The sequence below is a fragment of the bacterium (Candidatus Blackallbacteria) CG13_big_fil_rev_8_21_14_2_50_49_14 genome, from assembly GCA_002783405.1.
GTDB lineage: Bacteria > Cyanobacteriota > Sericytochromatia > UBA7694 > UBA7694.
On record PFGG01000007.1, the window covers coordinates 1 to 57,380 of the forward strand.

Genomic DNA, 57,380 nt, shown 5'->3' on the forward strand with positions numbered 1-57,380 from the left:
TTTTGCTTTTTCAAGCAAGCCCTCAATGTCCATCTAACACGCCAAAACGCAACTTATCCTGTTTCCGTATAACTCCACAAATCGGAGAATTATCTACCTGGTGTTTTTGTGCCAGAAGAATTCATCGCTTTCTGGATAACTCCACATATTGGAGAATTATCAACTCAAACGCCCTGTTCCTGCCATCACATCTATTCAGAAATCAGAGAATAAAAAATTACATCCTTAGGATACAATTCATTCGAAAAAGAATCAAGCCCAGTTAAGAGCCCCCTTAAATCGTCATATAAATACAAATTTTTAACAAAAATCGATTTTTTGTTAAAATGTATTTTTATTGTCATATTTTCACCCCCCGCCAGCCTGGTAAAATCGCGCATATCCTACAACTCAAAGTGTTGAATTCTTCCTCTTGCAGAATTCAACACTTTCTGTATAACATGAGTATACAGAGATTATACAGAGGAGAGAAGACAGATGTTGGCAGAAAAACAAGAAACAATCAAAACGCTAATGCCTGCATACCGCAAACTTTTAAGCACAAAAAGCATACACCCCCGCAACCACTTTTTCTACCAGCGCTGGCTGCGCTTGTATCTGGAGTATTGCCAGCAAGAGCAATGCTCACCACTTACTCAGAACAGATTGCGCCTTTTCTCGACCAAATTGCCCCACTCTTGAAATCTGATTTTCTCAGAAACCAGGCCAAAGAAGCAGTGCTCTTGGGCATTACTATGTTTCGCCCCACCCAGCCCCCAGCGTCTGGCCATGCTCAATAAACGGGCCTCGGCCCACAGTTTCAGGCACAGTTTTGCCTCCCATTTGCTCCAGGCCAATGTGGATATCCGCACGATACAAGAATTGCTTGGCCACTCTGATTTGCGCACGACCCTGATCTATACCCACACCGTTCCCAGCAGCACCTTGAAAGCGGCGATCAGCCCCCTCGATCTTGAGTCTTAGCCTGCATCGCGTTGCTTCCATTGGTGTGAATGCCCATGCCTGCGATGACGAAGCGGCAGAGCGCCTCTGGGCCCTCAGTGAAGAGCTGCTCTCAGCGCGCTGAGCCTGCCCGAACCCTTGACGTGGGCCCCCGCTTCAGGGGATGATAAGAAAGTTATGAGCGCAGAACATCTTACACATTCCCATTCACACCCCGATGCCAGTCACAGGCTTGAGCAGGCTTTGGATCTGCTCAAAGAGGCACGTCTGAAACTGACCCGCCCACGCAAAGCCCTGATTGAGGTTTTGGTGCGGGAACATGGGCCTTTCACGATTGAAGAACTGGCCCAAAAGATCCACGATACCCCCTGCGACCCCGCCACGATTTACCGCAATATGGACGCCTTTGAAGATTTAAACCTGGTGCGCCAATGTGATTTTGGCGATGGCATGGCCCGCTACGAAATGATTGGGGCCGACGAAGAACATCACCACCATATTATCTGCCGCAAATGCCGCAAGCTGGAACTGATCGATCTCTGTTTTGTTAAAGAATTGGAGAAACTTGTGCGCGATCGCGGCTATATTCAGGTCAACCACAGCCTGGAGTTTTATGGCATTTGTGCCGACTGTCAGGCAAAATCAGGGAAGTAGCCAAGCCGCTTTCAGGGCCTGGTATTCTGCCTCGGGCATTTGCACCAGAATCGGGTTTTTGGATTGATCCAGCCAATGCAGCAGGATCTCAATATTTTGTTTAGAAAGTGCAGTGCAACCAGAAGTACCACTGCCATCCCCTTTCCAGAGATGCACAAAGATGCACGAGCCTGAAACCCGGTCGGGGGGCGTATTGTGTTCCACGAAAAGGCCCCAGCGATAGGCTCCTTCATCGCGAAGGGCATCCAGCTTCATATTTTCATTGTCGCCGTCATGCTTCCAGTCGCGCTTGACCTGGTTCTGCTCCACAATCTGGTTATAATAAACCGATTCACGGGCCCCAATGCAGCGGGTCTCATCCTGCAGCAGCAGATAGGGCATTTTCAGCCAGGGTTTGACCGTTTCAGGCCGGGCCAACCCAAAGACCGTGCCCAGGCGAAAAACCCCAGCTGGGGCGCGTTTATCCCCTTCTTTGCGAAAAGCCTCTGGGGCCGCCAGGGCCTTGGAATGCAGCCCCTGGCCCCAACCCATGCCTTTTTTGCCCACAACCACGGGCATTGCTGAGCCCACGGCCTGCCAGGCTGTTTCGCTATTCGGGCGTTCAAAGCGTTGCAGTTTTGCCGGTACAGCGTTCCAATCGGCGCTAATCACGCGCAGCATTTGCTGCGATTGGGGGGGAATCGGGTTTTCAGGCAAGGGGCTGAGCAGGCCCAGACTCAGTGCCAAACCAGCAAGCAGGCCTGTCATAGGCTTTCCACAGGCACTTCAAACTGCTCAAAAAACTGGCGGCGCATGGGCTCAAGATATTTATCCCGCAATTTGGGCAGAAAATCTTGCAGGGTATTGCGCAACTCTTCAATCAGCTCGGGTTTTTCAAGCTTCAAACCACAGTAATTGAGCAGGCTGCTGTACCAGCCCTCCCAGGTTAAATCAAGCAGAATACCGGCCTCATGGCTGCGTTTGGGCTGAAGCTCCTGCACAAAAACCTCCACCAGCCCCGCCAGCATACCCCGCGCCAATTCCAAGAGCTGGGGCACTTCACTGCCCCCCTCCTGCAAGATAAAATGGGCGAGTTCATACACAAACCAGGTCAGGCGATCCGCAGGCAGATAGGCAAACGACTGCATCGCCTCGTGAATCGTGGTCTGGGCCACGGCCTCAAGCTGCAAGCGCTCTGAGCGACCCCGTTGAAAGACCTGTTGCACAAAACGCTCAATCCGCTTCAGGGTAGGCGCATTCAGGGTTGGGCGTTGCTCCTTGCGCAGCACATCCTTGCGCCAGCGCTCCTGAACATGCTGCCCAAACTGCGAAGTGCGCAGGGTATTTTCAGCGGGAATCTTGCTGTGACTGAGCAGCAGATCCGAAATCTGCTGGGTGGCCAGGGTAAACGAGACCCCTTTGCCGGTTTCATTTAAATGCCCAAAGCCTTTGCTGGTATCGGGCAAGACGATTTGGTTGGCAAAAACCGAGCTGCCGTGAAACACGCCATAGACATCGCGCATCACACTGCGGGCCCAGCCTTTGTTGAGGATATAAAAGACAAATTCCCAGTCAAAAGGGCTTAAATTCTTAACCGTATACTGGTCAGAGCGGGTCAGCGAAGCGCGCAGAAAATTGCGGATCAGTTTATTGGCACTCCATTCCAACGAAATCCGGTCAAACAGAAAACTCTGCTGCTGGTTTTCAAGCCGTTTCAAAGCCTGTTCCTGAATCGCGAAAAAGGAATTCGAGCTGCAGAACATATAATAAATCACGGCGGTCAGAATTTTTTCAAGCGCGGGTTCTGGCTCCGTTACCATCAAACGCAGTTCTTCGGTTAAATGGGGCAGGGGAACATCGGTCAGCAGTTTTAAGTGCAGCAAAATACTGAAATAGCGCAAAAACACTTCCTGAGAGTGGTGGGGCAGCACATAGGCGCTGTAGCGCAGCATGTCTTTGATCGACAGGCCCTGCATCAGTTCGGCCAGATAAAAGGGGCTGCTCTCATCCTGCCAATGTTCAAGCAGGGCGTAAAGCGGGGGCAACCACTGAATCAAGGTATCTGCCTGGCTGTGAAAATCTGGAATCCGCTCGGTTTCAATCATCACCTCACGCACCGAGCGGGGCTGGGGCAATTGAATCGAATCGGGCAGCGAGGAAAGGGTTTGGGTCAGCCGTTTCGGCGAGACCAGCTTATCGACGGGCTCAAAGGTCAATTGCGAAATATCTGGCAATTCTGAAGTGCGCGCCAGCTTGATCGCCAGGGGGCGGCGTCTGCGGCGGGGTACGGCCTGCTGCGGCCGGTTGCGCAGTTCCAGCAAGACCTCGTCCACCACCAGCCGAATCGAACGGTAGGCTTCGCGGGAGGGGTGGCTGCGCAATTGCTGGGCCGAAATATCCTGAATCTGGTAGAGCAGCGAGCGCAACACCGAAACCCGGTGGTCTTCAGCGTTCAGCACTTCCCAAAGCTCATGCCTAAACTCGCCAAGATTGCCATCTTCTTTGGCATAACGCGCCAGCACCATCTTGGCGAGGGTTTGCAGCAATTCTTCTTCGGCAACCGTCTCGGGGGTGCGCGCCACAATCTCCAGCAGCGAAGGAATCGAAAAACCACTGAGTGCAGAAGCCAGCTGGGTTGGGGCACGTTCGTCCCAATTCGAGGCGATCGCAGAGACGGTCTCTGTGAGGCGATCAATTTCCTGCCGGGTTTCTTCTTCGTGCACTCAGTCGCTCACTTTCAATTCTGGGGTTTGCTGGGCATCACCGTGCGCAGATGCAATTCTTCAAGCTGCTCGCGAGAGGCCGTGCCGGGGGCTTCCGTCATCAGGCAGCTGGCGGCCTGGGTTTTCGGGAAGGCAATCACTTCACGGATTGTTTCCTGACCCGTCATCAGCATCACGAGGCGATCCAGGCCATAGCCCATGCCACCGTGGGGAGGCGCGCCATATTCAAAGGCCCCCAGCATAAAGCCGAATTTGCTCTGGGCTTCTTCTTCGGGAATACGCATGGCCTGAAAGATTTTTTCCTGCAAATCGCGGTTGTGCACACGAACACTGCCGCTCGACATTTCCACGCCATTGATCACCAAATCATAGGCCTGGGCGCGCACAGCGCCGGGGTCGCTGAAGAGCAGATCCATATGTTCAGGTTTGGGCGAAGTAAAGGGGTGGTGTTGGGCTTGCCAATTGCCACTCTGTTCATCCCATTCAAACATCGGGAAGGCGTTGACCCAGAGAATATCCCAACGGCTGTGGTCAATCAGATTGAAGCGTTGGCCCAGATCAAGGCGCAGGCGGCCCAAAACATCGTGAACCACCTTGGCCTTATCTGCCATCATGATCACGATATCTCCGGTCTGGGCTCCTGAAGTGCTTTGAATCGCGCTCAGCTCGGCTTCGCTAAAGAATTTAGACACAGGCGAAGTCAGGCCTTCGGGTTTGTAAATAAACCAAACCAGGCCTTTGCCACCATAGCGGATGCTGCGGCTGCGCAGTTGATCCAATTCATTGCGGGTCATTTGATCGGCAGCGCCTTCCAGGCGAATGCCCTTGATCAGCCCGCCGCCCTGGGCCACCGAGGCAAAGGCTTGGAAATCTACACTTTTCATGATCTCGGTAAAATCTACAAATTCCAGGCCAAAGCGGGTATCCGGTTTGTCAGAGCCATAGCGGTTCATGGCATCGTCATAGCTCAAAACGGGCAAGGGCAAGGGAATCTCCACATTCAAAACTTCTTTGAAGAGATGGGCAATCAGGCCCTCGTTCATGCTGCGCACGTCCTGCTCGTCCACAAAGGACATTTCCAAATCCAATTGGGTAAATTCAGGCTGACGGTCGGCGCGCAGGTCTTCATCGCGGAAGCAGCGGGCAATCTGAAAATAACGCTCCATGCCCGAAACCATCAGAATCTGTTTGTAGATTTGCGGGGATTGGGGCAAGGCATAGAAATGGCCAGGATGCACGCGGCTGGGCACGAGGTAATCGCGGGCGCCCTCGGGGGTGGTTTTGATCAGCATCGGGGTTTCAATTTCATAAAAGCCCTTGTCTGAAAGATAATTGCGAATCACTTGGGTCACGCGGTGACGCACTTTCAGGCGCTCCTGGACCTTGGGGCGACGCAAATCCAGATAGCGGTATTTCAGGCGCAGAGGCTCATCGATATTCAAATCGTCATCAATTTCAAAGGGCGGGGTTTTGGCAGTATTCAGAATTTCAAGCGCCTCAACCTTAATTTCCAGGCGGCCGGTGGGGCGATCTTCGTTAATTTTATCTGCGTCTCTTTCTTGAATACGGCCTTGGGCGGCCACTACAAATTCATTGCGCAGGCGATCCGCAGCGCCATGGGCTTCTGGATTGACCTGGGGGTCCATGACCAGCTGAATCAGGCCTGAGCCATCGCGCAGGTCTACAAAGACCACGCCACCGTGGTCGCGGCGGCTTTGTACCCAGCCACAAACCGTGACGGTTTCTCCCAGGGGGGCCTGGAGCAAAGCTGTTGCCATATGGGTGCGTTTCAATTTCATGCTTCTATTCCTGTTATCTCGTTTGTCGTGATTTGCTTTTGTCTTGCGGCATTGGCCTTTTCCCGCAGGGCTTCCTGATCGATAAAATCCTGAAGAATTTTAACCGCCGCCACCTGATCGATCATCGCCTTGCGCTTGCGTTTTTTCATGCCGGTGGCAAGCATTTGCTCCTGCGCGAATTCGCTGCTGTGGCTCTCGTCGATAAAGTGAAGTTCAAGATCTGGAAATTCCTGATGGATACGATTTGCAGCCCCCTTGCTGTAACGGGCCTGTTCAGTCATTTCACCATTGCCGCCCAAAGGCAGGCCCACCACGATTTGTTTGGCCTGAAATTCCTGCAGAATTTTTGCAAGTTCTGCCAGATCGTCTTTCCAGGATTTACGTTGAATCGTCGTGACCGGGCGCGCGAACCAACCCATGGGATCGCTGACTGCGATGCCGATGGTGCGGGTTCCTACATCCAGGCCGAGTACTCGGGGTTTGGGTTGCATTGGTTACTCCAGCGGGGGCTCGTTCAGGCATGAATTTATGCAAACTCCCTGAACACACTATTTTAACCCGGATTGCGTTGAGTCGGAAATGCGTTTGCAAACGAAGCAGCTCAGACAGGGCTCACACAAGCCTTTACAAAACAGCTTTGCAATGTGAGCAAGTTATCAGTCAGCCTGTGAGCAGACTAACTTGCCTATTCGTCAAGATCGGTTTGAATAGAGGTATCACACGCAAGAGGTAAATGGGATGCAAGTAGACAAAGCCGCCTGTTTTCAATTGGTACAGAGTCTCTGGGGGGGAATTCACGAGCGAATCCAGCGACTGAATACGGTTCACGACAAACGCAGGGTTTTAAAACAAGCCCACAGCCAGCTCATGCAAGAGCTTCCTCTCCCCAGTGGCAGCCCCAACCAGCAGAAGGCCCTTGAAATATTAAGAGCCCAGGCCTGCATAGAATTGTTTTGCAAGCGTCGGATAGAAAAGCTCAAGGCCTCTGCTTTGCCCGATGCACAGAAACAGAATCTGATTGCAGATTTGGCTCTGAATTTAAGCCAGTCTCAAGCTCGCCTCTCAGCCCAGTGGCCCGTTTTAACCCCCGAAGAAGAAGAAATTCTGCCCCTGCTTTTGATGCGCCAAAGCCTTGAAGAAGAGTTTTCAATGCTCTGGATGCAGCTCAAAAAAGAGGCAGACCGTCAGGAAATTGCCTAGAGGCTACCAAAATCCAGAACTTTGGGTGCTGAGCCATTTGCGGGCCAAAAGATATGCACGGGCGCAGGCCGACCGGCGACGCCCTCATTTTTATTCAGAAAATATTTATCCCGCCGACCGGTTTCTGCGGTTTGTTTGAATCCCACGGTCGAGGTATTGCCCTTGTGCACCTCATAGATATTGACCGGCAGCTGATAAAATTTTGCATTTTGCACCGCTTTTTTATATGAAAAACGCTCAACACTGGGATCCAATCCCTTCCCACCGGGCCCCAACATGCTTTTGTGTAGCAGTTTTTCAAGCGCCTGAATTCTTTCTTTTTCGTTGGGGTTGTTTAAGGCCGTCAGGGTTTGATTGAGCACATCCACGGCCTGGGGATCGGCAGGAATTTTTTCAATCGCAGCCTGGGCCGTACTGATCAGGGTCAGGCTCGCCAAGGTCAACAGTCCACTGAGAAAAGGTTTGGTTTTCATCATTTCGCTCCGCTTGTGATTAAAAGATGGAAAAATCATAACAAGGGTTTAGAAAGCTGCCAAGCTTTGAAATAACAGAAACCAGTACAAATTGTTAAACTTTGTAAAAGATCCGCGCCAGAACATAGCCCAGACTGACAGCTCCCATACTGCCCACCAAATTGAGGGCGAGATTGAACAGGGCCCGCAAGGGGGAGTGTTGCAGCCAGAGTTCAAGGGTTTCAATACTGAAGGCCGAAAAGGTGGTTAAACTGCCTAAAAAGCCCACCATCACCAGCAGTCGCAATTCAGGGGGTTCTTTCAGGCCGTGGCTGAAGGCTTCCAAAAGATAGCCAGCCACAAAGCAGCCGAGTAAATTCACACAGAGGGTTCCCCAGGGAAACCCCGGCAAATAGTGTTTAAGCGTACCCACCATCAAATAGCGGGAAATAGCGCCGGCAGCACCCCCAAAGGCGATCGCCAGCAGATGATTCAATGAAACAGACACAGTGATTCCTCCCTCTAAAATTGGAGTAGGAATCATCAGCCCCTGCGGGTAGTGGGGCGGTTTGGGGAGTCCCTGGCCGAGTCCATGACCAAAAATAGTTTAACATGTCTCCTGCCCGCTGCAAGAAGTTAAGTTTAATCTAAAAATTGTTAAAGAACCGTAAGAAATTTTGCATGCGTTCCGATGAAAAAAACATGGGGAATTTTTCAATTTATAACGCACCATCAGGAAACAGCATCGGACAGGTCTCTCGCCTGCTCGGGCGAACTCAAGCTGCGCCCCAAACCCAAGCTCCCGCCAGCAAACTCCCTCCCCTTCCCGCCCACTGGAAACCCGATACCTTCCAACAAAATGCTCCCCAAGGCCAAATTCCCGCTTCAGGCAGTTTTTTACTTTCCCCTGATCTGCTCAAGACTTGGAATTCTGTTCCCCAGCAAGCTCCCCAAGCCACTCAACCGGCCCGCCCCCTGCCGGTACTGCCCAGTTTTCCCGCCCCGGTTCAGGCCCCCAGCTTGCCCGATTCAGCCGAAGATAGCGATGGCGAAATGGAAGATCCTGAATTGCTCGATCTTCCCGATGCGACTGATACTCCTGCCAGTGCCCCCAAACTCCAGTGGCCAGAAACCATTCCCCTGCCACGCCCCAAACCCCGGCCAGAACGCAGCGAGACCTACCCCAAAGAGGTGCATGATACCGGTCTGAAAGACAAATACGGTCGGGGCATCAGCCTCACGGGCGAAGCCGAAGCCGGTCTGCGTAAAATTCAAGACATCGCCCGCAGCAAAGGCATCAAAGTCGAAGTCTTTTCTTCTTACCGCAGTGTCGAACACCAACGTCAGCTCTGGAACAAAGCCCTGAAAAAATATGGTTCTGCTGCCAAAGCACGCAAATGGGTGGCTCCCCCAGGTCACAGCCGACACAATGCGGGCAAAGCCATCGATCTCAATCTGCTGCGCAATGGGCGCAAAATTTCGCAGCGGGAATTTGATGCGATTATTGCCCAGGCCGGTATGTACCGCCCCATGTCCTGGGAAGGCTGGCATATTGAACCGCTCTCAACCCGTTCCAGCCGAGGCCATTAGGCCGTGACAGCCCCCCTCTGGCAGGCCGAATACGAAATTTCACACGCCCAGGCCCAGGCCCTGATCAGCCGTCAATTTCCAGAACTCTGCCCGCTCGAGCTTCATTATTTGGGCCAGGGCTGGGACAACCAGGTCTTCAGCGTCAATCAAGACTGGCTCTTTCGCTTTCCGCGCCGAAAAATCGCCCTGGATTTATTGGCCACCGAACTCAAACTGCTCAAGCCCCTGGCAGAGGTCCTGCCGCTTCAAATTCCTGTGCCCCAGTTTCTAGGCCAACCTGCCGACGATTACCCCTGGCCCTTTGCAGGTTATCACCTGATCTCTGGCCAGAGCGCCTGCCAATGCGCACTTTCACCCGCTGAACGCAGGGCCATGGCCCCACGCCTTGCGGATTTGCTCAAAAGCTTGCACACCCGCCCAACAGCTTGGCGGGAACACTATCAAATCCCCCCCGACCGCCTGCAAAAAGTCAACCTGGCCGAACGCCTGCCACAAACCCGTGAGCGCCTGCGCGAAGCCCGAGACAAGCGTTTGCTAGAAGAGATCGAACCCTTTGAACACTTTCTGGCAGGCCTGCCCGCAGAAACTCCCAGTGATCGACCAAAGGCTCTGGTGCATGGCGATTTGTATCTGCGCCATTTAATCGTCAACGAAAATCACGATTTGGTCGGAATCATTGACTGGGGCGATGCCCATTGGGGCGATCCTGCTACCGATTTATCGCTGGTTTTCGCCTTTCTGCCCCCCTCTGCCCGCCCAGCGTTTTGGCAAAGCTACGGTGAGGTTTCTGAACTCACTCAAAATTTGGCCCGCTTTCGCGCAATCTTTCACAGCCTGGCCCTGCTGCTCTATGCCGAAGACACCGCCGATACTTTGCTCTTCAATGAGGCCAGGCGTTCACTTGGCTGGATTTTAAGTGAGCAAATTGACTGAAGTGCAACCCAACTTTGACTGTTCTTTGACACAGTCGCCCCTCCGCTTCACCTAAACTGAATTCAGAGTTTTGCAAAAGGTGGCCAAAATGTTCAGTTTTCTTCCCTCGCCCCTGCTGGGGGTGCTTTCCGCCTCGATGATAGTTTTAAATACCCTTTTTTGGTGTGCCACCCTGGTTCCCCTGATTCTGCTCAAGTTTATTCCGATCCAGCCCCTTCGCCATTTCAGCACCCTGGGGCTGATGTGGCTGGCCAACCATTGGGTCGCAGGCAATAGCCTGATCATGAAACTGACCCAAGACACCGATTGGGATGTGTCTGGGATTGAGCAACTGGATCTGCGCAAATCCTATCTGGTGATCAGCAACCACCGCTCCTGGACAGATATCTTCGTGCTTCAGCACGTCTTTCAGGGCAAAATTCCCTTTCTCAAATTCTTTCTCAAACAGCAGCTGATCTGGGTTCCGCTTTTGGGCGTGGCCTGGTGGGCGCTGGATTTCCCCTTTATGAAGCGCTATTCACGCGAGTATTTAGAAAAACATCCTGAAATGCGCGGCAAAGACATGGAAACCACCCGCAAACACTGTGAAAAATACAAGCAATACCCTGTTTCAGTGATCAATTTTTTAGAGGGCACCCGCCTGACCGAGGCCAAGCTCAAGCGCCAGAACTCACCTTACCAGCAGCTTTTAAAGCCCAAAGCGGGCGGTGTGGCCCTGGTCTTATCTGCCATGGGAGATACCCTCAGTGAAGTCTTGGATGTCACGATTCTCTATCCAGGCCACCAAAAGCACAAACCCTTCTGGGCGCTCTTGAGTGGGCATTTGCCTGAAATCACGGTCAAGGTGCGCACCCTGCCCTTGCCTGAAAATGTAATCGGTCGGGATTATCTCAATGACCCCGACTACCAGCAACAAATTCAGACCTGGGTGAACCAACTCTGGCAAGACAAGGATCAGTTAATTCAAGCCACCCAAGCCGCCTGGCAGAGCCAGCACCCAGACACACGCCAGCCTGCCCCCCAACTTGAAAAAGTCTGAGCGACTTGGGCTCAGCCCTGTTTTTGCAGCAGCATCAGCCCATTCCAGAAGCTGGGATGGCCGTTATTGCAGGTTTTTTGTTCAAACAGCAACTGGTATTTGCCGCCTTGGTCTTTGAGAAACTGGTGGGTGGCGGCATAGGGTGCGGTTTCATTGATATCGTCAACGAGCACCCAGGCACCAGGGGCCAGATACGGATCAGCCATCAGCAGGCCCTCGTATTGCGCCTGGTAAGCATGATCGGCATCATAGAAATACAGACCGATCGGCTGGTTGATATGAAAATTTTTAAAATAGTCTCGAAACTCCATTGAATAAAAGGCGTGCAGCGGGCTGCGCAGGCGCTCAAACCAAGCCCTGAAATGGGGTTCAGGATTGCTGGGCGGCAAATACAGATTTTGATTGGAAATGATCAAATTCGAAAAATTATCCACGCCAATGCAGATTTTATCGGGGTTGCCCAAGAGTCCGGCCAGAAAAGTATAACCATACCAGGTGCCAATATTCAGAAAGCACTGTTCAGGCGGCATTTGCCTGACCATTTCATGAATCAAAGCGGCAATCGCAAAACTACTCAGTTTCGGAATTTGTTTGAGGGGAGCCAAGAGCTGTTTGGTTTCAGTGTCTTCTTCAGGCAAAAGGGTCTGCTCCCACTCCCAGGCTTCGGCATCTCCCTGGCTGGGATAGGTCATGGGGCTATAGCCCTCAAAACGAATCCCATTTAAATAGCTTAAAATATCCAAAACTCTGCGCACTCCTCTGCTCTGTTCGCTAGTCGCTGCTGGCTTGTGGGGTTACAATACCCTTTATGTATTCTAACCTGAAACAATTCAGCCATGCTTGAGGCCCGCGAACTGGTCAAAACCTACCGCATGGCCCAGCAAGAGGTACAGGCCCTACGCGGCGTCAGTTTTACCGTTGAAGCCGGTGAAATGGTCGCGATTATGGGGCCCTCTGGTTCAGGAAAGTCTACGCTGATGACGCTTTTGGGCTGTTTAGACACCCCCACTTCAGGCAGCCTCAGTCTGGATGACGTCGATGTCAGCCAGGCCTCAGAGGTTGAACTCTCGCATATCCGCAACCAGAAAATTGGCTTTGTCTTTCAATCCTTTAATCTGCTCACGGATATGACTGCGCTTGAAAACGTCGCTCTGCCCCTGTTTTATGCCCGCCTGCCCAAACACGAACGCATGGCAAGGGCCCAGGCCGCGCTGGAACATGTCGGCCTGGGAGAACGTATCCACCACACCCCTTTGGAGCTTTCTGGCGGTCAACAGCAGCGGGTCAGCGTGGCACGGGCCTTGGTCGGCAAACCAGCCCTGCTTCTTGCCGACGAACCCACAGGTGCGCTGGATACCCGCACCAGCTATGAAATCATGCACCTGCTGCAAAATTTGAACCAGGAGGGAAGCACCCTGGTGATTATCACCCACGAAATGGACATCGCCCGCTGCTGCCGCCGGATTGTGATTCTGCGCGATGGAAAAATTGAATCCGATACCCCCAATACCCCCTGGCGACCTGAATTGCCTGAGGAGGAAGCCCATGCCTAAACGTCTTTTGGCAGCCAGTGTGCTGAGCCTGGTGCTGGCCGTTCTGCCGGTTTCTGCGGCTGAATTGCCCCTGAATTTGCAAACCTGTATTGAAATGGCACTCAAAGCCAATCTGGGCTTGCAGGTCAGTCGGCTCGATCCTGCTATCAGCCAGATGGAGTTGGCCCAACAACGCGCCCAATTTGGTTTAAAAGCCGGGGCCCAGGCCGGTTTAAACCAAAACGTCTCCCCCACCAATACCTCGTTTATTTCAGGGGCTTCGGTTCTGAATCAAACGCGACAGAATTACAGCCTTTTTCTTGAGCAATCCCTGGCCACAGGGGGCAATCTGCGCCTGGAACTGGATCAAAACGTGCAGGAGACCAATTCCACCCGCGCCGATCTCAACCCGGCCTATACCCCCCAATTGGCGCTGAACCTGAGCCACCCGCTTTTGCGCAATAGCCTGAATGGCCTGCGCCAGATCTCGGTCAAAGAAAACAGCCTCAAATCTGCCGCCTGGAATTACAAAGCCCAGGCCATCGATACGGTGGCAGCCGTTCAGGATGCCTATTGGAATCTGGTTTTCTACCGCGAACGCATGCGCGTTCAGGAGCGCTCACTCAAAATCCTTGAAGATCTTTTGCAAATGAACCAGGAGAAAATGAAAGCGGGCTTCATGTCAAGGATTGACCTGCTTCAGACCGAAGCCAATATTGCTTCGCGCCGGGCCAATCTGCTCGATGCCCGCCGCAATCTTGAAAACACCCAGGATCAACTCAAACAGCTGCTCAACCCAGGTGCCAAAGAGAGTCTGGTTCAATGGGATAGCGAGCTGCTTCCAGCCGATCAGCCCCAGTTCAAACCCTATGCAGTCGGCCTTGAAGCAAGCTATAAGACGGCCCTGAGTTCCCGCCCCGACTACCTGATTCAGGAACTCAGCCTGAACAACAGCCAACTCCAGGAAGAAATCGCAGGCCAGAACCGGCTGCCGCAATTGAATCTTCAAGGCAGTTCAGGCCTGCAAAGTCTGGATGGTAGTTTTTCAAATTCGCTCTCAAAGATGTTTGGCCTGCAAACCTATTTCTGGTCCTTGGGCCTGAATTTTGAAATGCCCGTGATCGGCAATAGCTTTGAAACCCAATACCAACAGGCGGTCTTGGTGCGCCAGCAGCAGGAAACCCGACTGCGCGATCTGCGCCAGCAAATTCTGCGTGAAATTCGCCAGGCCACCCGCAATGTGGAGATGACAGCCCAGCAGGTAGCCGCCACCGGCCTGGCCAAACAATTGGCAGAAGAACAACTCAAAGCCCAAACCGAAAAGCTGAACCTGGGCCTGACCACCAATTTTCAGGTTTTGCAGTTTCAAAGTGATTTTGAGCAGGCCTCTTTGGCAGAGGTCAATGCCGTGATCGAACATATTCGCGCGATCAACCGCCTGCAAAAGGCGGAAGGAACCTTGCTGGAGGCGGTAGGCATTTCATGGGCGCAAAGTTAAGCCTTTTGGCCTTGAGCTGCCTGCTCTGGGCTTGTCAGAACGTTGCCAGTGAAAACCAACAGGCCAGCGTGCACCCGATCCGACAGGATTTTGTGCATTGGGTTCAATCGGAGGGGGAACTGCAACCCGTGGTTCAGGAAACCCTCAATGTTCCTGAGCGCATGTGGGGCACCCTTGAAATGCTTTTGCCTGAAGGGCAGCAGGTCAAAAAAGGCCAGGTCATTGCCAAGGTCAATTCACGCCATTTCATTGAGCGCATGAACCGCTATATGGAGCGTTCCACTGAAGAACGGGCCAATTTAATGAAACAGCGGGCCGAATTGCCACTCGAACGGCTCAAGATTCAATCCTCAGTCCAGGAAAAACAAAGACAGACCCAAATTCAAAAACTGGAAGAAGAGCTGGTCAAAGAGGGCCCTCGCAGCGATGAACGGGTCAAGGCCAGGATTGAAGCTGAACTGGCGGCTCTGCGGATCGCCCATTTTCCGATCGCTGAAAAAGAAAACCTCTACAACAAGGGCTATTTGCCCGAACAGGATCTGAAAACTGCCCAGCAGGATCTGCTGGCACTTGAAACCACGCGCGAGACCTCTGAACTGACGCTGCAGCAACAGACCCAAGCCTACCGCGCGCCTGATATCCAGGGCGCGGGCCTGAAAACCCGCAGCGCCTCGCTCGAAACCCGAATTGCGGAACTGGAAGGCAAATCCCGCCAATCGCTGCTGCGCACGCAAACCCGCAACCAAAGCAGTCGGGTCAAAGGCTTTGACCGCCGCTTTTCAAGTATGCAGGAACGCATGAATGGGGCTGAAATCAAAGCGCCCTTTGATGGCACGATTCTCTATCCCCGACTCTGGGGCAACCAGATTCCCACCGTGGGCATGGAAGTCTGGAACGGGTTGCCGATCGTGCAGGTCGTGCGCACTGACCAATTGCGGGTTTTGACACGGGTCGATGAATTCAGAATTCCCTTTGTCAAACTGGGTCAGCGTGTGCGCTGTACCAGCCCCGGTCTGCCCGGTCAGGTCTTTATGGGCAAAGTCGCCAAAATTCAAAAACTCGCAAAATACAAAGATGAATCCAAGCCCACAGGTTTAAAATACTTTGAAATCGAAGTCACCCTCGACCAGCTGCCCAAAGAACTCAAGGCCCATATGCGCGTGCAGACTGAAATAGAAGTGCAAAGTCTGAAAAATGTCTGGACTCTGCCGCTTGAAGCCCTCGAAGAAAAGGATCAGAAAGCGCATTTGAAACAACTCACGGCTGGCAAAGTCGAAAACCGCGAAGTTAAAATTCTGGCCCGGAATGAAGATCAGGCCGTGCTGGCGGGTGAATTCAGCGGCCAAGAAGAAATCCTCTTGGGGAAAACGCCATGAAACGGGGAGCAGCGTTGATCCTCTGCCTGCTCTGTGCCTGTCAGGCCCAAACGACACGAGAATGGCAGACCCTAACCGTGCAAAGCGGCGCATTGGATCTCAGTCTTCACGAAAGCGGAGAGGTGGTTTCACAATCGGAAACCTCGCTGCGGATTCCCTTTGATGGCAAAATGACTCAATTATTGCCCGAGGGCACCGTTGTGAAAAAAAACCAAGTCATTGCGCGCATGGACACCTCCAGCCAACAGACCGAACTGGACAATGCCCGCTTTTCTTGGGATGAAGCCCGTTTTGATCAGGATCTGGCCGCACTCAATCGCCAAATACGCATTGAACAGACCCAAAACACCCAGGAACAGGCAAGATTCAAGGCGCGCTTAGAAGAGCTGAAGCTTCTGAAACTCAAGACCGAACGCGACCCCGTGGCGCTGACTCGGGTCCGTGAAGGCTTAAAAGCCCTGGCGCAAAGACAAGAGATTTTGAGTTTGGAAGCACGCGAGCGCAAGCGTCTGTTTGAATTGGGCTATCTTTCCCGTGAAGAGCGGGATCAGGCCCAACTTCAACTCGAAGAATCTCAAAAAGAGCAAAAACGCCTTGAGGCCGAACTTTTGGTTTTGCAGCAGGGCCCCCGCCCCCAGGAAATTCAGAAACAGAAAGTCCAGCTTGAAAAAGCGCGCGCGGCCATCAAACTGGCAGACCGCGAAGGCAAGGTGCAGGTGCGGGTCGCTGAGGTCATGAAACGCTCTGCCGAAAGTCGGATTAAAACCTATCACAACCGCATGAATTATTACCAGGATCTGATTCGCAGAGGACAGCTCACCGCTCCCCTGCCGGGCACTTTGGTCTATGGCAAAATGCGGGTCGGTCAGGACATGATTCCCGTCAAAGCAGGAGATTCTGTCAAAGAGGGCATTGAAGCCGTGCGTTTGGTCGATCTGCAACAGCCCTTGATTCGCCTGACCCTGAATGAAATTGACGCGCCCCAGGTGCAACTCGGGCAGAAGGTCAAGGTCAGCCTGGATGCTTGGCCTGAATTGGTTTTAAAGGGCGAGGTTACCCGCTTACTTCCCATTGCACGCCAAACCCTCAGCAATGATGCCCTGGAGATTCAGGGCATTACCTGTGAAATTCGCCTTGAAAAACCCGATCCCCATCTGCGCCCCGGCATGACCGCCCAGGTCGATATCCAGATTCAGGCCATGAAGGGGGTTTTAACGGTTCCCACCCAAGCCCTTCAGCAAAGCAAGAGCGAAAGTTTTGTCTGGGTTTTAGAGGCTGGCAAAGCCCAAAAGCGCAAAATTAAAACAGGCAAAAGCGATGCCTTGAACACGTTGGTACGCGAAGGACTCAAAGCCGGGGATACCGTGATCTTAAATCCACCCCCAAGCGGCAGGGGAGATTCAGATGCCTAAAGCCTTACTCTTGCTGCTGATCTTCGCTTTCAGTGCCTGTCAGAAGCCCGTCGAAAGCCCCAGTGAGTCTGTGGGTATTCACCCCCAAAAGGGGGTCTACCTGCGCCAGGTCGAAATGGTAGGCGAAGTCGAAGCACGTTCCCAGGTCTATTTGGCCCCCGCTTTCAGCGCCAAACTCGAAAAAATCGCAGAGGATGGCGCCCAGGTAAAAAAAGGGCAGGAGGTGGCCCGCCTCGATGTCAAAGACGAAGAAGAGGATCTCGAAGATCAAAGCATGGAAATGGATGCCGCTCGCAATGCCCTGATGGAGCATGAGCGCAGCACGGCGGGTGAAAAGGTCAAACTGGATGCCGAAATTCAAAGGGCCCAGGCCGATCTGGCCCAAGCAGAGCTGGCTTTGCGTGAACTCTTGGCTGGCACCCGCAAAGAAGAGCTTGAAAAAAAGGCCCTGCAACTGCATTTAACCCAAAAAGCACTGGAGCTCTCCCGCTCCAACCTGGGGCTGAAAGAAAAACTGGCGCAAAAAGGCATGAGCACCCAGCTGGAAGTTTTGCAGGCCCGTTTGGATCTGAGCAACCGCGAACGCGATTTTCGCATTGCCGAAGCAGAATCCCAACAGGCCCGCGAAGGTGCCACCCGCCTGAGCCGTGAAGAAGCGCGTGTCCAGGTTCAGCTTTCAAAATCTGCCCTGGCCTGGGCGCACAAGAACAAAACCCTCAGCCTGAAAAACCTCGAACTTGAGCGCAAAAAGAAACAGGCCAAATTAGACAGCGCCAGCTTAAAGGTCAAACGCCTCAAAGACCGCATCAAGCAATCGACCCTGCGGGCCCCGATTGCCGGAACCGTTGTGATCAACCGTACCTGGACCCAAGAGGGTTTGAAGCGGGTCGGTGTCGGCGATGAGGTTTCAGAAGGCAACCCCTTTATGTCGGTCGCAAATCTGGCCGATGTCAGAATACGCAGTGAACTGGATGAAACCCTGATCCGTGAAGTCAAACCCGGTATGGAGTGCACGATTGAACTGCCCAGCATGAAGGGCAAATTCTTCAAGGCCAAAATACTCAAAATCGGCGTTTTGGCGCATGAGCGCAGCCAACGCCAAAACACCCAGGGCCTGAACAAGGTCTTTGATCTTGAAATTCTACCCACCGCCCAAGAGGGCCTGTTTAAACCGGGCACCAGTGTGGATATTCGCCTGCCGCTCCAGCGCAAAGAAAACGTGTTGATGGTGCCGCGTGAAACCGTCTACCGCGATGCCAAGGGGCACTATGTGCGCTTAAGCAGCGGAGAAAAGCGCAGCGTCAAGGTTGGCGAGGCCAATCCCAAACAGGTGGTGATCCTTTCAGGTTTAAGCCTTGAAGATACGCTGCAACTGCCAGAAAGCTCAGAAGCAGACACCCCCGCAGAACCCACCCAGGGAGGAAAATCGCCATGAATTTTTGGCTGGAGAGCTTGTGGTATGCCTTAAAAAGCCTTTACCAACACCGTTTGCGCACCTTTCTAACCATGTTGGGGGTAATCTTTGGCGTCGGCGCAGTAATCGCCATGCTCTCGATTGGCAAAGGCGCTGAGCAGGAAATGATCGAACAGATTGCCGCTTTCGGCATCAACAATATCCGGGTCTATGCCCGTGAACTGAATGAATCGCAAAAAAAACAGGCCGAAAGAACCCCTTCGCTGGGGCTTTCCTATGAAGACGCGCTCTATCTGGCGCGTACTCTGCCCCATATTGAAGCCGTCGCACCACAAAATCTGCTCGACAAACCCATCACCTACCGGGATTTAAACCCTGAAACCCAAGTGGTGGGAACCACCCCTGAATATCTCGGCATTAACGGGCTGCATCTTTCTGAAGGCCGGTTTATTAGCTCAGACGACCTGCTCTATTACCGCAAGGTCTGTATTCTCAGTTCAGAACTCTCACGGCAGCTTTTTCTGACCGAAAACCCGATTGGGCGCTGGATCAGCATTGGCGGACAGCGCTTTGAGGTTGTGGGGGTGCTCAATGCCCGCCAGGCCACCAAGCAGAGGGTTCAGATCCGCTCACGCCCGCTTGAAAAAGATGTCTATATTCCAATTACCACCTCGTTAAAAAAATTTACGTTGACGCCTGCGGAAAATACCCCGCACAATCAAATTGAATACAATGTGGTCGATGAAATGTCTTTGCAGGTTTCGGGCCCAGAATATCTGAGCAGTACCCGCCAGGCTTTGAAGCAAATTTTTAAACGCCGCCATTTTGGCATCCCCGATCTTGAAATTGTGGTGCCCACCGAATTGCTTGAACAGAGCCAAGCCACGCAACGCCTGTTCAATCTGGTTATGGCCTGTATTGCCGGACTTTCGCTTTTGGTAGGCGGGATTGGCATTATGAATATTATGCTCGCCAGCGTCACCGAGCGCACCCGCCAAATCGGCATTCGCCGGGCCGTGGGCGCGACACCGGGGGATATTCTGATTTTCTTTCTTTTAGAATCTCTTTTGATTTCCTTGATTGGCGGTTTAATGGGCATCGGTGTGGGCGTGGGAATCAGCCAGATCGTCACCGTGGCAGCCGGATGGAAAACCATCGTTTCGGTGGAGTCGATCCTGCTCTCCTTTGGTGTCTCTTCACTGGTTGGGATCTTTTTTGGGCTCTACCCCGCCTGGCGGGCCTCAAAAATGGATCCCATTCAAGCACTTCGCCATGATTAAAGGAGGCCCCGCTTTGAATTTTGCTCCCCTGCCAGAATTCGATCCCCAGGAGATTTATCAGGCAGTTTTTGAAAACTCCCGCGATGCAATTGGGCTTTCGCAGGCAGGGAAACATGTCTTTGTAAACCCGGCCTATTGCAAGATGTTTGGCTACCAAAGCAACCAGGAACTGGTGGGCCGCTCGATCCTCGATTTGATCGCTCCCTGCCAACGCTCACAAATCCAGAAATATGTCAAAATGCGCGAAACAGGCGAAGATCCTCCCAATTTTTATGAGACCAAAGGGCTACGCAAGGATGGCAGCACCTTTGATATGGAGGTAACGGTTTCAAGCTATCTCAAAAATGGGGGTGTTTATACCCTGGTGATTCTGCGCGATATTTCCGAACACAACCGCGCGCTGGAATTGCTCACAGAAAGCGAATCGCGCTTTCGTATTCTGGCTGAGTCAGCCCCTATCGGCATCTTTTTTCTCGACAATGATGAAAACTGCCTGTTTGTAAACAGCAGATGGCAAGAAATCACTGGCTTAAAGCTGCATGAATACCTGGCCACAGGTTGGCTCAACCTGATCCATCCCGAGGACAGAGAATTCGTCATTCAAGAGTGGACCGCTCAGCTCCCGAGAACGGGTCAATTTCAGCTTGAGTTTCGCTTTCTGCGCAGAACGGGGGAAACACGATGGATCTCGATGCGCGTCAGCAGCATTGCCAATATTTACGAAGATGTTTTGGGCTTTGTTGGCACGCTCGAAGATATTTCTGAACGCCGACAATCTGAAAACCAACTTAAATCTGCGCTTGAAGAACGTGAAGTGCTGCTGCGCGAAATTCACCACCGGGTCAAAAACAATTTTCAGGCGATTATGAGTCTTTTAAACCTGCAAATGCGTAAACTCAAAAACCCTGAATTGAAAAAAATTCTCCAGATTTCCCGCGATCGGATCCGCAGCATGGCGCTGGTGCACGAGCAACTCTATGAGTCTCAGAATATGGCCCGGATTGATCTGCAAAAATACCTGCGTCAGTTGACCCGCGAACTCACCGTTCTCTACCAGGAAACCCCCAATCTCCGCATCCAACTCTCACTCGAAGCCCTGCACGTACCCTTGGAACAGGCCATGTATTGCGGCCAGCTCTTTACTGAAATCTTGGCAAATGCGCTTAAAAATGCCTTTCCTGAGCCCCCTGAATCTCCTGAAATTCAGATTGTGCTGCGCTCAGCAGGATCCAGGATTGAATTGGAAATGCAGGACAATGGCATCGGCTTTCGACCTGATTTCAGAATAGAACACAGTACCACCCTGGGATTGCGCCTGATCCTCTCTCTGGTTTCACAATTACAGGGCGATTATCAGGTAAGCTCAGAAAATGGATTGCATTGGAAAGTCACTTTTCCCCTTGCTTCTCCGGCTTCTGAGGCTCAACCCACCCGCTAGGGTGTGTTATCCTGACAGGGGTTCCCTGTGAAATCCAGAGTGTTAGCCCGTGAACTGAAAGGAAGTTTTTTGTGCCTTCGCAAGCCCGTATTTTAAATTTTTCGGCAGGACCTGCCGTTTTACCTGAACCCGTACTGGAGCAAATCCAAGCAGAAGCCCTGTCTTTACCCGGCATCGGCATGTCTGTTCTGGAAATTAGCCACCGCTCAGCTCCTTTTGAAGCCATTCTCGAACAAACCCTCAGCGATTTGAAAACCCTCTTACAAGTGCCCGATGGCTACCGCCTGATCTTTTTACAGGGGGGGGCCTCGCTTCAGTTTTCCATGATTCCGCTCAACTTTCTTTTGCCCGGTGCACGGGCAGGCTATATTGACAGTGGTTCCTGGGCCCGCAAAGCGATGGGAGAAGCCCGTCGCGAAGGCGAAGTGATTACCCTGTGGAGCGGCAAAGCAGGCGGCTACCGCCGCATGCCCCGTCAGGAAGAACTCGAAACCCCTTCTGATTTGGCCTATCTTCACCTCACCTCCAATGAAACCATCGAAGGCATCGAACTCTTTGAGGATTTTAATACCGCTGAAACGCCCTTGATTTGTGATGCGTCTTCAGATATTCTCAGCCGTCCGATCGATGTTTCTCGCTATGCCATGATCTATGCCGGGGCTCAAAAAAATATGGGCCCCGCCGGTGTTACCTTTGCCCTGATGCGCGAAGACCTGCTGGCCCGCAGCCGTCGGGGCCTGCATACCATGCTGGATTATTCAACCTATGTGGAAAACAATTCACTTTACAATACCCCCCCCGTTTTTGCGATTTATGTGGTGGGTCTGGTGGCCCGCTGGCTCTTGGCACAGGGAGGGCTGGAAGCCGTCTCAGAACTGAATCAGAAAAAAGCCAGCTTCATTTACAAAGCGATCGACAGCAGTGAAGGTTTTTATCGCGGCCATGCCGAAGAGAGCAGCCGTTCGCGTATGAATATTACCTTCCGGCTGCCCAGTGAAGAACTTGAAACCGCCTTTGTCAATCAGGCGGCAGCCCTGGGCATGGATGGCTTAAAAGGGCACCGTTCTGTGGGCGGAATTCGTGCCTCTGTTTACAATGCCTTTCCCCTTTCAGGCGCAGAGACCCTCAGCGCCTTTATGCGCGAATTTGCACGTAAGCAGGGTTAAACCATGAGCATTGAGCGCGTTTCAGCACTGCATCATTTTGATGCCCGACTGACCGTTCCGGGCGATAAATCGATATCCCACCGCGCTTTGATTTTTGGAGCCCTGTCTGAAGGCGAAACCCGGATTGAGGGCCTGCTCAACAGTGCAGACGTAACCTCAACCTGGCAATGCCTGAGCCAAATGGGCGTTCAGATTCAAAGACAGGGCACAGAAGTCTGTGTGCAGGGCGTGGGCCTTGCCGGGCTCCAAGCCCCGTCTTCGCCCTTGGATTGCGGCAATTCTGGCACCACCCTGCGACTGCTGATGGGCATGCTTGCAGGCCAGAAATTTTCCTCAGTATTGAGTGGCGATGCCTCTTTGTCGCAAAGACCCATGAAACGTGTGGCCCAACCGCTTTCAGAAATGGGAGCGGTGATTGAGCTGCGCGCTCAGAATTATCCCCCTGTCAAAATTTCACCGGCCCAATTGCAGGGCATTGACTACGCCCTGCCGATTGCCAGCGCCCAGTTAAAAACCTCACTCTTGCTGGCGGGTCTGTGGGCTGAAGGGCCCGTGCGCCTGCAGGGTGAAATTGGCAGCCGGGATCATACCGAACGCCTGCTCCCGCATTTTGGCGTCAATCTCAAAACCAAAGAGGGCACGATCCTGCTTGAGCCCAAACAGAGCCTCAAAGCGGCCCATCTACGCGTGCCGGGAGATCCTTCTACCGCCGCTTTTTGGCTGGCCGCTGCCGCCATGATACCTGGCGGCAGGGTTGAAATTTCAGGCGTATCCCTGAATCCCACCCGCTTGGGGTTTGTGCAGGTTTTGCAGCGAATGGGCGCGGTGATCGCTGAAGAAATCACAGCAGAAACGCCTGAACCGCTGGGCATCTTGCGCCTGCAACAGGTGCCCTTACAGGCCACACGGGTCTATGCCCATGAAATTCCAGATTTGGTAGATGAAGTGCCCCTGATTGCCATTTTAGCCACCCAGGCCCAGGGCCGAACAGAGGTGCGCGGTGCAGGTGAATTGCGTGTCAAAGAGTCAGACCGTTTGAGCGCCTTGGCTCAAAATTTAACCGCCATGGGCGTCAAGCTTGAACTCTTTGAAGACGGCTTTGCGATTGAGGGCCCCCAAGCCCTGTTTGGCGCAAAAATCGACCCCCACCACGATCACCGCATTGCCATGGCCTTTGCGATTGCCGGTCTGGTCGCTGAAGGGGAAACCGAAATTCAGAATCCAGAATGCGTCGGCATCTCTTACCCTGAATTTTTCGATATCTTGCGTCAACTTCAAGAAGGAGAAATGAAACCATGCGCTTTTTAACAGCAGGAGAATCTCATGGGCCCGCTTTAATGGGCATTTTAGAGGGCCTGCCTGCAGGGCTTGAAATTTCACCCGACTATCTGCAGGCCCATATGAAGCGCAGACAGCAGGGTTATGGGCGTGGTCGGCGTCAGCAGATCGAAACCGATCATGTACAGATTCAATCAGGGGTTCGGCACGGCAAAACCCTCGGCAGCCCAATTGGGCTTTACCTTCCCAATCAAGACTGGCGCAACTGGGAAGACACCATGTCAGTCACGCCGATTGAAGGCCCGATTAAACGTGAGGTTTTTGTTCCCCGACCCGGCCATGCCGATTTGGTGGGCGGCATCAAATACGATCACCCGGATCTGCGCAATGTGCTTGAACGGGCCTCTGCACGCGAAACCGCCATGCGTGTCGCCTTGGGAACCCTGGCGCGCAGATTTTTAGAAGCCCTGAATATCCAGATTGCCAGTCGCGTGGTTTCAATTGGTTCAGTCCAGGATTCCCACCCCCTGGATCTGGCTGTGTCTGAACTGAATGCCCGTGTCGATGCCTCGCCTGTCCGTTGTCTGGGGGCTGAGGCAGAACAGGCCATGATCGCTGAAATTGATGCAGCAAAAGCAGCCGGAGATACCCTGGGTGGGGTCGTCGAAATCTATGCCGAGGGCTTGCCGATCGGCTTGGGTTCTTACAGCCAATGGGATCGCAAACTTGAAGCCGCGATTGGCGCAGCGTTCCTCAGCATGAATGCCTTTAAAGGGGTCGAATTGGGCTTGGGCTTTGAATCGGCACGGGTGCCCGGTTCTCAGGCCCACGATGAAATCCTGCCTGGCGCACAACCCCGCCAGGTCCACTATGCAAGCAACCGCGGGGGCGGAATCGTCGCCGGCATGAGTACAGGTCAACCCGTGATCATCCGGGCAGCGATGAAACCAATTGCCACCCTGATGCAACCCCTGCGATCGGTTCACAGCGAAACGGGCGAAGCCATGGCGGCGCATATTGAACGCTCTGATACCTGTGCGGTTCCGGCTGCTGCCGTAATTGGCGAAGCACTGCTGGCTCTGGTATTGGCTGAATTCGTGCTTGAAAAGTTTGGCGGAGATTCAATGGCCGAAATTTATCCCCGGATCGCCTTTTGGCGTGAACAGCACCCCTAGCTGCTGAGCGAATAGAGGTCCAAAACCTCTTGCAGGCCCTTTAAACCTGGGTCTTGGTTTTCTTTGACCGCACGCACCAAAAAATCAAGGGCCAGTTCATTCTGATTCAAGAGAAACAGAATACAGGCCAGGGCCCAGAGCGATTCAAAACTGTAAGCATTTACAGAGAGGGCTTTATAAAAAGCTTCTGCAGATAAGATCAGGTTGTGCGGATTTTGAAATGCCTCATGGGCCGATTGCTCAAGCCAATAAAAACCCGTTTTCAGATACTCCTGGTAACTGCGGTTGATTTGCGGCAAAGGCAGACCCAAACTGTTCTGCAAAACCGTTTCTTCAGCGTTTTGCAAAAACGTGATCCCCCAAGCGTATTCTGGTGGTTCAGGCATGGCTTCAGGGAGTTCTGATTTTTGAAAAAAACGAACCAGCTCTCTCAGCTCCAAACTTCTCACCCCATGCCCTGTTTTCAGGCGATGCAACGCCTGTGCTACAAATTTACGCAAAACAAAATAGGCTTCACAGGCCGCCACAAAAGCTTTGAGATAGGCCGCCAGCGCAATTTTTTCTGAAAAACTGAGTGCCTCTGAGGCTTGCATTTCTGCCTCAAAGCCCTGCAAATGTTTCTGGGATAACAAAAAAGCACTCTCATTATTGAGCTTTAAACTGTCCCAGAACAGGGCACTGATTTGTTGAAATTTTTTATACAGGGCCAGAGAATCCAGCCTATCGGGGTGCGGAAAAGCTGATAAAAAACTTTCCAATTCGGGTTTCAGAAGCAATAGGCGGCTTTGGATCTGGTTGAGTTGGGCTTGGGCCGCTTCCAGTTCTGTCGCTACATTCCAACTGGTTTCAGTTTTTCCAAGCTGCTGCAATTCAGCTTCCAGCGAATGCCAAAGGGGCAAAAGGGCTTTTAAATTGCTTTCCCGACGCAATGACTGTTGAATCAAAGCAAGCTCACCCAAGCCCTCTGGCAGGGCCATATGGGACTGAGAGCGCATCGCTTGCCATGCCAGATTCCAATCGGTTTGCGCTGCAACCAAGTCTGGCAAATGGGCCTCAAAAGTGTGAAGTGTGAAATCGCTATTCATGTTTTCTTTTCAAATATAGCGTATTTTGCGATCGCTGGGTTTGATTCAAGTACAATGGGTAGAGTTTGAAATAGAAAGATCGTGGTATGTTTCCCGAACTTCAAAGCCTCTCCCAAGCGCGCAAAAAAGCCAAATCGAAACAATTTGAACTGCGCCTGGCCTTCTCCCCAGAACGGGTATGGGAGCAGATTTTTGATCTGAATGCCCTGCATTTAAGCATGGGCGTTCCCGCTGAAACCAGAAAATTTTTTCAGCACAAGCTAGGCCTTTCACAGGTTTCTTCTGCCCTCTGGGGCCCTCTCCAAGCGTTTTGGGAGTTTCCCCTGAGCTGGGATTATCTCAGATTTTACAGATTGGAACGCCTTGCTCCCCGGCAAAGCTTGAGCTATCTGGCCTGGCAGTTTGATTTGAAGCCAGAGGCAGAAGGAACGCTCTTGCAGGTCAAACTTTCGTATCTGCTTCAGCCGCCAACCCCCGCCTTTGAAAAAAAATTCGAACTCTATCTTTCTGCTTTAAACAAACAGATTCTGCAGACACTGAATCTGCAGGAAGCTTCTGAAACAAAGTATCCTGCTTTGCCAGCGGTTCCCAGTCTCACCCAAAAGGCTGCACGCCTCACCCAGCACCTGGCCAATCATCAGGGGGCAGTACATCCCCTCATGCTCGAAACAGCTACAGGCATCGCACGGGAGCAAATTCTATGCGCCTTGATCGAGTACAGCTACTTGGGGCTTTGCTCTCCTTTCTGGCGAGTGCTGGAACCCGATGGCACCCTGCTAACAGAACTCAAAGCACCCGCCAAACTGCCGACTGAATACCCAAGTCAGAAATATGGCCAAAATTATAAAATTCAACCCGATATTCATCTTTCGCTTTGGTTCAGAAAACCAGAGACGGAAGGTACTCCCCCCTCCCCTTTTCCACGCTCGCAAAAGCAACGTCTGGCTCAGTTTTGGCTTGGGCCTGGAGAGACCCATACTTTAACGCCCCAAAGCTTGGGAGCACTTCGCATCGCCTCTCCCAGTTTATCTGGGCATTTGCATCTGCGCATCGCACCCCGAGGAGCAGAGGAAGTCACCATCCAGGTCAAAGATCGACTCGAAGACAGTGAATGGCCCATTCTGGCCTTGGATGGCCGTTTAAAACTGCAATGCCAGGTTCCAGAAGGCGCAGTCTTTTATGCCTATTTGCCCTATGCGCCTCAAGAAGGCCTGAGTGCGGCTCAAGCCATGAGCAGCGAAAATTTAAAGTATTTATTACCTGAATTGGAAACGCTTTCAGGAGACACCTGGCGAATCACCCAGGAGGTCTTTTTAGCCCTTGGCTTCACCTCAAAAGATGGCCTTTCAGGCCCTGATCAAGCCACCCTGCTTCAGGAAATCTGTTTAAAATACTGTGGTCGCAGGCTCAAAACCACCCCAGAAAACGCCCTGATGATTTTTCCCTGGGCTGAATCAGGCTTACAGGCTGCCCTGCAGATTCTGAAGCAGGTAAAGGCTTGGAATCAGCTCTTGAAGCCCGAAAAAAAACTTCAAGTCGCTTTGGCTCTGCATCGCGGTGGAGCTGATTTTTCATCCCAAGGCAGTGCTTTACAGGCCTCTGGCCCTGGGCTCAGAACCACTTTGCAATTGCTTGAGCAGGCAAAACCCAATCACTTGGTGTTTTCACGCACCCTGATGATGGATCCAGAGTTTCAAACTGCTTTGCAAAAATCTGAAGAAATCACCCTGTATGAGCTTCACCGCTTTATTCGGGCGCGCTCGCAGGAACCCGACCGAATCTATGCACTGCTGCTCAAACCTGGGGCGGATTGAGTTCTGCCTGCCGAAAAAACGCAGCCCAGACTTGGTCCAAGGCCTGTCCATTGGCAGGGGCCTTGATCTGATCCAGCCAATAGTCATTCACGCTCTGCTCTCTTTGCGCAGAACCCGCTTTCAAGGCAAGCTCCACCAAAGGCCTCAACCCCTCAGGCTCCTCGGCACGTACGCGTCCATCTTCCAACATGCGCTCCAAGGCCCCCTTTAAGATACGGGGATGCTTGGCTTCTAAATTCTCGAGACGGTTTTCAGCTTGAAAATGATCTGCCATTTTAGTCTCCCTGCTGGGCCCGAAAAGTTTGTAGCACAAGGGCCTGTAAGGGATGATAAGCGCCTTGCAGGGCCTGCCAGCGCTCGCTCAGGCCCGCTGGTGTAGTCGAAATCAAACTGCTTTCTAACTGCGCTTTGAGATCAGCCCAGGCAGGCAATCCCTCTTTCGAACTGACTGCTCTAGCTTCAGGCACGGGCAAAACCGGCAGCAAATCAAAATTGATGCTGACAGCCTGTATTTCTACAGGTGATAAGCTCACAGGTTTGTTCACAAGCTTCATCAAAAGGCTTTTGGCAGAGTCGAGATCCGCATGGGGCGTACAAACTTTTTCGGCGTGCAAAAGAACCTGCCAGGCGCGGGAATACTCCCTTAAAAGTGCAAAAATCCAAGCCAAGCAAAGATAGCCCTCAAGCCGTTTGAAATCCAACTCCATCAAGCGGTAAGCCAGTGCTACAATGCCCTGCAAATAGCGCAGATCCTTAAATTCGTTCTGACGGGCAGCCTGCGTCAAAACCCCCAGCGCCCGTAAGCACTGGGCAATTTTATCGTCTCGCGTGGGCAGAGCAGCGGGCGGGCGTGGGTTCACAGATAGCGATCCAAGGAATTCAAGATCTCGGCGCACTTTTGCGCACTGCTGCCATAGGTTGAAGCAAAGAAGCGCTCTTTGAGCATATTCTTTTTGCGGAAAAACCGTTCCCAAGGGGCCTCGTCTTCCAGCAGGGCATGAAACTCATCCAGTCTCGATTCAGGTTTTAAAGTCGGCAAATAGGAGCGCAGGGTAATATCTGAAGAGCCAAAGCCCACATACTCGTGTTCGGGGGCAAAGGGCACACTCAAGAGAATCAAACGCTTATCACAGTAAAGCGGAGGAAAGGGGGTATTGCCGTAATCTGCAAAAACCGTATCGGCCAGCAAGAGCAAGGGCAAAGTATCCATCGGACGTTTCAAGACCGAGGTAAAGGGCAATTGATCCAGCAATTGAATCCGCTCGTATTCTTCAAGCAAGGTATAATCATGGGGTTTGACCAAAACATTGTAGCGATCGGTCAGGGCAGCCATGCGTTCTGCATAGATATCAATCGAGGAAAGTCCTTCAAAATAGGGCAGCCAAAGAATCGTGGGTTTGTGGGGGTCACAGCCAAAGTGTTCGTTTAAAGCCTCATAATCCGGGTTCCATTCCTGAAAGAAGGGGTCATACTGGGGCCAGCCCACTTGAAAAATCCAGGAGCGCTCACAAAATTTTAATTTTTTCTCCTGGTAGCGTCCAAAACAGAGAATCATATCGTAGAGTTTATTCCAATTGTTCAAATGCAAGCGATCGCAGCCCAGTTCAGACGAAAATTTGATCTGACGGCTGCCCAATTGATTCATCAGTTGGTAGTCATGCAGAAAAATATGATCTGAGATCAAGTAGCGGTAGAGGGTTTTCGATTGCAACAATTCAGAAATATACGAAAAACGGTATTCTTCAGCCGCCATAATATCCAGCAGAGATTCTGAGGCTTCGTCAGGCAAGACAATATCAAAACTGTCACGATCCAATAAATTCAAGACATTGCGGTAGTTAAAATACATTTCGGGGATATGAAATAAAAACCCCATTTTCGGCACCTGTAAATAACTCATGCCTGGCCTTCAGCCCCTGAAGCCCAGGGCAAAAGCCCCAGATCGAGGTTGCCTCCTGAGAGAATCACAGCGGCACTTTTTCCCTTCAGACTAAGTTGCCCAGAGAGTAAAACCGCAAGGGGGACTGCCGCAGAGGGTTCAATCACCAATTTCAAACGCTCCCAAATCAAGCGCATGGCGGCAATAATTTCAGATTCTCCCACGCAATAAATCGCCTGAACATATTCCAAAATCAAGGGAAAAGTCAAACTGCCCAAAGAGGTCAAAAGCCCATCACAGATCGTTTTGGGAGCTACAGAAGGCAGGAGTTGTTTGGCCTGAAAAGAGCGAAAGGCATCATCTGCGCCCTGGGGTTCACAGCCTATCACCTGGGTTTGGGGGGAAAGAAAGTGAGCGGCAAGGGCACTGCCACTGAGCAGACCACCGCCCCCCACAGGAGCGAGTAAATAATCCAGCTTCGGGGCCTGTTCCAGCAATTCCAGAGTGGCTGTGGCCTGACCGGCAATCACGCGGATATCGTTATAGGGATGCACAAAATGGGCGCCGGTTTCGGATTGCACCTTGGCCAAGCTGCGCTCACGGGCTTCAAGTGTCGCTTCGCATTCCACAATCTCTGCGCCATAGCCTTTGACCGCGTTCTTTTTGACCTGGGGAGCATTTTCGGGCATCACAATCCAGGCCGGAATTCCCCGTTCACGGGCAGCACGGGCCAAGGCCTGGGCATGGTTTCCAGAGGAATGGGTAGTGACCCCCTTTTTCAGAGTTTCAGGTGAACAGAGCGCCAAGGCTGCACTGGCACCACGAAACTTAAATGCGCCTACTTTTTGAAGATTTTCACACTTAAAAAAAACAGGGCCCCCACAGAGCGCACTGATTTGCTCAGAATGTACGACGGGTGTCTGATGCACCTGTTCTGAGATCAGCGCATGTACCTGTCTGAGCATGAAAAGATCGGGTTTCTGATAATTGTCTGCCATTGATATCCACAAGGGTTTAATCGTACACTGAACTGGAGCGCATTGTACCACTATTCCAGGACTTGCTGGGGCCGCCATGAAAGACTACCTGAAACATCTTTTCGATTTCCGAAACCTGTTTCAACCGCAGAAATTTAAATATATCAATATGCTGCTGTTTACTTCGATCGCCTTCAACGGCTATCTTCAGTATTTTTTTCGGCACGTAGAAGCAGAAAGAAGCCTGTATCCCGGCATTGGGTTCACGCTGATTCTGATTTTGTATCTGTTTATGGTCTGGCATCGGGAAAAACCATGAACTATCCCCAGTTGACATTTACAGCCCAGGATCTTTCCCTGCCAGATCTCCTCCAGGCCTTGGAGCAAGCCGGTTGTGTCCGCATCAATGGCCTTTTTCCCCAAGCAGTCATGACAAATCTCGCCCAATGGAGTGAAAGTGCCTTTGCCCAATTCGATTATCAACGTTTAACAGATACCCTGGACCCCCTCTTAAAAGACTATTTCGCATTGGTGCCCCATATGATCAACCATTTACCAGGGGCCTGTCTGCATTTGTTTAAGGGGGATTCTGATTTTTTGTACAAACTGTTTTTGGCATCCCCCCTGCCTGATATTTTGCATGCCCTGTATCGCGGCCCCTTTCTCTATTCAAGTATTCACGCCGTGATTCGCCGTCAAACCCTCAAGGAACCCCAATGGTATACAGGCTTTCACCAGGATGGGCACTTTCTCAATCCCGATTGGAAGTTTTTGCATTGTTGGTCACCCTTGGTAAGCTGTGGCGTTGACCGACCGGGTTTGGAGCTGATCCCCGCCGGGCTGAAAGCAATTCGCCCCCTCAGTCAAAAGCCCTTTCGGGGTGAGCATTTTTATGACAATCGCGATTTAGATCTTGAAAGCGAAATCTTGCCCTATTTTCCTGCAGAAAGCTTCTGGATGGAACCCATGCAACCTGGTGACGCCTTATTCTATGACAGTTTCTGCCTGCATCGCACCTATCTTACCTCCGAAATGACCCAGCCCCGCTACAATCTCGAGATGCGCTTTTTGCCAGCAGTTGATTTACCCGCTGAAATTGCACAACTGGGTTTTATTCGCGTTTAAGAGCGCTGGTAAAGAAGTTCCAAGGCCTGACGGTAGATATCATCGGCCTCAGACTCAAGCTCTTGCGCATGTTCGGGATCAAATTCTGCCAGCCGACGCAAGGCCGTTTGCCAGGCAAAAAGCAGTTCCGTATCATCTTCTGCAATTGAACAGGCCTGGGCATAGGCCTGACAGGATTCTAACAAAAGTTGACGGCTTTCTTCACCCGACCGATGTTCAGCCAGGGTTTGCAAATAAGAGGCCAAATTGGCAAGATTAAAATCGCAGGTATGCCGATTCAGCAACATCGCATAGAGATTGTGCAGCATTTCCAATAAACGCTCAAATTGTCGAGAACGTGAGCGAATCAAAAGCTCAAGCAGGGTTTCACGGTTGTCAATAATGATATGTTCATCCGGAGAACAGGCTATCAAGGCCATCCAGGCATTTTCCATGTGTTGAATCAAGGCCTGCGAAACAGGGTCATGCTGCCTGTTCTGCATCAAACGTTGACTGAGAATATCCAGCCAAACTTGCTGGTAGCCATCCTCATCCAACCAGCCCTGTAAGAGCATTTCAGCCAGAATCAGGTAAAAACCATGGGCCAGCTCCAAAAGGCTCTGGGTTTCAAGTGCAGAGATCATCGGCAAAAGTGCCCCCAACCAATTCGCACAGCCCTTAGCCGCCTCGGGAAAGCCCTGTTCCAGCCAGTTTTGCAAGAGCTGAGCAAGATTCTGCAAACCCGTCTGAAATTCAATCTCAGCCACAGTGGTTTGAAGCATTTGCGTCAATTGCAGGCAAGCCCGTAGCCAACTGAACTCTGTTTTGCCAACAGACACCATCTCGAGCCAGGCTTCAAGATAATGCGCGCTCTGGCTGTGGTTGAAGCTCTGGGTTTCAAGCTGCATCAAGAGGCTGCGATGGAGGCGCTGGAGCGCTGACAAATAGTGTTTTTTCTGCTGCTCGGTGAGCCAAAAGGCCCGTTCTTCAACAGAAAGGGTTTGATCATAAAGCCAATTTTTGGTAAGCAATTTGAAAAGGGTTAAATTTTCTGAAAAGCTGAGATTTTGAATCAGGGCATACCAAAGAATTTCAGAAAATTCTAGCCGGGGAGGATAGGGCTGGGGATTGCGCAAAAGCGCACAGAGCGATTGCCAGGCCTGTTTATAAAGCATTTTTTGGCCTTCGCTGGCATAACAGGCCTGGTAGAGCAAAGAGGTGGCCAGAGCGCTCTCACTTTCCGAGTTTTGTGGTTTCCAGTGCTTGGCCTGAAGAAAACTGTGGGTCGCGGCCTGAAGAAAGGGCTGGCTGGGGGGAGAGGAACTGAGCGCAATCTGAAAAAGCAATTCTGCGCGCAGAAAAAGCAATTCCCCATTCCATTCAGAATGCATTTTACCAAAATATTGAAAAAAGCCTTCTGCAAATTGAAAAATCCGTTGATAGAGTTCAGGCTCCAAATCAGAAAAATTTTTAAATTTGCTGAGAAACCCGAGCAGAAGAAAGAGTTCATCGGGGGCCGGATATACCTGCTCTGAATACTCAAGACAAATTCGCTCCATCACTTCCAGGAGCCAGGTTTGAGTGGGTTGGGCTTGAAACAGATCCAAAAGCGCATCCAAACCCTCCAACCAGGTTTGAAACTGGGGATCAGCCGTCAGGCTGTCACGGAAATGCTCAATGCCCTTGGCGTATAAAAAACTGAAATCAGGATCGGCTTTTTTCAGGGCCAATCTGAAATAACGCTGGCTTTTCACAAAAGAATTTCTGGCCTGTATCATGGTTTCAATCACCCTGTTTGTTCACGTAAGTTCTATCATAACAGGGTTTACAAGGGAGAAGACAAGCGAATTAAAAATGTCGGTGCATAAAATGGCGCAGGCGTTCAGGTCGGTTGGTAATAATCCCAGCCACACCCAGGCGGATTAATTTTTTCTGCGTTTTGGGGCTGTCGATCGTAAAAGGGTGCATGCGCACCCCAATCTCTTTGCTGCGGCGCATGGCAGCCGGGCTGACCAAAGGGTAACGCAGATTCAAGGCATCGGCCTTGACCTCCAGCAACCAGCGAAAAGCCTGTAAACCATAGATCGGAATCTTTCCACGCAGGTTCGAACGCACCGTATTGCCATAGAGCAAAGCCGTAGAAAGTGTGGGTGCAAGTTCTTTGATTCGTTTCAAGGCCAAAAGGTCAAAGGATGAAACCATGACATGTTCCACCATCGAGTACTGTTGCAGCAAGTGTACAATTTTACGCTCAATCAGGGGTTCTGAGCGAAAAACGGCATCTGATTTAATTTCAATATTGAGCATGATTTTGCCTGCCGTTAATTCCAATACCTCTGCCAGACTGGGAATTTCTTCTGAATTGAAACGGGGGTCAAACCAACTGCCTGCATCCAATTGTTTCAATTCATCCAAACTGTATTGCTGAAGCAAGGCATCGGTTCCAGCTGTGCGTTTCAAGCTGCGATCGTGAAAGACTACCACTTCCTGATCCCGACTCAAGCGCACATCCAATTCCAACATATCCGCTTTTTGATGCATGGCCAAAGCAAAGGCTGAGAGCGTGTTCTCTGGCGCTTCACGCGAAGCCCCTCGGTGGGCAATCACCCAGCAGGGAGTATCCTGAGTACGCAAGGGCTGGGGAAAAACGCGGGAATAGGTTTTAAACTCTTTCCAAAAATTCATTGCTTGGCAGGAAGGTCTCTGAACTCAGGCAGAAGTTGTTTCCAAATATCCGTCATGCTCTCCGTATTCTGGTAAGCAATCAGACTTTTGAGCCAAACTTGTAAATTGGGTTCAAAATTTTCAGGCACAGCTGCCAAGCTCTGCTTTGCTTTTTCGGGTTCTTGGTTGAACGCTTGGGCAAAAGCCAGGTAGAGTCGGGCCTCGTAGAGCACAGGTTGTTCCACCAAGATCTTTTCAAAGGTTTTAATTGCCTCTTTATAATCTTTGGCAGTCAGATAAATTACGCCCACCCGCAAGCGGGAATGAAAATCTGCAGGAACTTTGTCGATGGCCCGCAGATAATTGTCATAGGCAAATTGCAGATAACCCATTTGCAAGTGCAGATCGGCAATATTTCTAAACAATTGCGCCTGTTCCAGGGGATCCAAATCTGCCCCTTTGCTGATCAGCTCTTCGCGGTAAAGGGCCAATAAATTTTCGGGCTGTTTGAGGCGTTGGTAATGGCTGATCAGCTGTTGACGGGTAATCGTGTCATTGGGGTAGAGGGAATGCAGTTTTTCCATCTGCTGCAGCAGATAGGTCTGGTCAAGATCTGGGTTTTGAGATTTTCCAAGCCAGCGCAAAAGATCAGCATAAACAGCAGTGGCCAAAGTCGTATTCTGATCTTTGGCAGCTTCACTCAGGCTCTCAAAACTGATATCGATAATTTTTCTGAACTGGTTCTGCTCAGCCAACCAGCGGAATTTCTCCTGCTGCACTTCTTTTTTGAGCTCGGGTCCGAGGATATAGTCTGAAAGCTCCAGCAAAGCTTTCTCAGGTTCTGAGTTGAGTTTGGCCTGAAACAAAAGCAGACGGGCCCGGTCTTCCGTTTTTTCTTTGCTCAGTTCCAGCCCCTTTGTTAAGGCTTCTGCAAGTTCTGTTTGCTCACCCAAGGCTTGTGCCGTCTGGGCCAGATGCAAATAAACGGCTTGATTGGCTTTGTTTAAATAGATCAGGCTGCGAAATTCACTTCTGGCTTTCAGATATTCTTTTTGCTGCAAGCGCAGCTGGCCAAAGAGAAAATGGGTGCGTTCATGATTGCGCTCCAAAGGCAATGCACTTTCAAGCGTGGCTTCAGCCAATTGAATTTCATTGCGTTTTAAATAGGATTCAGCCAGCAATTGCAAAGCTTTTAAATCTTTGGGATTGAGACGGAGAAAGGATTCCAGCGAGCCAATCGCGTCCTGGTATGCGCCTCTAGAAAAAGCGTTCTGCGCTTTGTCCAAAAGACTGCTTTCAGTTTGCGACCAAGCAGGCAGGGCAGCGCAAAGAAGGGTGGTAAGCAAGAGGCTTCGCAGCAAGTTCTGTTTCATAAATCATTCCAGAGTGAGGATTTTGCGATTTCATTGTAACCCAGGGTAGGGTTCAAATGAAAAGGACCCTGATTTCTCAGGGTCCCTGTCATGACCAGATTAAATTGGTTCATCTATTAGCCCATCTCTCAAGCATTGTTATTCATACGAGCTTTACGATTCCGGCGACGATCCATCATCAAATCCACTTCACGTGCCAAATCCATCAACTCTTGCTGCCGCTTGTCCCGCCATTCGATATAATTCTTCTCTTTGTCTTCAATCCGGTTCTTCATCTCTTTTAAAATATCGTCATACATTCTGGTCTACCTCCTTTCTTCAAGTCTATTAGAGGGAATCATTCAACCCTCTCCTATTTTATAGGACGATCGTGCTGAAATATTGTTCCTCATATAAGATATTATACATGAAAAAAAATGTAGAGGATACTTTTATTTTGACAAAGACCCCATAAACACTTACTTTCAAGCCATTTCTGCATTGCGTAAACTTTTGTCAAGATTTGAGTCCCGCCCAAATTTCAGCAAAGATTCTTTCGACATTCCCCCAAAAATAAGTTTCAATAGGGATATTCTTAAATGATGATCAGGAGCAAATCCGCCTCAGCATGAACAAACAGGTTTATCTCTATTTGCATACCCATTGGGATCGCGAGTGGTATCGCAGCTTTGAATCCTACCGATTTCGCCTTTGCCAGGTGGTGAGAGCCTTGCTCGATACGCTAGAGCAGGATCCCCAGCGTGTCTTTATGCTGGATGGACAAACCGCAGTCGTTGAAGACTTTCTCGAAGTCTACCCCCAGGAAGAAGCGCGCCTGATGCGAATGATTGCCTCTGGCCAACTTGAAGTGGGCCCCTGGTATGTTTTACCTGATGAATTTTTGGTGAGTGGTGAAGCCTTGATCCGAAATTTGCTCTTGGGGCGTGAGCAATCGCAGGCTTGGGGGCAAAAAACAGCCTTTGGCTATCTGCCTGATATGTTTGGGCATTTGGCGCAAATGCCCCAACTGCTAAAAAAATCAGGGCTTGAACCCGCTATCCTCTGGCGGGGGGTGCGTCCTTCACGCAATATTTTCTTTTGGTCGGCCTTAGATGGAAGTTCTTTAACCACACTGCATTTGACCAAGGGCTATTATATGGATGCCTTTCATACCACCCCCTTTCCTGAAGAAAGTTTCAAAAATTTTCTCAAAGGGATTGAAGACGCCACGCCTGTTCCTGCTCCTTTGCTCATGCCGGTAGGCGGAGACCATCTCGGCCTGCCCCTCAATTTTGAGGCCGATCTTGAGGCTTTCAACAGTGCGCAGAGCTGGTATACGCTCAAGCCCGCATCGATTGGTACCTACCTCAAAGAACTTGAAAAATTCAATTTTTCGATCGAAACGGTGCATGGAGAATTGCGAAACTGCGAATCCGCCTATATTCTCCCCGGCGTGCTCTCTACCCGGCGCTACCTGAAACAGTTCAATGATCGAATTCAAAACCTTTTAACCACTGAAGTGGAACCGCTTTTGCTTTGGAACTGGCTGAAAAATTCCCCATCGGATCCTGCTGCTGTCTTAAAGCAAGCCTGGAAACATCTGCTCAAAAACCACCCGCACGACAGCATCTGTGGCTGCAGCATTGATGAAGTGCACCAGGATATGCTGCCGCGCTTTCGGGCCGCAGAAAGCTTGGGCCAGGAACTGAAAAACAGCGCCCTGAATGAATTGGTGCAAACCTCTCTGTGCGGGGAAAAAGGCGAATATCTTCACCTGATCAATGCCGGCCCAGTGGATTATCAGGGCTGTTTAGCCGTCAGTCTGGAATTTCCAGCCGAGATGGAAATGCAAAGTTTTTCCCTGCTCGACCCCACGGGAAATCCGCTGGTCTATGAAATTCTGGAACGGGTCAAAGCCGAAAAATTTGTTGCAGAGCCCGATATTCTGCCCCACTGGGAAGAAATCGTGCGCTATGAATGTCTGCTCACAGCAGACATTCCTGCCTTCTCCAGCCGGGTGATCAAGATCAATCCCCATCAGACAGCCTTGCCCCTGCCGGGCATGAGAAAATCAGCCGAACCCTGCGCGATTGAAAATGCCTGGTGCCGTGTGCGATTGGATTCTGAAAAAGGGCAGTTGCAGTTCTACCGCCAGGAGAATCATACCTGGATACGGGTTTTAGAAGGCCACCTCTTTGTCGATGAAGGCGATGCCGGGGATTCCTATACTTTCTCTCCCCCCCAGGACAATCCACGCCAAACCCTGCATATTCAAGAGTTTCAAGTTGAAAAACAAGGGCTTTCACAAACCCTGCATATTACCTACTTTGGCTTCTTACCCGCCCAATTGCGCGAGGATCGTCAATCGCGTTCGGGGGTCAATGTTCCCTGTAAAATTCAAACCCGAATTCGGCTCTATGCCAATGATCCGGGGCTCTACTTTACTTCCTGGGTACAGAACCAGGCCCGGGATCATCGGCTGCGGCTACTTTTCAAATCGCAGTTGGGGCCGATTCGCTGCTGGAGTTCTACGGCCTTTGGCGCCTTGGAACGCCAAATGTCTCCTCCGCGCGCGCTGGATGTTTTGCCGGGCAAAGAGCGTCCTGCAGATACCTTCCCTTTTGATGACTGGATTCATATCCATGGGCCTGAAGATTTGGGCTATGTGGTACACACCGAAGGTCTGCACGAGGCAGAATTGATGTCGTGGGAAGGCAAACCGACGCTGGCTCTGACTTTTCTGCGTGCTGTGGGCTGGCTCTCGCGCGATGATCTGCGCACCCGTGGGGGAGGCGCAGGGCCGCGCATGAAAACGCCTGAAGCCCAGTGTCTGGGCGAGCACCGCTATGATTATCGCCTGGCGCTCAGCGGCAATTCACGCAAAGCAGCCTTGAAACAGGTCTTTCAATGGCAACATCCCCCGCTGGTCACCCAGGGCCAGCGCGAAAGCGAACTGCCGGGTTTATTCCGCATCAAAACCGAAGGCATCGCACTTAGCTGCTTAAAAAAAGCAGAGCATGAGCAGGCCATCATCTTCAGGCTGGTCAATCTGCTTGAGCACCCCGTCAAACTTGCCTTTGAGATTTTGTTTAAATTTGATTCAGTCGTGCTGACAGACCCCCTTGAAACCCAAGAGTTGACAGAAGGTCTGAGCATCTCTGACCAAGCCGTGGAAATCCTGACCCAACCCTTTGAAATCCTGACGTTTAAGATTCTGCCGCAAAGTGTCGAATGATACAATAGAAATACTTCAAAGTCGGGAAAGATCATGACGGAAACAGAAACCCATCAGGCTACGCATTCTGCAACGCCTATGGAACAATACAAATTGGCGCAGATTGAAACGGCAACCCCTGAGCGTTTGCTGGTCATGCTCTATGAAGGGGCGATTAAATTCTTAAATCTGGCAGCACAAGCGCTAGATGAAGAACAACTTGAAACTTCACACCGCAATATTCTGCGGGCAGAAGCGATTCTACTCGAACTCATGTCGGTTTTGGATATGGAGGTCGGCGGAGAATTGGCTAACAATCTATTTAATTTATATGATTATATGTACCGCTTGCTGGTCAAAGCCAATATCGACCACGCGCCCGAACCCGTCAGGGAAGTGATTTCACTTTTGGATAATTTGCGCAGCGCCTGGGATGAAGTGGCAGGCGTTGTGGGTCAAATGCGCTCAGAAGGCAAACTGGATACAGAACCCCGTGAACGACATTTTGCAGGCTAATTCGCCAAGCCCAGAACCCCAGGAAATCTTAAAGGCTTTCTCTGAACTCTCAGAGCGACTCACAGCCCTCTTAGCAGCAGAGCCCAGTGCAGATCTTGATCTCATTCAGGTTTGGGATCTGCTCGACCGGCGAGAAGCGCTGATTTCGATCCTCTATCAATTTTTCGCCAGCAACGAGACAGCCCCCAGCCCTGAATTTTTAAAGGCCTTGGGGGAACGTCAAGCAGCAGATCAAATCCTCATGGAGAAAATCAAAAAGCTTCAATCCGATTTGAAACAGGAATCCCAAAAAATGGGAAAACAGTTTTCTGCGACCACTTCCTACCTTGAACAGGGGATACAGGCCGAAGAAACCTCCCGCTTTTTTGAGAATCAGGGCTAAGCACCTGTTTCAGGTCGAGCCATTGTTTCCTGGGGCTGTTTAAGCACAGGTTCCTGCGCCTGTTTAAGCAGTTGGGGGGCAATGCCCATACAGGCCAGGGTCGTAATCACGGCAATCCAACCAATCACACCATAGTGCTCTAAATGCCCCTGTGCATCTTTAAAGACAATCATGCCCGCCATCAGTGAAGCCACCCCGGCTGAAAGCTGTTGCACTGAAGACTGAATGCTCATAAAACTGCCCCGGCGCTGGGGGCTAACCGTACCTGTAATCAAAGCCATCGCAGGAATAATTCTTCCCCCTGAAACAATAAAAAAGCTGGTGCTGAGCAAAAGCGCCAAATAAAGCGGTGTCACCCCCAAATGGGTGATCAGAAATTGCGGAAAGATCGAAAGCCCAAAAAACAAGACAAGAACTTTTAATTTTCCATAGCGGTCAGCCAGTTTTCCGATCAAAGGCCCGGTAATCAAGGTGGTGGCGCCGCCCAAAAGATAGATCAAGGTCAATTGCGCTTCAGAAAAGCCCACATTGGCAACCATGGAGGGGCTTAAAAAGGGGATAATCGCAAATTGTCCAATCATCATAAAAACAGTCAGAATCAGGGCCCAAATCTGGGGGGGATTTTTGAAGACATCCCCCAAAATCTGAAAGGGATGTTGTTGGGGCGCGGAAGGCGTGAGATGCGCTTTGAGCGAGGGAATACCTTTTAAAATCAGAAAAAAGACCCCCATCGAAACGCCACTGAGAAACAGAAAGGGGGAATGCCAATCAAAGAGACTGGCCAGCCACAACCCCAAGGGAACCCCCAAGACCGATGCTGCTGAAAAAGCGGAGGTCACAATGCCCATCGCGGAGCCCCTTCTTTCCATGGGAATGGCATCGCCAATCACGGCCATCACTGCGGCAGCCAGAATGCCCCCAAACGAACCCGTGAGCACTCTTGCCACCAGCAAAACCGGATAGGAGGGGGCCAGGGCACAGGCCAAAGTTCCCAAAATAAAACCACTGTAAAGCACCAGCAGAATATGTTTGCGATCAAAACGGTCCACCAGAAAAGCAGATAAAAATCCGCAGATTCCGGCAGAAAAAGTATAGGCTGAAACCAAGAGCCCAAATTCTTTGGGGCTGATAGAAAATAGCCGCATCAATTGGGGGCCCAAAGGCATCAGGATCATAAAATCGACAATATGCGTAAATTGAATCAGGGCCAAAGTCAGCAACAGTAAACGTTCACTCGATTTTGTCATGGCAGGTTCTTTCTGGAACGGCATCTCCGTTCACGGGTGAGGGAAGTTTACCCGCAGAACAGGGAGAGGGGCTAGCAGATTCAGTTTGTTTTTATCAGCAAAGAAAGCTGACAAGCGTCCAGCCAATACCCGCAAGCACTGCGGCCTGAATTGCTTGAGGCAATTGGGTATTGACATGGTCCATCAAATCTCCCCCCGTACACATGGCGCTCAAGACCGTGGTATCAGAAATAGGCGAACATTGATCGCCAAAGACACTGCCATTCATGACAGCGGCAAAACAAATCATCATAAACAATTCTGGGTTTGAAAGCCCCTGACTCTGGGCGATGGCCCAAGCCAAGGGCATGGCCAGAGGAAAGGCCACCGCATAGGTTCCCCAACTGGTGCCTGTCGAAAAAGCGATTACAATCGTCAAAATTTCGAGAATCACCGGCAAACTCCAGTAGGGCAGCGTGGTGCCCAGCAATTCCACAAGATAATTGCCACCGCCTGTGGCCTTGGAAATGCCCCCAATCGTAATCGCAAGCAATAAAATCACAGAGCCCAAAACAACGCCTTTCAGCCCCTCGCCAAAGCCCTCTACCAAATCTGAAAGCGACATGCCCCGCACAGTCGCAATGATCGCGGCGGCAACCAGTGCAGCCCCAAAGGCCCAGCGAATTTTGGGGGAGCCACTGCTGAGAAAGGTTCCAATCGCAATCCCAATCAAAATCACCAAGGGCAGAAAGAAATCAATCACATGGGGATGGTAATTCTGAGGCACCCGACTGGTATGCAGTTCAGGCGTACTTAGAGGACGGGAATCCGGCGCATCCAGCGCTCCACTGCTGCGTGCTCTTTGTATCGCGGCACGCAACTGGCGGTTCACGAAGGGAAGCTTGTCGATACTGAGTAAAAAAGTGCTTAAAACAGCCAGAATTGCATAAAAACTGAGTGGAATACTTTTAAAGAAAAAAGCGAGACGATCCGCTTCTGTCACCAAAAACGGCACCCCTGAAACAAATATAAAGGTTTGCACATAGCCAGGCCAGGCATTAAAGGGCAAAAGACAGGCAATCGGAGAGGCCGTCGAATCGACAATAAAAGAGAGCTCTTCATGGCTGATTTTTTCCTTGTCGGCCAAGGGTTTGATCGTGGTTCCTACCAAAACGGTGCTGACCGTTCCGCCCTGAAAAAAGATCACCCCCAGCAACCAGGCCACCAAACGTGCTGAGCGCGGCCCCCTCACCACATATTTACTCATCATCTCAGCAAAGGCCTGAGGTGCCCCCATGCGCGACCACAGGCCCATCAGCCCCCCCAAAAGCCAGAGGTAAAGAATCAGAATCTGTGCTGCTGAGTCTGTGGCCAAACTGGGCACGAAGACCTCTTCGGTTAAATCATATTGCCCCAGCAGAAAAGCCCCGGCAATAATCCCGCCGAGCAAAGCAGTCATGGGTTCACGGGTTAACCAGCAGAGCCCAATCGCAACCAGTGCTGGCAAAAGCGACCAAAAACCCCAATGTCGTTTGCCGCGCAGCCAGTAGTAATTCATTTTTTCTTTGCCCTCTAGGCGTACCCTTTCCGTGACAAAATCTTCAGAAATTTCTGGAGATTTATGTGCGGTTTTCAATTCATTCAGATTATCGGGATGCAAAGGCGAAGAAATATAGGGCGTTAAGACATCGGGCAGATATTTTTGTTTTCCCTGATAGGTATAGGCCAAACGGGGCCCTGCCGTATGAACATCCAGCAGAATTTTTTCGGCCGTCCAGACCGGTTGAATATACTGGCCCGCCCACCAGCCGAGTAAAAGCGTAAGAACAAAAAACCACAGTGCACGTGAACGCAGGAAATGGGGGCTAAACAATCGAACAGGGGCTTGATTCACTCGGCATTCTCCTTCAAAGGAACTCGATCTATCTTACCCAGTGCTGCCACAGATTGCAAAGATCCCGATCTGCAAGCGAGCGGAGATCGATTTGGGTCTCCTCAGATTTAGGTGTATGATCAGGGGGTAAACTTGATGGTTTCAGGTAAAGAAACGGGCATGTTGAAGTGGTTCTATCTGATTTTTCTGCTTCCTGGGTGGATGCTCTTTGCGTTTTTGCTCAATCAAGCCCAAACCAGCGCGAATTTAATTGGTCTGGCGCTGGCAGGAATCTATGCTTTGGGTGGCTATCGACTCTGGCTCCACCCGCTGCTGCTTGAAAAACGCTATCAACGCAGCTTACAGGAATCGCAAAAAATCCAAGCTGAACTTCAGGCTTTGGAACTTGAACGTGAAAACCAGTTTCTTCAAGCCTTGAAATCTGAAAGGCCTTCGCTTGATTCCCAGCTCCCCATGCAAAAATCTGAGGCCCCCCAAAAGAAGGAGAAAATGCCATGAGGCGTGTTTTGCTTTTTGCAAGTCTGCTTGTATTGAGTTCCTGTTATTCAGTACCTACCGGCTATGTCGGCGTCAAAGTCAATCTTTACGGAGATACCAAGGGCGGTATTGAAGTGATCAGCCCCGGACGTTATTTGCAAACCCCCAATGTCGATTACCATGTCTTTCCGACCTTTATTCAAAATGTGACCTGGACCAAAAATCCATCGGAAGGCTCTCCAAACGACGATTCAATTACCTTCCAAACCTCTGAAGGCCTGTCTGTAAATGCGGATATTGGTTTATCCTATTCGATCAATGAGCACAAGGTTTCAGATATATTCAGGCAACATCGCAAAGGCATCGAAGAAATCACAGCCACCTATCTGCGCAATATCGTTAGAGACTCCTTTAATATGGTGGCCTCCACCATGGATGTCGAGGCCATTTATGGCCCGCGCAAATCTGATTTTCTCAACAAAGTCAACAAACAGGTCAAGGACAAAGTCGGGCCAGAGGGTTTTGATCTCAAACAAATCAGCATCATTGGCACCATGCGCTTGCCCGACGCGGTTGTCAATGCACTCAATGCTAAAATTGCTGCCACCCAACGCGCCCAGCAACGTGAAAATGAATTGCGCGAAGCCGAAGCCCAGGCCAAACGGCGTTTGATTGAAGTCAAAGCCGAATCTGAGGCCAATCGTTTGAAAGCTGCCCAACTCAGCCCCGCCTTGTTGGATTATGAGCGTTTACAGGTGCAACGCACCGCCATCGAAAAATGGAATGGGCAATTGCCCGTCGTTCAGGGCCCCGGTTCGACTTCAGTGCTCGACCTGGGTGCCTTGATGAACAACCGCAAACAAAATTAAGCAAAAGAGGATTTCAGCTAATGGGTTTTGATTTTTCCTTCACAGATGAACAGCGCATGGTACAGGATGCGATTCTCAGCATGCTCAAACGCCATGAAAGTAAACATACGGCCTGGCGTCAGCAAATTTACAAACACCATCAATTTCCCGATGAACTCTGGCAAGCCTTTGCCGAGACCGGGATCATGGGAAGCTTTTTGCCTGAAGCCTATGGCGGTTCAGACATGGGGCTGATGCCCCTGGTGATTGGATTGGAAACCTTGAGTGCCCATGGATTTGCCTGTGTTCACGCCGTGGTCACAGCCATGGATGCACTTTGCATTTTGGCCCATGGTTCAGAAGCACTCAAAGCAGAAATTCTGCCACAAATCGCAACAGGTCAAATGCGCTTAAGCTATGCCCATACAGAACCTGATGCTGGCAGCAATGTTTTCAATACCGCTACCATGGCCGTGCGCGAGGGCGATTTTTACAAAGTGAAGGGGCAAAAAGTATTTATCAGTGGCGTCGACAGCACCCAGAAAATGCTCTTGGTCACCCGCACAGCGACCCTTGAAGAAGCCATGAAAAAGGGCAGCAAAACCTATGGGCTGAGCCTGATGCTGGTAGATACTGACAGCCCTGGGCTCGAAAAACAATTTCTTCCGCTTCAAGGCTTAGAGGGCATTAAACAATGGGCTCTGTTTCTGGAAGATGTCAAAGTACCCGTCTCAAATCTTGTCGGTGAAGAAAACCAGGGAGCCCGGATCATCTTCGATTCACTCAATTCTGAACGTATTCTGGCTGCAGCCATTGCCACTGGCATGGTCGATTTTCTTCTGGAGCGCTCAACCCGCTATGCCCGCGAACGCAAAGTTTTTGGGGGCAGGGCCATTGGCTCCTACCAATCGATCGCCCACCCCCTGGCTGAAACCAAAATCGAGCAGGAAGCAGCGCGTTTATTGACCTACCGGGCAGCTTGGGCCTTTGATCAGGGCCAAGCCCCTGCGGAGGTAGGCCATTATGCCAATCTCGCTAAATTCAAAGCTGCCGATGTGGGGGTCAAGGCAGCAGACCATGCCATCGAAACCCATGGCGGATACGGTTTTTCAGAGGAATATGAAGTCATTTATTACTGGAATGCCGCCAGGGTGCTGAAAACAGCTCCGATTACCCGCGAAATGATTCTCAATTTTGTGGCAGAACATTCCTTAAAACTGCCAAGATCCTATTAAAAAAACTGGAGCTCCTTCATCCAGAAGGGGCTGAAAACGAAATCTTTTGCGCAGCGCATAAAAGACGCTTCACAATTCAATTTCAGGCCGCTTTGAGGCGGCCATTTTTCATGCAAAGATTGACATATTGCAAATGAATCGCATATACTACCAAAGTCCTAAACGGATTCAAGATTAAATATGATTAAATATCTAATCTAGGTTTTTTGCTGAATTCAGCAAAAAATGTCTAAATATGCGATTATCAGAATCAACGCTGAAAAGAGGAAAAAAACGCATGTTCAAGCGTTTCCTGGCCACCAGCGCCATCTTGGCCGTTTGCTTAAGTCTTCCACACATGCCTGCACAGGCCACATCCAGTGTCTCTCAATTTGGACGTGAAGTGGTATTCAGTGCCCAACAACATATCGGCCTTCCCTATATTTGGGGAGGAGAAGATCCCAACCGTGGATTTGATTGTTCGGGGCTCGTCAAGTTTACCTTTGAAGAATTTAATATCACGCTGCCCCACCGGGCGGATCTTCAGTTCAATTATGGGGTCACAGTGAAGCGTGAAGAGCTTCAACCCGGAGACATCGTCTTCTTTTCCACTGGCGGTTATCCCATTGGCCATGTGGGCATTTACGCCGGCAATGACCAATTTATCCATGCCCCACGCCGTGGCAAGCCGATTCAAATCAACTCCCTGTCTGATGGCTGGTACAGCCAGCGTTATGTGGGAGCAAAACGCATGACTCCTGATTACTTTTAGCTCATTTCGGTTCATGGTATAGTGCCTGAGATTGTTTTTTAAGTATTGACGGAGATAGATGATTACATGAGTATTACCAGTAACGATTTACGCCCCGGCATTGCCATCGTTTTTGATAATGATCCCTGGCAGGTGGTTGAGTTTCAACACGTCAAGCCCGGCAAAGGGGCGGCATTTGTCCGCAGCAAGCTCAAAAATATGCGCACAGGAAACGTTCGCGAAAACACCTTCCGTGCCGGTGAAAAGCTTGAAAAAGCAGATATTGAAAAAAAAGCCATGCAGTATCTCTACCAAGATGGAGATCAGTACAATTTTATGGACAACGAAACCTTCGAACAGTTGCCCGTGCATAAGGATCTGATCAATGATCGGGTGCTCAAGTATATGAAAGAAAGCCTTGAGTACGATATGCTGTTTTTTAATGGCAGTTTGATTACGATTGATCCCCCGAATTTTATCGTGGCTGAAATTACCGAAACCGATCCAGGTTTAAAAGGCGATACTGCCACCGGCGGAACCAAACCCGCAACGATTGAAACGGGTGCCGTGATTCAAGTTCCCCTCTTTGTCAACCAAGGGGATAAAATTCGTGTTGATACCCGTACCGATTCTTATCTGGAGCGGGCCTGATTCTCTGAGTCAGATACAGATTTTTTCTGGCGACCGGGGCACGGGCAAAACCCGTGCTCTGGTTTCTGTTTTAAACCAAATTCTAACTTCAAAAGCCAATGCGGCTAAAATTCAGGTGATCGCAGGTCACCGCCATTTTCAACGCAGACAGTTTCTCGATCAAATGGTGACGCAAGGCATCGCTCCCTGGGGCGGTATGCACCTCAATACCTTGCCCCAATGGACACGCAGCCTCCTCTCCCTGCCTGGATTGCTTCCCAAAGGTTTTCAAGCCGTTTCTGCCAATGAAATTACTTTGCTGATGCAGATTTTTTGGGCACACAATCCTGACTTGCAATTTCACTTTCCCGGCAGCGAAACCCAAGCGTGGAATCTGCTTTTAACCCGCCACCAGGAAAAATGTCTGCAGGGCTATAGCTGGCAGGAGTTTCATGCCCGCTCTCAAGCCCTTGAAACAGATCCCCTCGCCCCGCAGATGAATGCCTTTCTTGAAGCTTTTCAAAACTGGCTGCTCGATTCTGCCCTGCTCGATTATCCCCTGCAATTGTCGCAACTGCTCAAGAACTGGCAAAGCCCCCTCTGCCAAAACGCGATCCAGCAGACCAAGTACTGGTTGATTGATGATTTTGAACAATGGAGTCCGCTTGAAAAAAAGCTGCTCATGCAACTGCTTTCCTTTCAGTCCCAGTTCACGCTTGCCTGGAACCCTTGGGATACCGCATCGGAATTGCCTGAAGTACTGATCAAGGCCGGTGCAGAAATACGTGAACTTGAGGATCCTCATCCTTTACAAGCTCTCGCAAAACGCTTGGATACGCTCTTTCAAGCCAAAACCTTAACCCCTGAAGTTGCCAATACAAAGGTTTTCATCTCGCGCTCTCAGAACACAGCCACGATGTTGTCTGAGATGGAAACGCAATTGCAAACCCTGATTTCAGAAGGCATTGAGCCCGGAGAGATCGTTTGGGTGACCTGGTCACTCAATGATAGCCTCTGTTTGGAAATTGAGACCCGGCTTTCGGCCTTGGGAATTTCGCTTGAAATCTATCGGGGTTCTCGTATGATTCAACGGGATCCCCTGGTCAATCTTTTGCTCTCACTGCTGCGCCTGGTGGCATGGCAAACCTTTGCCGATTCAGTTGCCGTACCCAAACTGAATGGCTTTGATATGTCCCAGATTTTTGCCTTCTGTCTGGGTTTAGATGGCTTTGAGCTGGCGCATTTGCGTGAGAAATTTGGCAACAGAGTCTCTGCCTGGGGGCAGTTTTTACAAACCCTCACGGGCGCCAAGGCTGAAAACCTGAAAGCCCAGGTCGCCGATTTACGCCGGGCCTATCAATCTGGGCAAAAAAACCTTTCAGAAATCGCCCAAGAACTTTGGCAAAGCCTGATCCTGCCGATCATAAAACCTGAGCTGTCTGTTGTTGCCCTGCGTGAAACCCTTCACCGTCTTGCGCAATGGCAAGCCATCCGGCCGGATCTTCCCGATTCAGAATTGTTGTTTTTTGAGGCCCTCTTTCGGGGTGAACTGCGCGAAACGGGCGATCCTGTTTTGGAGCCTCAGCCCCAGGCCCTCAAACTAATGACCCTGCACCGTCTTTGCGAGCTGAAAATCAGCAGCAGATATCAATTCTGGTTTGACCTGAGCGCTCCCGCCTGGATGGCACATGCCAGTCATCCCCTGAACAGCCGCCAGCTCTTTTCATCAGACCATGCTCCCAGTGTTGGCTGGAGCCTGGAACGAGAAGAGGCCCTGTCTGAACAGGCCATGGGCAGATTGCTGCGCAAAGGGCTGCGCTTTTGTCAGCACACCCCCTTTTTCTTTGCCTGTGATTATGATGCGCTGGCGCAAAAACAGAACCAGGAGACGCTTGTGCGTTTTCTCAGCCTGGATTACAGCCCTGTCGAAACGATTTAGCTCACTGCCACTTGAGCAAAGGCCTGAGAGAGAACCCAATCTGTCTGTGTTTCCTGCCCAGTGGCTTTTTCAAAGCCTGGCACCAGCATCGCGCGTTTCAATTCCTGTTCTGCTGAAGCTTTGTATTGGGTTTTGCCCTCATCTCGCTCAAAGCGATACCACAGCACAGACCAGGCGATTGTCTTGGCGATCTGAACAAACCAAAAACGCTCATTCAGGGTTTCACCCGTACAGAGCTGGTTGATCTCGCGAATGCCTTTCTGAGGCAGAGAACAGGTCCAGCAAGAACTGATCATATAAAAGGCCCGAATATGCAGAGCACGTTGCTCAGTTAAGCCCAAAACAAACAAATTGGGCAATTCAAGCACTTCCTGGTAGCTTTGGGCCGCTGTTTCCAAGATTTTCTGAACCTGATCAAGCTTAATTTCACGGGTCTCTATACGCCACAGCAAGAGGGCAGCAATATCATAACAGAGATTGGCAAGTTCCTTCTTATAGTAAAAACTTTCCTGCTCAGATTCGATTTTTTCCAAATAGCGCTTCAGTGTCGCTTGCGCTTTTTCAAAGCGATTCAAGGCAGAGCTCAATTTCGTCTGATCTTTTTGTTGCAGCCCCTGACGCGCCAAAATCCCCATAAAGACGGCCACTGCGCATTTCAATTCTGCTTCAGAGGCCGAGTTTTTCGAAGCCAGGGTCTTTTCGAGTAAAATTTCACTGCTTTGCTCGGTCTGGTTATGCAATAAAAACCGAATCCCCCCCGTAATCGACATCACGCGAATCAGTGCTTTTTTGAGCTGGGGAACCGTTTTGCAGAGCAAATTATTATTGAGCAGACGATCTGAAATCTCCCAGATATACGAGACCATTTCCTCCACCCGGCTCAATTGCAGCGTGAGATAGCCTTCATCGACCAGATTGCGCTCAATCATGGCATGCAGCACCCGGCTGCCTTCATTGAGCAGATTGATAATTTCAGCAAGGGCATGCAGAGACTGTACCCTGCTAAGGGGAATTTCGTAGCCTCCCGCACTTTCAAAGGATTTTTGGACTTGCTTGTCGTGTCCTGCCAGCTTACGCAAAAGACTGAGGTTGTCCTTCTCGACCCGAATCACGGGAAAACCTTTATCATACTCCAAAATAGCGGGTTCAATTTCTTCCCACAAGACTTCAAGTGCTTTCAAATGCACTTCAAGATCCACCTGATTTTCATGCAGAGTTTGTTTCAGGGTTTCATCCATCTGCTCAGAAAGCCGGTTGCGAATCTCTTCAGACGAAATCGCCTTTTCCTGAAAACCCAAGAGACCTGAAAGTTCAACCCACAATTCCTGCCGGTGGGGCTGAGATTTCTGGGGTAAAAAAATTTCAAGCAAGGGCATCACTGCTTCTTGCTTGGGGCGAATCGTATTCCCCTCTTTCAAGCTAAGCCAGGTGGAAAGCGTTGAGTTTTTCACCATCAAGCCCCGCTCTGCGAGTGCTTCGAGAATTTGAGCAGGCTTCAGCTTGCTTTGCTGCCAAAAATGACGCAACATTGCCTTGGCCTGGCGAATATCTCGCTGTTCCTGTTCACTGAATTCGGTTTTCATGGTTGTTTACCCACGCGGAGGAGGTGAATTTTGAGCTTGGGGACCTGGCGCATCCGCCGGTGGGGGAGGGCCCAAGGCTGGAATCAGATCGGCATTCTGTTCTTGAATTTTCAACGTACGCGCATAATGTTCCTGAGGGGGCAAACCCGCCAAAGCATCAATTTCTGCAGCAACAATTGGACGCTCAAGACGCAGACGCTCCATCACTTCTGGGGGAATCAAGGGAGGAGGCCCCCCTGGAGGCACAGCCCCCCCGACAGGAGGTTTCCCAGTTTGAGAAGGTGGGGGAGGAGGAAACTGCCCGCGAATCCCTGGAGGAGGAGGGGGGGGCGGGGCGGGCGCAAAATTGCGGATTCGTTTCCGGTAATCCTCTGCCTTTTGTCTTTGCAAATTCACAGCCTGACTGAAAATTTCAGGTGCTGGGGGAGGGGGGCTGGCTGCAGGGTTCGGGCTCGCTTCAGGGGATGGGCTGGCAAGCGGCAGGGGTTCCGGGCTGGGCAAAGCAGTGGGTTTGGCAGAAGCGAGGGGTTCTGCGCTTTCACTTTGACCTTCCATTTGCCCCGTCACGACCCGGGTCTGAAAATTATTGTCGAGGGTAATTAAATAGCTCGTATTCTCAGCGGGAAGGGTTTCTGCACCTGCAAAATAGAAGCGTTGGTTGGCAAATTGCCCCTTAAAAATATCATAGGATTGGTCTGGGTAAATCACCAAGGCCCGCGCAAACGAAGCTGAAGTATTGCTGAGTTCATTTAAATTATCCGGGCTGGTAAAATAACTGCCCTCACTGTGCGCCAAAAGTTTAACTGAAAATTCGGGCAAACGATAATAGTCATCAAGTTTCCCAGATTTCAAATCAGATTCAAAGCCCTTCACATTTTCTTGAAGAAGTTGTGTATGCTGATCATCGAGGGCCTGAACCTTGAAAACCGCTGATACTTTCATCAAATAGCCACTGATCGCACCTGATTTGGCGGCAACCGCAGTGCTTGAGGTTTGCGTGCTGGGATTCGTTATCTGAATCACCAAAGGTGTACATCCGCAAAGCAAACTGCCCGATACGATCAGGCTTAAAATTTTCTGTTTGGTCATAAACTGCTCCCCAGCTGAAATGCTATGGTTCTATTAGACCATAGACCTGCCTTGATAAAATCTTAAAAATTGAATGGGCAGAATATTTTTTTCTTAGCGCATTTGTGAGCGGATTCTTTACTTCTCACCCGAAAAATCGTTATCATGAAGGAAGTCAGTAAAATAGTTTGATTCTTTGACTGGGGTAAATACATGCAGCGAATCTTCCAGCCACAAAAATGGGCAAAAACGCTTCCGCTGGTCGCGTTTCTCAGTCTCTCTGTTTCTGCATGCAGCACTCCCCTTTCAACAGACCCCATCAATACACGCTTGAACCTGAGCGCCCTGCCTCCGATTGAAGGGCCTCAAAATGTACAGACCGCAGCAGCCCAGATTTTTAGTTTCAGAATAATCACTCCGGTTAAAAATGTAGATATTTTTTCAATCCTGCAAACGATTAAACCTGCTGGAATTACCTTGAGGCAGGCTGCTTTGCCCGTTTCTCAATTGAAAGAAGTTCAAGCCGCCAAGCAGATTATTGAAAATTCTGCATTTGTCGATCCTGGCACAGCCAATAGGCTGGCCTTTGATACTGCCCGGTTCTATAACTGGGATATTGAAGTGGCCCGTCAGGTCATGGTCGAAGTGGTCAAAATCTATACCACACACCGTGATCTCGAAGTGGCAAAATGGCGCAAAGCCACAGAAGCTTCAGCTCAAAAAGTAATCGCCCGCGCCAAAGCCAAACAGGATGAAATTACCAAACAGGATCAGGATTTGTACAAACGGATTTACAATCCCAAACCAGGCATTAACGATCGCAATACCGATAACCCAGGTGTTAAACGCTATATTATAGATTCTGCTGACCGGCTTGAAAAAAACCACCGGGCCCAAGCCGAATACCAGCGTCAGGCCAAGGCCGCCCAGGAAAAATACCTTGAAGAACTGAAAGTCAAATTGGCAGAGGATCGCAAAAAGGCAGAACTGGAAGCCAAATTACGCGATCAACGCGTGTCTGGTTTGATTAAAACCCAATCCATAGATTCTGAAGCCCCCTTTCATTTTTATACGCTTCACAACGGCGATTTTATGATTGAAACAGGTTCGGCCCAGGCCCTCCCGCCTGTAATCCAACTCAAGGTGGATGGTTTTGAGCTGCCGATCAGTATTCCCATATTGGCGCAAACCCACAATGGACGTTTGCTGGTTTCAATTGATGCCGATGCCCAGGGTCGCCCGGTGGTCAGAGGCGGAATGGATGATAGCAGTGGCGGCCGCTTTGATCTACAGGCCCCTGTTTTCACTTTAAAATATGGGGAGAATCTTCAGCAGGAGCTGAGTTTTCTCTATCCCGATGGCAAGGTCGAAACCTTGGATATTGGACAATTGTCTCAACTCAGCCGTTGGGATCAACAGCCTCAGCTCCTTCCTCCCCGTGTCACCCAATTGGATCCTGAAAATCTGCGCACCAAGTTGGATGCCTTTGCTCAAATCAGCTACCAATTTATTCCTGTGATCAGTGATTTGCCTCCTGATCAGGCCCTGGATTTACTGCAAACGGTTCAAAGCCAATTTTAAAAGCTTTGCGAGATCTTCTCCCCTTCTAACCCATCCCTCTGATATGGTAGAACTGTGATCGACAGTGAACAGAAGGTGACCGCATGTTTTTTATTCGCATTTCGCTAAGCCTCGTTATTATTTTATTTCTCGCCGCTTGCCCTTCGGAGCAAACCCAAAAGTCTGAGCCCACCTCATTGCAGACCGCTTCTCAAGCACCTCTGCCCACTCCCCCTGATCTCACGACAGGGAGTAAAGTCTTTATTTCCAAAGGTTGTATTGCCTGCCATGCCATTTCAAGCATTTCTGAAGCCAAAGGTGTCTTGGGCCCCAAATTAGATGGAATTGCTGTACAAGCGGGCCAACGGGTCAAAGGCCTGAATGCCGAAGCCTATTTGCGGCAAGCGATTGAAAAGCCCGATGCCTATCTGGTCGCAGGTTATCAAAATCTGATGACCCCCAATCTGCGCGCCACCATGACCGATTCTGAATATGAAGATTTAATTGCCTTCCTGCTCTCGCTCAAACCCTAAAGTGCTCTGTTTTTCCGCCTAAGCGGCTATAATGAAGCACAGATCAAATTTGAGGGTTTCAAGATGGGTATTTTAGGGCCTCTTTCTCAGTTTTTACGCAGAAAGCATGTCAAACGCTTTGAAGCGGCTTGCAGAGAGCCCGAACCCGCACAGTGGCAAAAACTCGCTCAAATTTTAAAAGCCAACGCAGCCACAGCCTACGGCAAAGCTCATGGTTTTGATTCAATTCAATCGGTTCAGGAATACCAGGCAAAAGTTCCGATTGTTACCCATGCAGACCTCAAACCCTGGCTGGATCGCATGATTCAAGGTGAAAAACAAGTACTCACCCACCAGGATCCTCTGTTTTATGGCATGACCACAGGTTCAACCGGCCCCCCCAAACTCACACCCATTACCCCCGATTATCGCGATGAGTATCAATCCGTAGTTCAGGTTTTTCTGGCTGGAATTTATACAGATCACCCCCGAGCCTTTGATGGCAAGGTTTTATATTTCAATGGCAGTGCCGATAAAATGCGCACCCCCACAGGTATTCCCTGTGGCACCATGAGTGGATTTAACTTTGTCAATTTGCCCCCGCTTTTAAAAAAGTTTTACGCTGTGCCCTATGAAATCATGGTGATGGAAGACAATTGGAGCCGCCTCTATCTGACCGCTCTTCTGAGTCTGCCCCAGCGGGTTTCGATGTTGCTGGGCATTACCGCAGCCCCCATGATTGCCCTTTTGCAATTTATGCAGGAGCACTTGCCCCTTCTATTGAATGACCTGGAATTGGGAACACTTCACCCCGATTTAATCATGACACCCGCTGAGCGAAGTCTGGTGGAGTCCCTACACAAGGCCCATCCCAAACGGGCCCAAGCCTTAAGAGCCACCCTAAAGGCTGCTCAAACCGATCCCAAATCACTCTGGCCAGGCCTTGAACTGATGGTCTGCTGGAAAAGCAGCCATGCGGGCAGCTTGATTCCAGCCTTGGAGAAACTGACCCTGAAAAAAATTCCGATTCGCGATGCGATCTATTCGGCCACAGAAGGCTGGTGCAATGTGCCCCTCAGTGATCAGATTTTGGGCGGCCCCTTGGCGCTTCAGGCTCATTTTTATGAATTTGTGCCCGAAAACAGTGAAAATCACAGCCCCATACTCCTGGCCCATCAACTTCAGATTGGTCAGCGCTACCGCATTCTCTATACGACCTCTTCAGGCATTTACCGCTACGATATTGGCGATATTCTTGAAGTCAGTGGTTTTTATCAGCAGAATCCGATCGTTCACTTTATTCGCAAAGCCGGACAAACCTGCAACCTGGTGGGTGAGTTGATGACCGATTACCATATCACCCAGGCCATTCAGGCTGCAAGCCAGAATTTAGAAATTGAACTTCCCTTTTATATCGCAAGTCCTGATACAGAAAGTTTTCCCCCCCGTTACCAAATTTGGGCAGAACCCTCAGCAGATCTTCAACCCGAACAGGTTTCCCGACTGGCTGAAAGTCTGGATCAGGAGCTGAAAAACTTAAACTGTGATTATAAATCCTCACGTGGAGACGAGCAATTGGCCCCGCTTGAACTTAAAATTCTGCCGCCAGGCGCCCAAGAAGAATTTCGTCAACGCCGCATCGCCGCTGGGGCTGATGAAGCGCAATTAAAACCCATGGTACTGATCGCCGAGCCCGAACGCTTGAAAAGCATGCTGAAACTCGCATGAGCCCGCCAGAAATCTCAAGTGAAAGTATCCATGCCTGGCGATTTCAAGCATCGGGGCTCGTTCAGCCTTTTCAGAATCTTCAAAGCTGTGCCCGTCAACTCTGTGGCTTGCAGGCTCAGATTCATGTGGCGGCAGGCCTTGCCGCTTCTGCCCGTGTCAAAGACCTGACGCTTTCCGGGTTTGATGCAAGCTTGTGGCAAGCTCGTTCTCTTGTCAAAATCTGGGGACAAAGAGGCACCTTACACGTTTATCAGCAAGCAGATTGGCCTCTGATTCAGCGTGTTTGGAACGGGAGCTCGTGGTGGAAACGCCGTTACCTTGAAGCTGGATTGGGCAAGGCTCAAGACTATGAGGCCTTGATTCAACAGGTTGAAAAGCTGGCCCTGAGCAGCGAAGTTGTGGGGCGTTCAGACTTGCGCAACGCAGGTTTCCCCGACAGTCTGCTGTCTTCTTGGGGGGGGATTTTTTCAGATCTGGTCTATCGCGGCTTGCTCTGTCATGCCCCTCGGGCGGGCAGTGAAGGTAAATTTGCGCACCGTGCCAATTGGTTACCCAGCTTGCCCTGGGTCTCGCCCGCTGATGCACACGCCCGCAAGGAAGTCATTCGTCGCTATCTCGCCGCCTATGGGCCCGCAACAGCACAGGATTTGGCGCATTGGGCAGGTTGGCCTGTGGCCCAGGCGCGCACGCTTTTATCGGCAAAATCTGCAGACTGGGAAGCCGTTCAAGTGGCTGGGCAAGTGCAGTGGCTTTTGCGCCAAGATCTTGATAGCTTGCGTCAAGCCGAACAGGCTGACCTGCCCTTGATGCTGCTCTCCCGTTTTGACCCCCTGATTCTGGCGCATAAGGACAAATCCTGGTTGATTGAACCTGCGGATTATAAAAAGGTCTGGCAAAAAGCAGGGCATGTCGAGGCTTGTTTTTTGGAGCAGGGAAAAATCTTGGGAACCTGGCGCTACCAACGCAAGAGCACGCGGCTTCAACTCAATTTTTATCCCTTTGCCCCGCTCAAAACCAACATGAAAAAAAAGCTTGAAAACAGAGCCCAGGAAATTGCCAAGTTTTTTGAGCTTCAGCAGCTGGAATGCCAGTTTCAGGACGGTGTATAGTCTAAGTTTCGGCCCTCTCCGAAGCGAAAGCTTCGCGAGCAATAAAATCGAAAAGGGTATTCAGACAGGGGGAAGACACCTGTCTCAGAGAAACCAGTGCCAAACGGCTTTGAAGATTAAAAGCTGGCCTTGAATTCTACGCCCACTCTACCGCCATCTTTGACAGAACCCTTCAATTTTAGCGAGGAATCAGAAAAGCCCCCCAAATGAAGGTTTTTCTTGTAGGTGATATTGCCACCTGAGGCAATATGCGCAACCCCCCCCACCGCCTCAAGGGTTTTTACCCCCCCCGAACCGATCCATTCTTCTGCCGCATCACGGGTATTGCGAATAAACTCGCCTTTGCTCATGGGCTGGGGGTCTTTCACAGGCAAAGGAGGGACATCAACAAAATCAAAATGGGTCATGGCCTCTGTTGCACGGTGAGGCCCCATTTTCACTTGATCATGGGGCAGTGAAACATATTCATTTCGCGCTTCTGTGGGCCCCATGTCTTTCGGAAGGCTCAAATCCAAACGAGGACTGAGCGCCTGTAAACCTGTTGGAATTTGGGAAGATCCTTGAATTGAAGGCATAGCTTATTTCCTGATGTACTCGCCTTCAAAGATAACAAAAATGAGTGCACAAAATCAAGGGGGAGAGATCCCCCACACAGTATAATGCCCTATTTCCCTGGCAAAACGCTTGTATCAAAACACTCAGGAGATGCATTCAGCATAGCAGACAGTCAGCACCGCTTCATTGACCTGAAATCGAATATGGGTGCTGCCATACTCAAAGGCATAAACCCGTTCAGGATCCTTTTGATAGCGTGGACGGGGATCCTGGGCCAAGATCGCTCTGAGGGCTGCACGGTCTTTTTCGGCAATACACACCAGCCAAATATCAGGAATCACCACCTCCAAGCTTGGACAGGGTTGCACAGCGGCATAGCTGCTCACAGCATCCGGATGTGCATCGGTATAGGCAAGGTA

Annotated in this window: 54 protein-coding genes (1 of these 54 running past the window's edge); 32 read left to right on the forward strand and 22 right to left on the reverse strand. The window is 50.7% G+C overall.

Annotated features, from left to right (window positions below):
* Positions 1 to 191: 191 nt before the first annotated feature.
* A complete protein-coding gene (locus COW20_00865; protein PIW50803.1) occupies positions 192 to 380 on the reverse strand; it encodes a hypothetical protein in 189 nt (62 codons plus the stop codon).
* A gap of 388 nt (positions 381 to 768) precedes the next feature.
* Here COW20_00865 and COW20_00870 point away from each other — a divergent pair, with 388 nt between their 5' ends.
* Together COW20_00870 and COW20_00875 are read left to right on the forward strand one after the other, a co-directional pair.
* Positions 769 to 963, forward strand: a complete 195-nt coding sequence (locus COW20_00870; GenBank protein ID PIW50804.1) for a hypothetical protein — start codon at positions 769 to 771, stop codon at positions 961 to 963.
* A 156-nt stretch (positions 964 to 1,119) separates the two neighbouring features.
* Entirely contained in the window at positions 1,120 to 1,596 is a 477-nt protein-coding gene (locus COW20_00875) for a transcriptional repressor (protein ID PIW50805.1), read from the forward strand.
* Here COW20_00875 and COW20_00880 read toward each other — a convergent pair.
* From COW20_00880 to COW20_00895, 4 genes are read right to left on the reverse strand one after another with little or no spacing between them, the layout of a single operon-like run.
* Positions 1,585 to 2,343: a hypothetical protein gene (locus tag COW20_00880; GenBank protein ID PIW50806.1), complete on the reverse strand. Its 759-nt coding sequence runs from the start codon at positions 2,341 to 2,343 to the stop codon at positions 1,585 to 1,587. The genes COW20_00875 and COW20_00880 overlap by 12 nt on opposite strands.
* Positions 2,340 to 4,298 carry a hypothetical protein gene (locus tag COW20_00885; protein PIW50807.1) on the reverse strand — a complete coding sequence of 653 codons (1,959 nt, stop codon included), beginning with the start codon at positions 4,296 to 4,298 and terminating at the stop codon, positions 2,340 to 2,342. Before COW20_00885 ends, COW20_00880 begins: the two co-directional genes overlap by 4 nt.
* Before the next feature lie 14 nt (positions 4,299 to 4,312).
* The gene (locus COW20_00890) at positions 4,313 to 6,097 is read right to left on the reverse strand and encodes an aspartate--tRNA ligase (GenBank protein PIW50808.1); all 1,785 of its coding nucleotides are present in this window, start codon (positions 6,095 to 6,097) and stop codon (positions 4,313 to 4,315) included.
* Complete coding sequence (locus COW20_00895) at positions 6,094 to 6,588, reverse strand: Holliday junction resolvase RuvX (GenBank protein ID PIW50809.1); 495 nt, start codon at positions 6,586 to 6,588, stop codon at positions 6,094 to 6,096. Before COW20_00895 ends, COW20_00890 begins: the two co-directional genes overlap by 4 nt.
* Before the next feature lie 247 nt (positions 6,589 to 6,835).
* Between COW20_00895 and COW20_00900 the strand changes: the two genes are divergently transcribed.
* Entirely contained in the window at positions 6,836 to 7,297 is a 462-nt protein-coding gene (locus COW20_00900) for a hypothetical protein (protein ID PIW50810.1), read from the forward strand.
* Here the strand turns inward: COW20_00900 and COW20_00905 are convergent.
* Both COW20_00905 and crcB read right to left on the reverse strand, forming a co-directional pair.
* A complete protein-coding gene (locus COW20_00905; GenBank protein PIW50811.1) occupies positions 7,294 to 7,773 on the reverse strand; it encodes a hypothetical protein in 480 nt (159 codons plus the stop codon). The two genes, COW20_00900 and COW20_00905, sit on opposite strands and share 4 nt — an antisense overlap.
* A 91-nt stretch (positions 7,774 to 7,864) precedes the next feature.
* Entirely contained in the window at positions 7,865 to 8,293 is a 429-nt protein-coding gene (gene crcB, locus COW20_00910) for a fluoride efflux transporter CrcB (GenBank protein PIW50812.1), read from the reverse strand.
* Between the two features lie 137 nt (positions 8,294 to 8,430).
* On the opposite strand from crcB, the gene COW20_00915 reads away from it, so the two are divergent.
* From COW20_00915 to COW20_00925, 3 genes are all read left to right on the forward strand, one after another.
* Positions 8,431 to 9,339, forward strand: a complete 909-nt coding sequence (locus tag COW20_00915; GenBank protein ID PIW50813.1) for a hypothetical protein — start codon at positions 8,431 to 8,433, stop codon at positions 9,337 to 9,339.
* Positions 9,340 to 9,342: 3 nt separating this feature from the next.
* The gene (locus COW20_00920; GenBank protein PIW50814.1) at positions 9,343 to 10,272 is read left to right on the forward strand and encodes a hypothetical protein; all 930 of its coding nucleotides are present in this window, start codon (positions 9,343 to 9,345) and stop codon (positions 10,270 to 10,272) included.
* 88 nt (positions 10,273 to 10,360) lie between these two features.
* Entirely contained in the window at positions 10,361 to 11,311 is a 951-nt protein-coding gene (locus COW20_00925) for an acyltransferase (GenBank protein ID PIW50815.1), read from the forward strand.
* Positions 11,312 to 11,322: 11 nt separating this feature from the next.
* On the opposite strand, the gene COW20_00930 is transcribed toward COW20_00925, so the two are convergent.
* Complete coding sequence (locus COW20_00930) at positions 11,323 to 12,054, reverse strand: hypothetical protein (GenBank protein PIW50816.1); 732 nt, start codon at positions 12,052 to 12,054, stop codon at positions 11,323 to 11,325.
* A 93-nt stretch (positions 12,055 to 12,147) separates the two neighbouring features.
* Here COW20_00930 and COW20_00935 point away from each other — a divergent pair, with 93 nt between their 5' ends.
* From COW20_00935 to COW20_00980, 10 genes are all read left to right on the forward strand, one after another.
* Positions 12,148 to 12,864, forward strand: a complete 717-nt coding sequence (locus tag COW20_00935; GenBank protein ID PIW50817.1) for a macrolide ABC transporter ATP-binding protein — start codon at positions 12,148 to 12,150, stop codon at positions 12,862 to 12,864.
* A complete protein-coding gene (locus tag COW20_00940; protein PIW50818.1) occupies positions 12,791 to 14,341 on the forward strand; it encodes a hypothetical protein in 1,551 nt (516 codons plus the stop codon). Before COW20_00935 ends, COW20_00940 begins: the two co-directional genes overlap by 74 nt.
* Positions 14,326 to 15,717, forward strand: coding sequence for a hypothetical protein (locus COW20_00945; GenBank protein PIW50819.1), 1,392 nt, complete (start codon positions 14,326 to 14,328; stop codon positions 15,715 to 15,717). The genes COW20_00940 and COW20_00945 overlap by 16 nt, the downstream gene beginning before the upstream one ends.
* Complete coding sequence (locus tag COW20_00950) at positions 15,714 to 17,129, forward strand: hypothetical protein (protein ID PIW50820.1); 1,416 nt, start codon at positions 15,714 to 15,716, stop codon at positions 17,127 to 17,129. Before COW20_00945 ends, COW20_00950 begins: the two co-directional genes overlap by 4 nt.
* Positions 17,122 to 18,564, forward strand: a complete 1,443-nt coding sequence (locus tag COW20_00955) for a hypothetical protein (protein ID PIW50821.1) — start codon at positions 17,122 to 17,124, stop codon at positions 18,562 to 18,564. Before COW20_00950 ends, COW20_00955 begins: the two co-directional genes overlap by 8 nt.
* Complete coding sequence (locus tag COW20_00960) at positions 18,561 to 19,823, forward strand: hypothetical protein (protein ID PIW50822.1); 1,263 nt, start codon at positions 18,561 to 18,563, stop codon at positions 19,821 to 19,823. The genes COW20_00955 and COW20_00960 overlap by 4 nt, the downstream gene beginning before the upstream one ends.
* The gene (locus COW20_00965) at positions 19,816 to 21,261 is read left to right on the forward strand and encodes a hypothetical protein (GenBank protein PIW50823.1); all 1,446 of its coding nucleotides are present in this window, start codon (positions 19,816 to 19,818) and stop codon (positions 21,259 to 21,261) included. Before COW20_00960 ends, COW20_00965 begins: the two co-directional genes overlap by 8 nt.
* An 89-nt stretch (positions 21,262 to 21,350) precedes the next feature.
* The gene (locus COW20_00970; protein PIW50910.1) at positions 21,351 to 22,427 is read left to right on the forward strand and encodes a 3-phosphoserine/phosphohydroxythreonine transaminase; all 1,077 of its coding nucleotides are present in this window, start codon (positions 21,351 to 21,353) and stop codon (positions 22,425 to 22,427) included.
* Positions 22,428 to 22,430: 3 nt separating this feature from the next.
* Entirely contained in the window at positions 22,431 to 23,735 is a 1,305-nt protein-coding gene (gene aroA / locus COW20_00975) for a 3-phosphoshikimate 1-carboxyvinyltransferase (GenBank protein ID PIW50824.1), read from the forward strand.
* Positions 23,723 to 24,880, forward strand: a complete 1,158-nt coding sequence (locus tag COW20_00980) for a chorismate synthase (protein ID PIW50825.1) — start codon at positions 23,723 to 23,725, stop codon at positions 24,878 to 24,880. Before aroA ends, COW20_00980 begins: the two co-directional genes overlap by 13 nt.
* Here the strand turns inward: COW20_00980 and COW20_00985 are convergent.
* Entirely contained in the window at positions 24,877 to 25,965 is a 1,089-nt protein-coding gene (locus COW20_00985; protein ID PIW50826.1) for a hypothetical protein, read from the reverse strand. The two genes, COW20_00980 and COW20_00985, sit on opposite strands and share 4 nt — an antisense overlap.
* Before the next feature lie 86 nt (positions 25,966 to 26,051).
* On the opposite strand from COW20_00985, the gene COW20_00990 reads away from it, so the two are divergent.
* Positions 26,052 to 27,779, forward strand: a complete 1,728-nt coding sequence (locus tag COW20_00990) for a hypothetical protein (GenBank protein PIW50827.1) — start codon at positions 26,052 to 26,054, stop codon at positions 27,777 to 27,779.
* Here COW20_00990 and COW20_00995 read toward each other — a convergent pair.
* Genes COW20_00995 through COW20_01010 form a run of 4 tightly spaced genes read right to left on the reverse strand, consistent with a single transcriptional unit; the run spans position 27,760 to position 30,656 of the window.
* The gene (locus COW20_00995) at positions 27,760 to 28,053 is read right to left on the reverse strand and encodes a hypothetical protein (protein ID PIW50828.1); all 294 of its coding nucleotides are present in this window, start codon (positions 28,051 to 28,053) and stop codon (positions 27,760 to 27,762) included. The two genes, COW20_00990 and COW20_00995, sit on opposite strands and share 20 nt — an antisense overlap.
* A 1-nt stretch (position 28,054) precedes the next feature.
* Complete coding sequence (locus tag COW20_01000) at positions 28,055 to 28,639, reverse strand: hypothetical protein (GenBank protein ID PIW50829.1); 585 nt, start codon at positions 28,637 to 28,639, stop codon at positions 28,055 to 28,057.
* Positions 28,636 to 29,679, reverse strand: a complete 1,044-nt coding sequence (locus COW20_01005) for a hypothetical protein (GenBank protein ID PIW50830.1) — start codon at positions 29,677 to 29,679, stop codon at positions 28,636 to 28,638. The genes COW20_01000 and COW20_01005 overlap by 4 nt, the downstream gene beginning before the upstream one ends.
* Positions 29,676 to 30,656, reverse strand: a complete 981-nt coding sequence (locus COW20_01010; GenBank protein ID PIW50831.1) for a serine dehydratase — start codon at positions 30,654 to 30,656, stop codon at positions 29,676 to 29,678. The genes COW20_01005 and COW20_01010 overlap by 4 nt, the downstream gene beginning before the upstream one ends.
* A 76-nt stretch (positions 30,657 to 30,732) precedes the next feature.
* On the opposite strand from COW20_01010, the gene COW20_01015 reads away from it, so the two are divergent.
* Both COW20_01015 and COW20_01020 read left to right on the forward strand, forming a co-directional pair.
* Positions 30,733 to 30,954, forward strand: coding sequence for a hypothetical protein (locus tag COW20_01015; protein PIW50832.1), 222 nt, complete (start codon positions 30,733 to 30,735; stop codon positions 30,952 to 30,954).
* Positions 30,951 to 31,760, forward strand: a complete 810-nt coding sequence (locus COW20_01020) for a hypothetical protein (GenBank protein PIW50833.1) — start codon at positions 30,951 to 30,953, stop codon at positions 31,758 to 31,760. Before COW20_01015 ends, COW20_01020 begins: the two co-directional genes overlap by 4 nt.
* Here the strand turns inward: COW20_01020 and COW20_01025 are convergent.
* The 3 genes from COW20_01025 to COW20_01035 all read right to left on the reverse strand — a co-directional run bounded on the left by COW20_01025 (position 31,757) and on the right by COW20_01035 (position 35,776).
* Positions 31,757 to 33,517, reverse strand: a complete 1,761-nt coding sequence (locus tag COW20_01025; GenBank protein PIW50834.1) for a hypothetical protein — start codon at positions 33,515 to 33,517, stop codon at positions 31,757 to 31,759. The genes COW20_01020 and COW20_01025 overlap by 4 nt on opposite strands.
* A gap of 70 nt (positions 33,518 to 33,587) precedes the next feature.
* Positions 33,588 to 34,424, reverse strand: coding sequence for a hypothetical protein (locus COW20_01030; GenBank protein ID PIW50835.1), 837 nt, complete (start codon positions 34,422 to 34,424; stop codon positions 33,588 to 33,590).
* Entirely contained in the window at positions 34,421 to 35,776 is a 1,356-nt protein-coding gene (locus COW20_01035) for a hypothetical protein (protein ID PIW50836.1), read from the reverse strand. Before COW20_01035 ends, COW20_01030 begins: the two co-directional genes overlap by 4 nt.
* 607 nt (positions 35,777 to 36,383) lie before the next feature.
* Here COW20_01035 and COW20_01040 point away from each other — a divergent pair.
* From COW20_01040 to COW20_01050, 3 genes are read left to right on the forward strand one after another with little or no spacing between them, the layout of a single operon-like run.
* On the forward strand, positions 36,384 to 38,990 hold the full coding sequence (locus tag COW20_01040; protein ID PIW50837.1) for a hypothetical protein: 2,607 nt from the start codon (positions 36,384 to 36,386) through the stop codon (positions 38,988 to 38,990).
* A 33-nt stretch (positions 38,991 to 39,023) separates the two neighbouring features.
* A complete protein-coding gene (gene fliS / locus COW20_01045) occupies positions 39,024 to 39,485 on the forward strand; it encodes a flagellar export chaperone FliS (GenBank protein ID PIW50838.1) in 462 nt (153 codons plus the stop codon).
* Positions 39,475 to 39,867 carry a hypothetical protein gene (locus COW20_01050; GenBank protein ID PIW50839.1) on the forward strand — a complete coding sequence of 131 codons (393 nt, stop codon included), beginning with the start codon at positions 39,475 to 39,477 and terminating at the stop codon, positions 39,865 to 39,867. Before fliS ends, COW20_01050 begins: the two co-directional genes overlap by 11 nt.
* Here the strand turns inward: COW20_01050 and COW20_01055 are convergent.
* Positions 39,864 to 41,138 carry an MFS transporter gene (locus COW20_01055; protein ID PIW50840.1) on the reverse strand — a complete coding sequence of 425 codons (1,275 nt, stop codon included), beginning with the start codon at positions 41,136 to 41,138 and terminating at the stop codon, positions 39,864 to 39,866. The two genes, COW20_01050 and COW20_01055, sit on opposite strands and share 4 nt — an antisense overlap.
* 70 nt (positions 41,139 to 41,208) lie before the next feature.
* Positions 41,209 to 42,651: a sodium:proton antiporter gene (locus COW20_01060; protein ID PIW50911.1), complete on the reverse strand. Its 1,443-nt coding sequence runs from the start codon at positions 42,649 to 42,651 to the stop codon at positions 41,209 to 41,211.
* A 471-nt stretch (positions 42,652 to 43,122) separates the two neighbouring features.
* Here COW20_01060 and COW20_01065 point away from each other — a divergent pair, with 471 nt between their 5' ends.
* The 6 genes from COW20_01065 to COW20_01090 all read left to right on the forward strand — a co-directional run bounded on the left by COW20_01065 (position 43,123) and on the right by COW20_01090 (position 48,846).
* A complete protein-coding gene (locus COW20_01065; GenBank protein PIW50841.1) occupies positions 43,123 to 43,485 on the forward strand; it encodes a hypothetical protein in 363 nt (120 codons plus the stop codon).
* On the forward strand, positions 43,482 to 44,333 hold the full coding sequence (locus COW20_01070) for a transposase (protein PIW50912.1): 852 nt from the start codon (positions 43,482 to 43,484) through the stop codon (positions 44,331 to 44,333). Before COW20_01065 ends, COW20_01070 begins: the two co-directional genes overlap by 4 nt.
* The gene (locus COW20_01075; GenBank protein PIW50842.1) at positions 44,243 to 45,547 is read left to right on the forward strand and encodes an acyl-CoA dehydrogenase; all 1,305 of its coding nucleotides are present in this window, start codon (positions 44,243 to 44,245) and stop codon (positions 45,545 to 45,547) included. Before COW20_01070 ends, COW20_01075 begins: the two co-directional genes overlap by 91 nt.
* Positions 45,548 to 45,782: 235 nt before the next feature.
* The gene (locus COW20_01080; GenBank protein PIW50843.1) at positions 45,783 to 46,298 is read left to right on the forward strand and encodes a peptidase P60; all 516 of its coding nucleotides are present in this window, start codon (positions 45,783 to 45,785) and stop codon (positions 46,296 to 46,298) included.
* A gap of 66 nt (positions 46,299 to 46,364) precedes the next feature.
* Positions 46,365 to 46,928, forward strand: a complete 564-nt coding sequence (efp, locus tag COW20_01085; GenBank protein ID PIW50844.1) for an elongation factor P — start codon at positions 46,365 to 46,367, stop codon at positions 46,926 to 46,928.
* Entirely contained in the window at positions 46,888 to 48,846 is a 1,959-nt protein-coding gene (locus COW20_01090; protein ID PIW50845.1) for a hypothetical protein, read from the forward strand. The genes efp and COW20_01090 overlap by 41 nt, the downstream gene beginning before the upstream one ends.
* Here the strand turns inward: COW20_01090 and COW20_01095 are convergent.
* Positions 48,843 to 50,429 (reverse strand): hypothetical protein, encoded by a 1,587-nt coding sequence (locus COW20_01095; GenBank protein PIW50846.1) that lies wholly within the window; start codon positions 50,427 to 50,429, stop codon positions 48,843 to 48,845. The two genes, COW20_01090 and COW20_01095, sit on opposite strands and share 4 nt — an antisense overlap.
* A gap of 6 nt (positions 50,430 to 50,435) precedes the next feature.
* Positions 50,436 to 51,518, reverse strand: a complete 1,083-nt coding sequence (locus tag COW20_01100) for a hypothetical protein (GenBank protein PIW50847.1) — start codon at positions 51,516 to 51,518, stop codon at positions 50,436 to 50,438.
* A 192-nt stretch (positions 51,519 to 51,710) separates the two neighbouring features.
* On the opposite strand from COW20_01100, the gene COW20_01105 reads away from it, so the two are divergent.
* From COW20_01105 to COW20_01120, 4 genes are all read left to right on the forward strand, one after another.
* On the forward strand, positions 51,711 to 53,078 hold the full coding sequence (locus COW20_01105) for a hypothetical protein (protein PIW50848.1): 1,368 nt from the start codon (positions 51,711 to 51,713) through the stop codon (positions 53,076 to 53,078).
* Between the two features lie 83 nt (positions 53,079 to 53,161).
* Positions 53,162 to 53,590, forward strand: coding sequence for a hypothetical protein (locus COW20_01110; GenBank protein ID PIW50849.1), 429 nt, complete (start codon positions 53,162 to 53,164; stop codon positions 53,588 to 53,590).
* Positions 53,591 to 53,653: 63 nt separating this feature from the next.
* On the forward strand, positions 53,654 to 55,297 hold the full coding sequence (locus COW20_01115) for a hypothetical protein (protein ID PIW50850.1): 1,644 nt from the start codon (positions 53,654 to 53,656) through the stop codon (positions 55,295 to 55,297).
* A complete protein-coding gene (locus COW20_01120; protein ID PIW50851.1) occupies positions 55,294 to 56,406 on the forward strand; it encodes a winged helix DNA-binding domain-containing protein in 1,113 nt (370 codons plus the stop codon). The genes COW20_01115 and COW20_01120 overlap by 4 nt, the downstream gene beginning before the upstream one ends.
* Positions 56,407 to 56,522: 116 nt before the next feature.
* On the opposite strand, the gene COW20_01125 is transcribed toward COW20_01120, so the two are convergent.
* Positions 56,523 to 56,981: a hypothetical protein gene (locus COW20_01125; GenBank protein ID PIW50852.1), complete on the reverse strand. Its 459-nt coding sequence runs from the start codon at positions 56,979 to 56,981 to the stop codon at positions 56,523 to 56,525.
* Positions 56,982 to 57,104: 123 nt separating this feature from the next.
* A protein-coding gene (tsaA, locus tag COW20_01130; protein ID PIW50913.1) for a tRNA (N6-threonylcarbamoyladenosine(37)-N6)-methyltransferase TrmO crosses the window boundary here: on the reverse strand, positions 57,105 to 57,380 show its final stretch. Its footprint extends 429 nt past the window's final position; the window shows 276 of its 705 coding nt (coding positions 430–705); the start codon falls outside the window, past its right edge — the gene reads right to left on this strand; the stop codon is at positions 57,105 to 57,107.

What these genes read in the sequence shown, in the direction of transcription:
- COW20_00865 (PIW50803.1), bottom strand. Translation starts at nt 380, where the DNA reads ATGCGCGATTTTACCAGGCTGGCGGGGGGTGAAAATATGACAATAAAA.
- COW20_00870 (PIW50804.1), top strand. Translation starts at nt 769, where the DNA reads ATGCTCAATAAACGGGCCTCGGCCCACAGTTTCAGGCACAGTTTTGCC.
- COW20_00875 (PIW50805.1), top strand. Translation starts at nt 1,120, where the DNA reads ATGAGCGCAGAACATCTTACACATTCCCATTCACACCCCGATGCCAGT.
- COW20_00880 (PIW50806.1), bottom strand. Translation starts at nt 2,343, where the DNA reads ATGACAGGCCTGCTTGCTGGTTTGGCACTGAGTCTGGGCCTGCTCAGC.
- COW20_00890 (PIW50808.1), bottom strand. Translation starts at nt 6,097, where the DNA reads ATGAAATTGAAACGCACCCATATGGCAACAGCTTTGCTCCAGGCCCCC.
- COW20_00895 (PIW50809.1), bottom strand. Translation starts at nt 6,588, where the DNA reads ATGCAACCCAAACCCCGAGTACTCGGCCTGGATGTAGGAACCCGCACC.
- COW20_00900 (PIW50810.1), top strand. Translation starts at nt 6,836, where the DNA reads ATGCAAGTAGACAAAGCCGCCTGTTTTCAATTGGTACAGAGTCTCTGG.
- COW20_00905 (PIW50811.1), bottom strand. Translation starts at nt 7,773, where the DNA reads ATGATGAAAACCAAACCTTTTCTCAGTGGACTGTTGACCTTGGCGAGC.
- crcB (PIW50812.1), bottom strand. Translation starts at nt 8,293, where the DNA reads ATGATTCCTACTCCAATTTTAGAGGGAGGAATCACTGTGTCTGTTTCA.
- COW20_00915 (PIW50813.1), top strand. Translation starts at nt 8,431, where the DNA reads ATGCGTTCCGATGAAAAAAACATGGGGAATTTTTCAATTTATAACGCA.
- COW20_00925 (PIW50815.1), top strand. Translation starts at nt 10,361, where the DNA reads ATGTTCAGTTTTCTTCCCTCGCCCCTGCTGGGGGTGCTTTCCGCCTCG.
- COW20_00935 (PIW50817.1), top strand. Translation starts at nt 12,148, where the DNA reads ATGCTTGAGGCCCGCGAACTGGTCAAAACCTACCGCATGGCCCAGCAA.
- COW20_00940 (PIW50818.1), top strand. Translation starts at nt 12,791, where the DNA reads ATGGAAAAATTGAATCCGATACCCCCAATACCCCCTGGCGACCTGAAT.
- COW20_00945 (PIW50819.1), top strand. Translation starts at nt 14,326, where the DNA reads ATGGGCGCAAAGTTAAGCCTTTTGGCCTTGAGCTGCCTGCTCTGGGCT.
- COW20_00950 (PIW50820.1), top strand. Translation starts at nt 15,714, where the DNA reads ATGAAACGGGGAGCAGCGTTGATCCTCTGCCTGCTCTGTGCCTGTCAG.
- COW20_00955 (PIW50821.1), top strand. Translation starts at nt 17,122, where the DNA reads ATGCCTAAAGCCTTACTCTTGCTGCTGATCTTCGCTTTCAGTGCCTGT.
- COW20_00960 (PIW50822.1), top strand. Translation starts at nt 18,561, where the DNA reads ATGAATTTTTGGCTGGAGAGCTTGTGGTATGCCTTAAAAAGCCTTTAC.
- COW20_00965 (PIW50823.1), top strand. Translation starts at nt 19,816, where the DNA reads ATGATTAAAGGAGGCCCCGCTTTGAATTTTGCTCCCCTGCCAGAATTC.
- aroA (PIW50824.1), top strand. Translation starts at nt 22,431, where the DNA reads ATGAGCATTGAGCGCGTTTCAGCACTGCATCATTTTGATGCCCGACTG.
- COW20_00980 (PIW50825.1), top strand. Translation starts at nt 23,723, where the DNA reads ATGCGCTTTTTAACAGCAGGAGAATCTCATGGGCCCGCTTTAATGGGC.
- COW20_00985 (PIW50826.1), bottom strand. Translation starts at nt 25,965, where the DNA reads ATGAATAGCGATTTCACACTTCACACTTTTGAGGCCCATTTGCCAGAC.
- COW20_00990 (PIW50827.1), top strand. Translation starts at nt 26,052, where the DNA reads ATGTTTCCCGAACTTCAAAGCCTCTCCCAAGCGCGCAAAAAAGCCAAA.
- COW20_00995 (PIW50828.1), bottom strand. Translation starts at nt 28,053, where the DNA reads ATGGCAGATCATTTTCAAGCTGAAAACCGTCTCGAGAATTTAGAAGCC.
- COW20_01005 (PIW50830.1), bottom strand. Translation starts at nt 29,679, where the DNA reads ATGAGTTATTTACAGGTGCCGAAAATGGGGTTTTTATTTCATATCCCC.
- COW20_01010 (PIW50831.1), bottom strand. Translation starts at nt 30,656, where the DNA reads ATGGCAGACAATTATCAGAAACCCGATCTTTTCATGCTCAGACAGGTA.
- COW20_01015 (PIW50832.1), top strand. Translation starts at nt 30,733, where the DNA reads ATGAAAGACTACCTGAAACATCTTTTCGATTTCCGAAACCTGTTTCAA.
- COW20_01020 (PIW50833.1), top strand. Translation starts at nt 30,951, where the DNA reads ATGAACTATCCCCAGTTGACATTTACAGCCCAGGATCTTTCCCTGCCA.
- COW20_01025 (PIW50834.1), bottom strand. Translation starts at nt 33,517, where the DNA reads ATGATACAGGCCAGAAATTCTTTTGTGAAAAGCCAGCGTTATTTCAGA.
- COW20_01030 (PIW50835.1), bottom strand. Translation starts at nt 34,424, where the DNA reads ATGAATTTTTGGAAAGAGTTTAAAACCTATTCCCGCGTTTTTCCCCAG.
- COW20_01035 (PIW50836.1), bottom strand. Translation starts at nt 35,776, where the DNA reads ATGAAACAGAACTTGCTGCGAAGCCTCTTGCTTACCACCCTTCTTTGC.
- COW20_01040 (PIW50837.1), top strand. Translation starts at nt 36,384, where the DNA reads ATGAACAAACAGGTTTATCTCTATTTGCATACCCATTGGGATCGCGAG.
- fliS (PIW50838.1), top strand. Translation starts at nt 39,024, where the DNA reads ATGACGGAAACAGAAACCCATCAGGCTACGCATTCTGCAACGCCTATG.
- COW20_01055 (PIW50840.1), bottom strand. Translation starts at nt 41,138, where the DNA reads ATGCCGTTCCAGAAAGAACCTGCCATGACAAAATCGAGTGAACGTTTA.
- COW20_01060 (PIW50911.1), bottom strand. Translation starts at nt 42,651, where the DNA reads ATGAATTACTACTGGCTGCGCGGCAAACGACATTGGGGTTTTTGGTCG.
- COW20_01065 (PIW50841.1), top strand. Translation starts at nt 43,123, where the DNA reads ATGGTTTCAGGTAAAGAAACGGGCATGTTGAAGTGGTTCTATCTGATT.
- COW20_01070 (PIW50912.1), top strand. Translation starts at nt 43,482, where the DNA reads ATGAGGCGTGTTTTGCTTTTTGCAAGTCTGCTTGTATTGAGTTCCTGT.
- COW20_01075 (PIW50842.1), top strand. Translation starts at nt 44,243, where the DNA reads ATGGAATGGGCAATTGCCCGTCGTTCAGGGCCCCGGTTCGACTTCAGT.
- COW20_01080 (PIW50843.1), top strand. Translation starts at nt 45,783, where the DNA reads ATGCGATTATCAGAATCAACGCTGAAAAGAGGAAAAAAACGCATGTTC.
- efp (PIW50844.1), top strand. Translation starts at nt 46,365, where the DNA reads ATGAGTATTACCAGTAACGATTTACGCCCCGGCATTGCCATCGTTTTT.
- COW20_01095 (PIW50846.1), bottom strand. Translation starts at nt 50,429, where the DNA reads ATGAAAACCGAATTCAGTGAACAGGAACAGCGAGATATTCGCCAGGCC.
- COW20_01100 (PIW50847.1), bottom strand. Translation starts at nt 51,518, where the DNA reads ATGACCAAACAGAAAATTTTAAGCCTGATCGTATCGGGCAGTTTGCTT.
- COW20_01105 (PIW50848.1), top strand. Translation starts at nt 51,711, where the DNA reads ATGCAGCGAATCTTCCAGCCACAAAAATGGGCAAAAACGCTTCCGCTG.
- COW20_01110 (PIW50849.1), top strand. Translation starts at nt 53,162, where the DNA reads ATGTTTTTTATTCGCATTTCGCTAAGCCTCGTTATTATTTTATTTCTC.
- COW20_01115 (PIW50850.1), top strand. Translation starts at nt 53,654, where the DNA reads ATGGGTATTTTAGGGCCTCTTTCTCAGTTTTTACGCAGAAAGCATGTC.
- COW20_01120 (PIW50851.1), top strand. Translation starts at nt 55,294, where the DNA reads ATGAGCCCGCCAGAAATCTCAAGTGAAAGTATCCATGCCTGGCGATTT.
- COW20_01125 (PIW50852.1), bottom strand. Translation starts at nt 56,981, where the DNA reads ATGCCTTCAATTCAAGGATCTTCCCAAATTCCAACAGGTTTACAGGCG.